This window comes from Oceanobacillus halophilus (assembly GCF_003628505.1).
Lineage (GTDB): Bacteria > Bacillota > Bacilli > Bacillales > Amphibacillaceae > Oceanobacillus > Oceanobacillus halophilus.
This window is the reverse complement of the sequence record NZ_RBZP01000025.1, coordinates 1-50,724: the sequence shown is the minus strand read 5'-3', so window position 1 is coordinate 50,724 and position 50,724 is coordinate 1. Positions and strand designations below refer to the sequence as shown.

At 39.8% G+C, this 50,724-nt stretch carries 51 protein-coding genes and 1 riboswitch; of the genes, 45 read left to right on the top strand and 6 right to left on the bottom strand.

Annotation, left to right across the window (positions count from 1 at the left end; translation table 11 throughout):
* Positions 1-269: 269 nt before the first annotated feature.
* The 3 genes from D8M06_RS18085 to D8M06_RS18075 all read right to left on the bottom strand — a co-directional run bounded on the left by D8M06_RS18085 (position 270) and on the right by D8M06_RS18075 (position 2,820).
* Complete coding sequence (locus D8M06_RS18085; protein ID WP_121205991.1) at positions 270-602, bottom strand: P-II family nitrogen regulator; 333 nt, start codon at positions 600-602, stop codon at positions 270-272.
* A gap of 146 nt (positions 603-748) precedes the next feature.
* A complete protein-coding gene (locus tag D8M06_RS18080; protein ID WP_241558990.1) occupies positions 749-2,242 on the bottom strand; it encodes a potassium/proton antiporter in 1,494 nt (497 codons plus the stop codon).
* 14 nt (positions 2,243-2,256) lie between these two features.
* Complete coding sequence (locus tag D8M06_RS18075) at positions 2,257-2,820, bottom strand: tyrosine-type recombinase/integrase (protein ID WP_121205990.1); 564 nt, start codon at positions 2,818-2,820, stop codon at positions 2,257-2,259.
* Between the two features lie 140 nt (positions 2,821-2,960).
* Here D8M06_RS18075 and D8M06_RS18070 point away from each other — a divergent pair, with 140 nt between their 5' ends.
* From D8M06_RS18070 to D8M06_RS17985, 18 genes are all read left to right on the top strand, one after another.
* Positions 2,961-3,374: a hypothetical protein gene (locus tag D8M06_RS18070; RefSeq protein ID WP_147404994.1), complete on the top strand. Its 414-nt coding sequence runs from the start codon at positions 2,961-2,963 to the stop codon at positions 3,372-3,374.
* Between the two features lie 25 nt (positions 3,375-3,399).
* A complete protein-coding gene (locus tag D8M06_RS18065) occupies positions 3,400-4,470 on the top strand; it encodes a TRAP transporter substrate-binding protein (protein WP_121205988.1) in 1,071 nt (356 codons plus the stop codon).
* 173 nt (positions 4,471-4,643) lie between these two features.
* A complete protein-coding gene (locus D8M06_RS18060; RefSeq protein ID WP_121205987.1) occupies positions 4,644-5,132 on the top strand; it encodes a TRAP transporter small permease in 489 nt (162 codons plus the stop codon).
* Positions 5,129-6,403, top strand: coding sequence for a TRAP transporter large permease (locus D8M06_RS18055; RefSeq protein ID WP_121205986.1), 1,275 nt, complete (start codon positions 5,129-5,131; stop codon positions 6,401-6,403). The genes D8M06_RS18060 and D8M06_RS18055 overlap by 4 nt, the downstream gene beginning before the upstream one ends.
* A gap of 29 nt (positions 6,404-6,432) precedes the next feature.
* A complete protein-coding gene (locus D8M06_RS18050) occupies positions 6,433-8,043 on the top strand; it encodes a PucR family transcriptional regulator (RefSeq protein WP_121205985.1) in 1,611 nt (536 codons plus the stop codon).
* A gap of 84 nt (positions 8,044-8,127) precedes the next feature.
* Positions 8,128-9,396, top strand: a complete 1,269-nt coding sequence (locus D8M06_RS18045) for a M20 family metallo-hydrolase (protein ID WP_241558989.1) — start codon at positions 8,128-8,130, stop codon at positions 9,394-9,396.
* Positions 9,377-10,162 (top strand): dihydroorotate dehydrogenase electron transfer subunit, encoded by a 786-nt coding sequence (locus D8M06_RS18040; protein ID WP_121205983.1) that lies wholly within the window; start codon positions 9,377-9,379, stop codon positions 10,160-10,162. Before D8M06_RS18045 ends, D8M06_RS18040 begins: the two co-directional genes overlap by 20 nt.
* Positions 10,159-11,076: a dihydroorotate dehydrogenase gene (locus tag D8M06_RS18035; RefSeq protein ID WP_121205982.1), complete on the top strand. Its 918-nt coding sequence runs from the start codon at positions 10,159-10,161 to the stop codon at positions 11,074-11,076. The genes D8M06_RS18040 and D8M06_RS18035 overlap by 4 nt, the downstream gene beginning before the upstream one ends.
* Before the next feature lie 16 nt (positions 11,077-11,092).
* Positions 11,093-12,493 carry an allantoinase AllB gene (allB, locus tag D8M06_RS18030; protein ID WP_121205981.1) on the top strand — a complete coding sequence of 467 codons (1,401 nt, stop codon included), beginning with the start codon at positions 11,093-11,095 and terminating at the stop codon, positions 12,491-12,493.
* A 2-nt stretch (positions 12,494-12,495) separates the two neighbouring features.
* Entirely contained in the window at positions 12,496-13,785 is a 1,290-nt protein-coding gene (locus D8M06_RS18025) for a CapA family protein (protein ID WP_338323005.1), read from the top strand.
* A gap of 112 nt (positions 13,786-13,897) precedes the next feature.
* The gene (locus D8M06_RS18020) at positions 13,898-14,086 is read left to right on the top strand and encodes a hypothetical protein (RefSeq protein ID WP_158591827.1); all 189 of its coding nucleotides are present in this window, start codon (positions 13,898-13,900) and stop codon (positions 14,084-14,086) included.
* A 145-nt stretch (positions 14,087-14,231) separates the two neighbouring features.
* Positions 14,232-14,471: a hypothetical protein gene (locus D8M06_RS19760; protein ID WP_147404993.1), complete on the top strand. Its 240-nt coding sequence runs from the start codon at positions 14,232-14,234 to the stop codon at positions 14,469-14,471.
* 273 nt (positions 14,472-14,744) lie between these two features.
* Positions 14,745-16,322 carry a ribonuclease YeeF family protein gene (locus tag D8M06_RS18010; protein ID WP_158591826.1) on the top strand — a complete coding sequence of 526 codons (1,578 nt, stop codon included), beginning with the start codon at positions 14,745-14,747 and terminating at the stop codon, positions 16,320-16,322.
* A 2-nt stretch (positions 16,323-16,324) separates the two neighbouring features.
* Positions 16,325-16,966 carry a DUF443 family protein gene (locus D8M06_RS18005; protein WP_121205976.1) on the top strand — a complete coding sequence of 214 codons (642 nt, stop codon included), beginning with the start codon at positions 16,325-16,327 and terminating at the stop codon, positions 16,964-16,966.
* A 112-nt stretch (positions 16,967-17,078) separates the two neighbouring features.
* Positions 17,079-17,711, top strand: coding sequence for a DUF443 family protein (locus D8M06_RS18000; protein ID WP_158591825.1), 633 nt, complete (start codon positions 17,079-17,081; stop codon positions 17,709-17,711).
* Between the two features lie 73 nt (positions 17,712-17,784).
* Positions 17,785-18,105 (top strand): DUF4176 domain-containing protein, encoded by a 321-nt coding sequence (locus tag D8M06_RS17995; RefSeq protein WP_121205974.1) that lies wholly within the window; start codon positions 17,785-17,787, stop codon positions 18,103-18,105.
* A 312-nt stretch (positions 18,106-18,417) separates the two neighbouring features.
* Positions 18,418-18,954, top strand: a complete 537-nt coding sequence (locus tag D8M06_RS17990; protein WP_121205973.1) for a coiled-coil domain-containing protein — start codon at positions 18,418-18,420, stop codon at positions 18,952-18,954.
* A gap of 386 nt (positions 18,955-19,340) precedes the next feature.
* Entirely contained in the window at positions 19,341-20,129 is a 789-nt protein-coding gene (locus D8M06_RS17985; protein WP_121205972.1) for a transposase, read from the top strand.
* Between the two features lie 34 nt (positions 20,130-20,163).
* Here D8M06_RS17985 and D8M06_RS17980 read toward each other — a convergent pair whose 3' ends face one another.
* Positions 20,164-21,672 carry a Na+/H+ antiporter NhaC family protein gene (locus D8M06_RS17980; protein ID WP_121205971.1) on the bottom strand — a complete coding sequence of 503 codons (1,509 nt, stop codon included), beginning with the start codon at positions 21,670-21,672 and terminating at the stop codon, positions 20,164-20,166.
* Positions 21,673-22,017: 345 nt separating this feature from the next.
* Here D8M06_RS17980 and D8M06_RS17975 point away from each other — a divergent pair, with 345 nt between their 5' ends.
* From D8M06_RS17975 to D8M06_RS17965, 3 genes are all read left to right on the top strand, one after another.
* Positions 22,018-22,482 carry an OsmC family protein gene (locus D8M06_RS17975; RefSeq protein WP_121205970.1) on the top strand — a complete coding sequence of 155 codons (465 nt, stop codon included), beginning with the start codon at positions 22,018-22,020 and terminating at the stop codon, positions 22,480-22,482.
* Positions 22,483-22,736: 254 nt separating this feature from the next.
* On the top strand, positions 22,737-23,462 hold the full coding sequence (locus tag D8M06_RS17970; RefSeq protein ID WP_241558988.1) for a CBS domain-containing protein: 726 nt from the start codon (positions 22,737-22,739) through the stop codon (positions 23,460-23,462).
* Between the two features lie 77 nt (positions 23,463-23,539).
* Positions 23,540-24,262 (top strand): metallophosphoesterase family protein, encoded by a 723-nt coding sequence (locus D8M06_RS17965; protein ID WP_121205969.1) that lies wholly within the window; start codon positions 23,540-23,542, stop codon positions 24,260-24,262.
* A gap of 144 nt (positions 24,263-24,406) precedes the next feature.
* Here the strand turns inward: D8M06_RS17965 and D8M06_RS17960 are convergent, their stop codons facing one another.
* Together D8M06_RS17960 and D8M06_RS17955 are read right to left on the bottom strand one after the other, a co-directional pair.
* Positions 24,407-26,083, bottom strand: coding sequence for a hypothetical protein (locus D8M06_RS17960; RefSeq protein WP_121205968.1), 1,677 nt, complete (start codon positions 26,081-26,083; stop codon positions 24,407-24,409).
* Between the two features lie 130 nt (positions 26,084-26,213).
* Positions 26,214-28,268 carry an O-antigen ligase family protein gene (locus tag D8M06_RS17955; RefSeq protein ID WP_158591824.1) on the bottom strand — a complete coding sequence of 685 codons (2,055 nt, stop codon included), beginning with the start codon at positions 28,266-28,268 and terminating at the stop codon, positions 26,214-26,216.
* Between the two features lie 214 nt (positions 28,269-28,482).
* Between D8M06_RS17955 and D8M06_RS17950 the strand changes: the two genes are divergently transcribed.
* From D8M06_RS17950 to D8M06_RS17835, 24 genes are all read left to right on the top strand, one after another.
* A complete protein-coding gene (locus D8M06_RS17950; protein WP_206613299.1) occupies positions 28,483-29,868 on the top strand; it encodes a 4Fe-4S dicluster domain-containing protein in 1,386 nt (461 codons plus the stop codon).
* A gap of 1 nt (position 29,869) precedes the next feature.
* Positions 29,870-30,418 carry a BMC domain-containing protein gene (locus D8M06_RS17945; protein ID WP_121205965.1) on the top strand — a complete coding sequence of 183 codons (549 nt, stop codon included), beginning with the start codon at positions 29,870-29,872 and terminating at the stop codon, positions 30,416-30,418.
* Between the two features lie 181 nt (positions 30,419-30,599).
* The gene (locus D8M06_RS17940) at positions 30,600-31,694 is read left to right on the top strand and encodes a glycerol dehydrogenase (protein ID WP_121205964.1); all 1,095 of its coding nucleotides are present in this window, start codon (positions 30,600-30,602) and stop codon (positions 31,692-31,694) included.
* Positions 31,695-32,062: 368 nt separating this feature from the next.
* Positions 32,063-33,289 carry a sensor histidine kinase gene (locus D8M06_RS17935; protein WP_241558991.1) on the top strand — a complete coding sequence of 409 codons (1,227 nt, stop codon included), beginning with the start codon at positions 32,063-32,065 and terminating at the stop codon, positions 33,287-33,289.
* A gap of 4 nt (positions 33,290-33,293) precedes the next feature.
* Complete coding sequence (locus D8M06_RS17930) at positions 33,294-34,358, top strand: helix-turn-helix domain-containing protein (RefSeq protein ID WP_121205962.1); 1,065 nt, start codon at positions 33,294-33,296, stop codon at positions 34,356-34,358.
* Positions 34,359-34,743: 385 nt separating this feature from the next.
* Entirely contained in the window at positions 34,744-35,031 is a 288-nt protein-coding gene (gene pduA / locus D8M06_RS17925; protein WP_121205961.1) for a propanediol utilization microcompartment protein PduA, read from the top strand.
* Between the two features lie 18 nt (positions 35,032-35,049).
* On the top strand, positions 35,050-35,838 hold the full coding sequence (gene pduB, locus D8M06_RS17920; protein ID WP_121205960.1) for a propanediol utilization microcompartment protein PduB: 789 nt from the start codon (positions 35,050-35,052) through the stop codon (positions 35,836-35,838).
* 24 nt (positions 35,839-35,862) lie between these two features.
* A complete protein-coding gene (locus tag D8M06_RS17915) occupies positions 35,863-37,527 on the top strand; it encodes a propanediol/glycerol family dehydratase large subunit (RefSeq protein ID WP_121205959.1) in 1,665 nt (554 codons plus the stop codon).
* A gap of 33 nt (positions 37,528-37,560) precedes the next feature.
* On the top strand, positions 37,561-38,208 hold the full coding sequence (locus D8M06_RS17910) for a propanediol/glycerol family dehydratase medium subunit (RefSeq protein ID WP_121205958.1): 648 nt from the start codon (positions 37,561-37,563) through the stop codon (positions 38,206-38,208).
* A gap of 26 nt (positions 38,209-38,234) precedes the next feature.
* Positions 38,235-38,741 (top strand): diol dehydratase small subunit, encoded by a 507-nt coding sequence (locus D8M06_RS17905; RefSeq protein WP_121205957.1) that lies wholly within the window; start codon positions 38,235-38,237, stop codon positions 38,739-38,741.
* Positions 38,742-38,774: 33 nt separating this feature from the next.
* Positions 38,775-40,607, top strand: a complete 1,833-nt coding sequence (locus tag D8M06_RS17900; RefSeq protein ID WP_121205956.1) for a diol dehydratase reactivase subunit alpha — start codon at positions 38,775-38,777, stop codon at positions 40,605-40,607.
* A complete protein-coding gene (locus D8M06_RS17895; protein ID WP_206613298.1) occupies positions 40,604-41,065 on the top strand; it encodes a glycerol dehydratase reactivase beta/small subunit family protein in 462 nt (153 codons plus the stop codon). Before D8M06_RS17900 ends, D8M06_RS17895 begins: the two co-directional genes overlap by 4 nt.
* A gap of 13 nt (positions 41,066-41,078) precedes the next feature.
* Positions 41,079-41,681: a BMC domain-containing protein gene (locus tag D8M06_RS20320; protein ID WP_121205955.1), complete on the top strand. Its 603-nt coding sequence runs from the start codon at positions 41,079-41,081 to the stop codon at positions 41,679-41,681.
* 12 nt (positions 41,682-41,693) lie between these two features.
* Positions 41,694-41,963, top strand: a complete 270-nt coding sequence (locus D8M06_RS17885; protein WP_121205954.1) for a BMC domain-containing protein — start codon at positions 41,694-41,696, stop codon at positions 41,961-41,963.
* 26 nt (positions 41,964-41,989) lie between these two features.
* Entirely contained in the window at positions 41,990-42,631 is a 642-nt protein-coding gene (locus D8M06_RS17880; RefSeq protein WP_121205953.1) for a phosphate propanoyltransferase, read from the top strand.
* Between the two features lie 17 nt (positions 42,632-42,648).
* Complete coding sequence (gene eutJ, locus D8M06_RS17875; protein WP_121205952.1) at positions 42,649-43,470, top strand: ethanolamine utilization protein EutJ; 822 nt, start codon at positions 42,649-42,651, stop codon at positions 43,468-43,470.
* Positions 43,471-43,488: 18 nt separating this feature from the next.
* On the top strand, positions 43,489-44,274 hold the full coding sequence (locus D8M06_RS17870) for a flavoprotein (RefSeq protein ID WP_121205951.1): 786 nt from the start codon (positions 43,489-43,491) through the stop codon (positions 44,272-44,274).
* 1 nt (position 44,275) lies between these two features.
* Positions 44,276-44,542 (top strand): EutN/CcmL family microcompartment protein, encoded by a 267-nt coding sequence (locus tag D8M06_RS17865; protein WP_121205950.1) that lies wholly within the window; start codon positions 44,276-44,278, stop codon positions 44,540-44,542.
* 15 nt (positions 44,543-44,557) lie between these two features.
* Positions 44,558-45,538 carry a cob(I)yrinic acid a,c-diamide adenosyltransferase gene (locus tag D8M06_RS17860; RefSeq protein WP_121205949.1) on the top strand — a complete coding sequence of 327 codons (981 nt, stop codon included), beginning with the start codon at positions 44,558-44,560 and terminating at the stop codon, positions 45,536-45,538.
* Positions 45,539-45,542: 4 nt separating this feature from the next.
* Positions 45,543-46,937 (top strand): aldehyde dehydrogenase family protein, encoded by a 1,395-nt coding sequence (locus tag D8M06_RS17855; RefSeq protein ID WP_194074653.1) that lies wholly within the window; start codon positions 45,543-45,545, stop codon positions 46,935-46,937.
* 80 nt (positions 46,938-47,017) lie between these two features.
* Complete coding sequence (locus D8M06_RS17850; RefSeq protein WP_121205947.1) at positions 47,018-48,172, top strand: 1-propanol dehydrogenase PduQ; 1,155 nt, start codon at positions 47,018-47,020, stop codon at positions 48,170-48,172.
* 63 nt (positions 48,173-48,235) lie between these two features.
* A riboswitch (cobalamin riboswitch) is annotated at positions 48,236-48,385 on the top strand.
* 141 nt (positions 48,386-48,526) lie between these two features.
* On the top strand, positions 48,527-48,967 hold the full coding sequence (locus D8M06_RS17845; protein ID WP_121205946.1) for a DUF4430 domain-containing protein: 441 nt from the start codon (positions 48,527-48,529) through the stop codon (positions 48,965-48,967).
* Positions 48,968-48,970: 3 nt separating this feature from the next.
* Positions 48,971-49,516: an ECF transporter S component gene (locus D8M06_RS17840; RefSeq protein ID WP_121205945.1), complete on the top strand. Its 546-nt coding sequence runs from the start codon at positions 48,971-48,973 to the stop codon at positions 49,514-49,516.
* Positions 49,517-49,659: 143 nt separating this feature from the next.
* Entirely contained in the window at positions 49,660-50,361 is a 702-nt protein-coding gene (locus D8M06_RS17835) for an HAD family hydrolase (protein ID WP_121205944.1), read from the top strand.
* Positions 50,362-50,724 lie beyond the last annotated feature (363 nt).

Genomic DNA, 50,724 nt, shown 5'->3' with positions numbered 1-50,724 from the left:
AAAAAAGAGAGACTTTTTTGTGAAAAAAACAAAAAAGGACTCTCTTTTTTTATTTTACTTCAACACTTTCTATAAAAGGGATGGTTTTTCAGTGGCCTCGGACAGGTGCCTTGTCCCAGTCCATAAAAGTTTTTGAGCTGATGTGAAATTTTAGGTAATCGAGGAGAGATGTTATTTCTCTAACGGTTTTGAAGAGTTCGTCTCTTTCTGTAAGATAGCGTTGCTTATATGTAAAACAGGGGGGACGAGGAACCTGTCCCCGCGTCCCCCTAATTATCAAACATGCTTAAGTCGATGCCGCCTACTTTTTCGATATCTGATATAAAGGTTAATCCATTGAGTGGTTTTTCCAGTTCTCCAGCTTCTAAGATAACTTCAAATGTTCGATTTGCTTTGTCTTTAGGAACTAAAGTAAGTATAACTTCACGTCTTGGATCAATTCGGACGTTAAATGGTAATATTGGATTGTTATCACTTATGCCTCGACTTAACAGGACAGTGCTTTTTTTTACACCTTCTTTTTCAATGGCGTCCAATACTTTATCGGCCATATCTTGTGCAATAATTGTTACAATTAGTTTGAAATCCTTTGATATACCCATGTTCTCTCACTCCTAAAACGAAGATAGTGGAAGGTTTTTTAGTGGAGCCGCAAACCCCCCAAAGATGTAAGACGCAATTCAAGCAGCGCTTCATCACAATTGTCCCCTCACGTAGAACTTTGGCAAAGACCTTCTTGCTTTCTATGCTAAGCAGAGGATGTACTTATTTCCTTCTCCTTTTTTAATAATTGCTTTAATTCCTTTTTGCTTTTACGCGAAACAAGAATATATAAAATGTCTCCTGGTTCGATTTTTGTATCACCAGATGGTGTTATTAGTTCGTCATTTCTAATCACAGCATTAACTAGAACATCATTTGGAAATTCAATATCAGCTAATGATTCGCCTATTATGGTGGTATCATCGCTTGCTTCGTATTCAATCATTTCTGCATTAGCTTTTCCAAGAGAAACTAATTCCAAAGAATGCATTGGTTCTGTCTTTTTAGGTCCAGTTAAACCTAACTTTTCAGCAAAAATGGATATAGTAGATCCTTGTACAAGAGCAGAAATCAAGACAATAAAGAAGATAACGTTAAAAAATAATTGGCTGTTTTCTAAACCAGCTGCCATGGGAAAAGTAGCTAATACAATGGGGACTGCCCCCTTTAATCCGGCCCATGAGAGGAAGACTTTTTCTTTTGTGTTATATCCAAGTTTAACCGTTGATAGAAAAACAGCTATTGGACGAGCTAGGAATATTAAAATAAAGGAAACTAGTAGACCTTTCCAAATAATATCCCAGGTGAATAGATGTGTGGGGAAAACTAAGAGACCTAAAATCGTAAACATTAAAATTTGTGCTATCCAGGCAAACCCCTCATTGAATCTAAAAATGGAATGACGATAGGTTATTTCGGAGTTACCGATTAAAACCGCAGCTACATAAACAGCTAATAAACCACTTGCATTAATCAGATCTGTAATGCTATAGATTAACAAGGCGAATGCCAATGTAAATACAGGATATAGCCCACTTGAATCTAAGTTAATGTTATTGATGGCTATTGTAGCGATTTTACCTGCGACTAGTCCGAAAACGAGGCCGATAATCATTTGCCAAAAGAATGAGCCGACCAATGTTAGATAGGACGATTGGTCCATGGAGATTAATTGAATAAAAGAAATCATAAGAATCATTGCCATCGGGTCGTTTGATCCAGATTCTGCTTCCAGTGTTGCCTTGATCCTCGGTTTAATATTTTTTCCTTTTAGCACTGCAAAGACTGCTGCAGCATCCGTTGAGCCAACAATGGACCCAAATAATAAGGCTTCAAACCAGGTTACTTCCAGTACAAATTTTGCCCCTATCCCCACAATGAGTGATGTCAAAATAACCCCTATTGTGGCAAGTATAAGAGAAGGAGTGACTACAGGTTTTACTGTGGACCATTTTGTTTGCAGTCCACCATCAAACAAAATAATAACTAAGGCAAACATACCTATTAATCTAGATAAATTATAATCACTAAAGTCAATAAGCTTAAAACCATCACTTCCAAGCAACATCCCTACAAGAATGAAAAGAACTAGTGCTGGAACTCCCAATCTACTGGAAAACTTAGTAGCCAGTACTCCAATAATGAGTAATAGACCCAGAATTAATATGAAGTATTCCATGATGAATCCGCCTTCATTCATGTGTGTCCCCCTTTCTATAAATGAACATCTACTTTTATCAGATGCTTACTTTTTTTATCAATTCCTATATATCTTAGAGTTTCAGATGGAGAAGCATGACCAAAAACAGACTGTATGAGTGAAATAGCAATCCCTTTTCTGTATGCGTGGTAACCAAATGTTTTCCTGATTGTATGGGTGCCGATTTTTCCTTGAATACCTACCTCTCTTCCAGCTTGATTAATAATACGGTAGGCTTGCTGTCGCGTAATTGGTCCATCATATTTTCTAGATTTAAAAAGAAAATCATTCGCAGATAAATTGGAATCTAATAAATATCCTTTTGAAGCATCATGAACTTTGTTGTTTAAGAAGATGGATTGTTCTTTTCGCTTGCCAGCTTCCGTAATAAACAAAAATTCCCTAGCTTCTTTTCCATCCCAAACATCTTTAACCTTCAAATGAAGCAAGTCATTCAGCCGTATCCCCGTATTGATGCCAAACACAAATAACAAGAAATCCCTTTGAGACTTTTGCTTAAGTAACTTTTTTATTTCATTTATCGTCTCCAAGTCTTTTATAGGATCTACAAACTCCAACTCACTCCCCCTCTCTTCTAATGTAACATAACCTTATTATAACATTTGAATATGTAACATTACAAAAAGAATGAAGTGGGACAGAGGGACAGGTTAGGTGTCCCCTGCTTAAGTTTGTCATGGGATGAGTGGTGAGTCGGTTGATAGAAAGAGCGGGTCGGTTGATAGAAAGAGCGGGTCGGTTGATAGAAAGAGCGAGTCGGTTGATAGAAAGAGCGGGTCGGTTGATAGAAAGAGCGGGTCGGTTGATAGAGAGAGCGGGTCGGTTGATAGGGAGAGCGAGGCGGTTGATAGAGAGAGTGGGTCGGTTGATAGGGAGAGCGGGTCGGTTGATAGAGAGAGCGAGTCGGTTGATAGAGAGAGCGAGTCGGTTGATAGAGAGAGCGAGTCGGTTGATAGAAAGATCAAGACAGTCGATAGAAAGACAAATCCGTTTGATAAATAAACGGGGACAAGGAACCTGTCCCCGTGTCCCCCGGTCTTTTGTCTTAATAAATAAAAATTATCGAAAAATTTTGTCTGGAAATACTAGGCGGAAGGTGGTAAAATTTTAATAATTAAAAGAATAGGGGGAATTTGATGAAAAAGATACTCATGTTGTCGATATTTCTGTTTGTTTTGTTATTAGCTGCATGTGGTGGGGATAGTGAGGATGCTTCTGGTGATTCATCTTCGGATAATGGAGATGGTGGAAGTGATGGTTCTGGTTCATTTGAAACGTTAGAGATTACGTTTAGTCACAATCAGCCAATTGAAAGTCCGGAACATGTTGGTGCGGAGAAGTTTAAAGAAGTAGTTGAAGAGAAAACGGATGGAAATGTAACCGTCAGCATTTATCCAGCTTCTCAGCTTGGTAGTTTGCGAGAACAAGTGGAGGGAACGCAAATGGGAGAAATAGATATTACGATGCAGCCGACAGCGGTTGTTACCCCGTTTGTTGATGACATTAAAGCGGTAGATTTACCATATTTATGGCCTGCTGATAAAGAGGAAACCTATGAAGTTCTCGATGGTGAAGTAGGACAGGAGCTACTAGGAACACTTGAAAAAGGCGGATTCCAAGGGCTAGGGTACTGGCCTGGTGGATTCAAGCTTTTCACAACAAGTGGCAAAGAGATTCATAGTCCAGAAGATTTCGCTGGCTTAACGATGCGTGTTATGGAATCCCCTGTATTGATTGAACAATATGAAACATGGGGTGGGACAGCTATCCCAGTACCATATGCGGAAGTTTATAATTCTTTACAGCAAGGAACCGTGGATGGACAAGAGAATCCACTTCAAACTATTTTTCTAAATAACTATCATGAAGTACAGGATAATATTATCGAAAGTTACCATGGAACGATGACATATGTGCTCATGGCTAACCAAGGTTGGTACCAAGGCCTGTCTGATGATTTGAAGGAAGTTATTGCGGAAGCGGAAGAAGCTGGACGTACAGCAGCACGTGAGGACTTGGCGGAAACAGAAAATGATTACCGTCAGCAAATCAAAGACAGTGGTGTGAATTATTATGAATTTACGGAAGAAGAAATCGCTGCATTCCGTGAAGCATCACGTCCGATGCATGAAGAAGTTTATAATACACCGGAACAGTTAGAATTGCTTGAGAAACTTTATCAGGCTATTGATGAAGTGCAGAAATAAGGTGTAAGTGTGGGATACAAGGAATTTGCCAATAGTATAGTGCGAATTCCTTGTTTTTCATCATCCTTATCTGCTGCAGGAATTTACATAGGACTGGATTAAGTGTTGTCGTCAAACTCTATCAACATACCAACTTAAAAATCCAGCTCCACAAAAGGAAGGTGACTCCCTAAATGAAATGGTTATATAAGATAGAAGAAGGTTTTCTGGCCATTAGTATTATTTCAGCGACGGCTGTTTTGTTTATTAATATCATTCTTCGTTATTTTTTTCAGGCGAATACGACATGGGCAGAGGAATTTATTCGTTATGCGATTATATGGATGACGTTTTTAGGAAGCAGTGTTTGTTTTGGCAGGGGTTTGCATGTTGGAATTGATTTCTTTTTGGAATACGTGAATGAGAAATGGCGGAATGTGATTGGGATTTATGTTACCCTCGTTTCGATTGTTCTGATGGTTTTCTTAATTATTTATGGGATGGAACTGGTTGTTTTCAGTATGGGGACAGGGCAAATTACGCCATCCATGCAAATTAAAATGTACTGGATTTATTTAGCAATTCCATTCGGTGCGGCAATTTCCATCGTCCATCTTGTAGATAATTTGATCAAGCATGTTAAACAAGCAAAAACTGATGAAGTTAAGGGGAATAACCTATGATTGTATTATTACTAATCCTAATTATATTCTTTTTATTTAGTAGTGCACCGATATTTGTTTCGCTCACACTTGCCTCTTTCTTAACGCTGATGTTTGCAACAGATATCCAGCCGATGATTCTTATTCAGCGCTTGTTTGGTGGGATTGACCAATTTGCGCTAATGGCTCTGCCGTTTTTTATATTTGCTGCCAATATTATGGAAGTTGGTGGGTTATCGAAGCGGATTCTTCGCTGGACGCGCAGTCTGGTAGGACACTTATCCGGTGGGGTAGCGATTACCACACAGTTAGCGAGTATGTTTTTTGGGGCGTTGTCTGGGTCCAGTCCGGCAACGGTTGTCGCTATCGGTAAATTAATGTCTCCTGAAATGATTCGAGGAAAATATGATAAATCGTTTATTTCAGGGTTGCTGGCATCTGCAGGTTCTGTTTCGCTCGTCATTCCTCCGAGTATTACTCTTATCATCTATGGTTCCGTAACCGGGGTATCTGTTGGTAGTCTGTTTATTGCCGGTATTGGTGCCGGGGTAATTCTTGGTCTTTCATCCATTATATATATCTACTTTTATGCCCGAAAGAATAATTTGCCTCGTGATACAAGAGCGACAGGGAAGGAACTTTGGAATGCGACGATAAGTGCCTCTTGGGCATTGCTCATTCCTGTGATCATTTTAGGTGGTATTTATGGCGGGATTTTCAGTCCAACTGAGGCGTCTGGTGTTTCTGCCGTTTATGCCTTGTTTATTAGCTTCTTTGTTTATAAAGAAATGAATCTGAAATCCTTTTATAAAGTATGTGTGGATTCGGCTGTTCTATCGGCACAGGTGCTTGTATTAGTTGCGGCGGCGCAAGTGTTGGGTTGGATGTTAACGCGGAGTCAGGTACCGCAAACGGTGGCACAGTGGATTTCAACAGCTATTGATTCACCAATTCTGTTCTTATTAGTACTCAATGTAGTGTTACTTGTACTAGGTATGTTTATGGAAGGGGTAGCTGCAATTATCATTGTTGCACCACTTATCTTTAATTCTGCTCTAGGTTTAGGCGTGGATCCGGTTCATTTGGGAATCATCATGATTACCAACTTGGCCATTGGTCTATATACACCGCCATTTGGCTTAAATATATTTGTTACACAGGGCATCACGCAGCAAACGATGAAACAAATGATGCCTGGCCTACTCCGGTTCTTTGCGGTAAATGTGGTGGCATTGCTGCTGATTACGTATATACCAGATTTATCCTTGTTCCTTGTGAATCTAGCAGAATAGTTGTTTTTGTATAAAATCGGAGGGGTATTATGGGAATTCCATTAAATAAACTTCTAAAAGTAGGAGGATTGCGTCATTGCCAGGTCGTTGCTGGGCATTCTGGGTTAGAAAACATGGTCAATAATGTCACGGTGATGGAAGTTCCTGATATCGTGACATGGTTAAAGGGGAATGAATTATTATTAACGAGTCTTTATCCAATTAAAGACGATGTGGAAAAACAGGTGGAATTACTTGATAAATTACAGGAGGTACATACTGTAGCTTTAGCGATAAAGCCTGCTCGTTTTGTGGATGCGATTCCAGAGGAAATGAAAACAAAAGCAGATGAATATGGAATTGTTTTGCTGGAAATACCGGAACAAATCAGTTATTTGGATATATTATCTCCGGCAATGAATGCTATTTTTAATCAAAAAGTCGTCTTACAGGAAGACTTGGAGTATGCAACGAGACTACTAGACGAGATATCCATTGCTAATGGTGGTTTCGACAGATTTATAGAAACCTTGTCGTACTTGGCAAAAAGTAAGGTCTTTTTAGAAAGCTATGTTCCTTACATTCATCTTTCAGAGCAGAAGGAAAGCCTCGAAACCTTGAATGTAGAACAATTAAGGGAATTGGAGGCGGTCCAGCGTCCGATTCGTATGATGAGAAAGGATGCGAGAGGGGATCTGGTTTCCTGTATTGTGGCCCCAATCCTTGTCGAAGGAGACCTGTATGGTTCCGTCACGTGCTGGGATTATCAATCTGGCTTCATGGAAGTGGATTTAGCGATACAAGAGAAAGCAGCATCACTGCTTTCTCTTCAATTTTTACGTAAGAAAATCAAATATGATGTGGAACAGAATTATAAGAGTGAGTTTATTCGGGATTTGCTTTTCAATCAGGAGATGAATCGAAAAGATTTAGTGGAGCGTGCGGAGACATATGGTTTTCGGCGGAACGAGCGCTATTTATGTATTCTGGCCAATAAGAAAGAGGGACTTAGTGAGGATGTTTTTAAGGAGCGAATTTCACAAATTGAAGTGAAGACGAATCAGCTGGAAAAAGGAGCGATAACTGCTGCGATTCGTAATTCGATCCTTTTTATTATTCCGGAAAAAAATAGAAGCATCCAAGGGATAAAAAAAGTTGCTGAAAAGTTATTGATGGAGATAGAAAAAGTTACTCATACGAGGGTTCGTATTGGGATCGGACCGGCATATTTGGGAATCAATGGATTGCGGAGAAGTTTTTCGGAAGCGGAGAAGGCGATTTCGCTTGGTACGGAGTTGTGGGAGGATAAGGCGATTGTTCATTATGATTCCTTGGGTGTTTACCGCTTGATTTCTTTAGTGGACGATCATCAGGAATTAGAGAATTACTATGATGAATCGATGAAAAAGTTAATTGTTTATAGCCGGGAGAATGATTTGAACTTGTTGCGTACGCTGGAGATGTATTTTAAATGCAATGAATCCCTGAAGGAAACGGCGAGTCAATTATATATCCATGTGAATACATTAAAGTACCGGCTTCAGAAAATTAAACAAATTACCGGGTTGAATTTGAATCTTTCTGAAGACAAACTAATGTTGCTTATGGGATTGAAGATTTATCACTATTTTTCCGTTATTATCGATAAAGACAAAAGATAACGATATTTATTGTCTGAAGTAACAACTGAATTTCCTGTAAATTAGAATTATAGATAATAATGGAAATAATCGGGGTGAATGCATGTGAAAATCAGTCGAGTGATGGAAACGTTACAAGTGATTAATCAAATGGGGGAAACCAATCATGGCATAGAAAGACTTGCGTATACGCTGGAGGAACAGCAAGCCAAACAATATATTTTAAAAGAATGCAAGAAATTAGGAATGGAGACGAGTGTGGATGCTGCAGGTAATGTGATCGCCAAGTTGCCAGGTACCGATCCCTACTTGCCAGCAGTTGCTATCGGGTCCCATTTGGATACGGTGTATAGTGGGGGAAGATATGATGGCGCGTTAGGAGTTGTAGCGGGATTAGAGATTGTCAGGACGATGGTTGAAGAAGGGATAGAAACGGCCCATTCGGTTGAACTGATTGCTTTTGCCTGTGAAGAGTCTTCTCGCTTTAATTTTGCGACGCTTGGAAGTAAAGCAATGACTGGAAAAGTGGATCAAGAAACGCTCGAAGAATTACAAGATAAAGATGGGATCTCTTTGAGGAATGCGGTGGTCAATCAAGGATTGGAACTAGACCAGTTTTTGTCTGCTAATCGTAAAAACACTCCATTGAAAGCGTTCTATGAGCTGCATATTGAACAAGGGTTAAAGCTGATAGATGAGAAAAAATCGGTAGGAATTGTTACGGGCGTTGCTGCTCCTCTGCGTTTGGCAATTGAAATCGAAGGCAGAAGTTCTCATTCTGGAACGACTGGGATGACGCAGCGGAAAGATGCCTTGTTGTCAGCTTCAGAACTGTCGCTTGCTGTTGAAAAAGCGGCTCTATTAGAAGAAGACTTTGGAACGGTTGCTACAGTTGGTGTGCTTGAGCTTGCTCCAGGAGCTATGAATGTTGTTCCAGGATATGCTTCATTAAAAGTGGATATCCGAAGCACGAATGTGGAATCACGAAACCGAGTCCTGAATCGAATCAAAGAGCGGGCAGAACTGTTGGAAGAAAAGCGCGGAACGACCATTTCGATGAAAGTCATACAGGAAGATCAGCCAGTCATTATGGATGAAAAAGGGAGAAAAAGCTTAGCGAAGACATGTGAAGATGTGGGTGTTTCTTATCTGTTTATGGCAAGCGGCGCAGGACATGATGCGATGAATATGGCGACGTGCTGGCCATCTGCTTTAATATTTGTCCCTTCTGTTGATGGTCTCAGTCATCACCCAGATGAATTTACCGAGGAAAAGGACATTGAAACAGGTTTAAAAGTATTGGAAGCTGAAGTTCTAAAACAAGCGGTGATTGTCAGCAAGGGGGAAGACCAGCATGCAAGCACAGGAATATAAGGTTTTATCCAATACGCAAGTGAGTGACCGTTATTGGCTTATGGTGGTGGACGCAAGTAATATGACACAAACCGTGCAACCGGGGCAATTTTTCCATATAAAAACCTATGATGGGATCTATCCGCTGTTACGCAGACCGCTCAGTGTGTATAAAATCGATGCAGAGCATGGGCAGATTGAATTTCTATATTTGGTTAAAGGTTTGGGTACGAATAAAATGACCGAGTTGCAGGCAGGGGAAACGATTGATTTGTTTGGTCCACTTGGCAAGGGGTTTGATGTTAATGCTGGGTATGATTCCATTCTTCTGTTAGCACGAGGGGTAGGTGTTGCTACATTATCCGCACTTGCTTATGAAGCAGCAGCATCTGGGAAACAGGTGACAGCGATTCTTAGTGCGCGGAGCAGAAATGATCTACTCGCTGCAGATTATTTGCGTGGCATTGGGGTGGATGTTTACAAGGTGACGGAAGAGGATGGCAATAGTGATGTGGATCAGGTGGAAGAGCTCATTCATGATATTTTAAGTCAGACTCCTGTGGATGCTTTATATACATGCGGGTCCAAGCGGTTGTCACGGCTCATGCAAAAAATTGCAAAACAGGAGAATTTACCCGGGGAGATTGCGCTGGAAGAACATATGGGATGTGGGATGGGTGTATGTTATGCCTGTGTTTGTGAAATTCAAACAGGGGATGAAGTGAAGAATGCCCGTGTCTGTGTGGATGGCCCTGTCTTCCCGTTAGAGCAGGTGGTTATCAAATGATGAAAACAGCAGTGAATATGCGAGTTAATATCGGTGGATTAACGTTGCAAAATCCAATCATGCCAGCGTCTGGAACATTTGGCCCAGAGATGGAGAAGGTTATTGATTTTAATCAATTAGGTGCGCTTGTGCCAAAAAGTATAACGATGAGTCCGCAGCCAGGAAATGCTACACCTCGGGTTTGTGAAACAGCTGGTGGCATGATTAATTCGATTGGTATCCAGAGTATGGGAATCGATTATTACATGAAGCATTATGTCCCTTTTTATGCTAAGTATGACGTACCGCTCATTCCCAGTGTATCAGCCGATTCCGTCGATGAGTTTGCCGAGATTTCAGAGATTGTGACAAGCAGTAAGGACGTACATGGGGTGGAATTAAATATATCCTGTCCGAACTTAAAGGGAAATGGCGAAGCGTTTGGAATGCATGCTGACCTGACGTATGATTTGGTAAAAAAGGTTCGTTCGGTAACAGATAAGCCGGTAATTACCAAACTAACCCCGAATGTGCGAAGTATCCAGGAAATTGCTCTTGCTGCAGAAAGTGCTGGCAGTGATAGCTTAAATGTGGCCAATACACTGCTCGCCATGTCAATTGATGTTCACACAAGGAAACCGAAAATTGCCAATGTCATGGGAGGATATTCGGGACCTTCCACCAAACCAGTGATTATTCGCATGATCTATCAAGTTTCCCAAATGACCACTATTCCCATTATTGGCTGTGGTGGCGTGATGAATGGGGAAGATGCGATTGAAATGATGCTTGCTGGAGCAACTGCCGTACAAGTGGGAACTGCTAGTTTTGTAAATCCGTACGCAATGATTCAGATTATCGAGGAAATTCAAGCATACATGACTCAACATAACATAGCTGATATACGCGACATTATTGGAAAAGTAGACGTTTAAAAGAGGTGGATAAAACATGACATACGATATGCTGATTAAAAATGGAAATCTCGTTACCTCCGAGGAAGTGCGTCCGGGTAACATCTATGTGAAGGACGGAAAAATCGCGGTGGTAACTGATGGCGAACTTCCTGTAGAGGTGAAAGAAACTATTGATGCCAATGGGTTACACGTTTTCCCAGGATTTCTGGATACGCATGTGCATTCCAGAGATCCGGGTGCTACATATAAAGAGGACTTTTTCCATTCAACGCAAGCGGCAGCTGCTGGTGGGGTGACCACAATATTTGAGATGCCTAATACGAATCCGCCGATTAATAACGTGGAAAATTTTGAGAAACAAGTGTCGAATTTAAGCAGCAAGGCATTCGTCGACTACGGCATTTGGGCGATTTGTTTGGGACATTTAAATCTGAAAGAATATCAATCTCTAAAACAAGCTGGAGTCATTGGGTTTAAATTTTTCTGGGGCTATGCGGTACATTCCAAAACCTTCCAGTTAATGTACAACTATAAAAGTGATATGGAAGACGTCATTCCACCATTCACAGATGGTGAAGTTTATGAAATGTTTGAAGAAGTGGCGAAAACCGGGCAAATCTTTGCTATCCATGCGGAAAATAATGATCTCATTCAGCATTTAACGCAAAAGGTGGAAGATCGAAACGGTCATACTTATTTGGATTTATTGGAAGGAAGACCAAATCTAGCAGAAGAATTAACAATTCAATCGGGAATAGCAATGGCGAAGAAAACAGGTGCTCGCCTGCATATTTTGCATGTCAGCACCGCTGAAGGAATTGAACATATCCGACAAGCGCAAAAAGATGGCTATCCAATAACTGCGGAAACCTGTCCGCATTTTCTATTTTTATCGGCCGAGGACTATGATCGGGTTGGTCCGCAAATGAAAGTATATCCACCAGTGAAATTCAAAAAAGACCAGGAAGCATTATGGGAAGCATTGCGTGATGGAACGATTTCCCTTGTGTGTTCCGACCATGCTCCACATACGGAAGAAGAAAAAGATGGCGATTTATGGTCGATTCCTGCAGGCATGTGTGGGGTGGAAACACTGGTTCCGCTGATGTTGAACGCCGTAAACGAAGGGAAAATCACGATAGAGGATGCTGCTCGTCTCTTGTCAGAGGGACCAAGCGAGCTATTTTCGATTCCTAATAAAGGCTCCTTGAAACCTGGTACCGATGCCGATATTACGATTGTCGATATGAACAAAGAATCAGTCATCCAGCGTGAGAAACTCCATAGTAAGAGTAAAGTAACTGCTTTTGACGGTTTTCAGGTGAAGGGAGTGCCTGTTCAAACGATTGTTCGAGGTAACACGGTAATGAAAGATGGGGAAATTTTAGGCAATCCTACTGGAAGCTTAGTAAAACCAGTGGCGGGTGAAAAATGACGATGAAGAAAACAACGTTCGTGGCAACGGGGGATAGTTTTATTAATAGGAGATTATCCAGGGGCGATTTTGATACGAAATTAGCTGGGATTATTAGCAGCGCGGCTTTTCGTTTTACGAATTTGGAAACAACGCTGCACCGCAGTCAAGGTTATCCGTCCGCGCTAAGTGGTGGAACTTGGGCCATGTCCGATCCTTCTGTTTTACAAGACTTATTGCAATATTCATTTAACTGCATGGCCTGGGCAAATAACCATACTCTGGATTATCTGTATGGCGGACTGGAAGCGACGGAGGAAACGTTAGATGCAAATGGCGTGGTCCATGCAGGAGTAGGGGAAAACCTAGCAGCAGCAAGTTCCCCAAAATATCTAGATACAGGTGAGGGACGAGTGGCGCTTATCAGTGCTACATCTACGTTCCATGATTTTTGGCGAGCGGGTGATCAGCGTCCAGATATGATAGGGCGTCCTGGGGTGAACCCGTTGCGAGTGGAAACCACGTACCAGGTTGGCAGGGAGCATATGGAACAATTAAAAGAAATCGCTGCAGCTACGGATATAAATGCAGAAAATGATTTAGCGGTGAAAGAAGGATTTGCTACGAGTGATGGGGTTGACTTCCAGTTCGGGGATTATACGTTTCGAATGGGGAAAGAAGAGAAAATGGTCCGTGAACCTCATAAAGGGGATATGGACCGCATAATCAAAGCGATTCATGAAGGCAACCGTCAGGCGGATCATGTCGTTGTCAGCATCCATTGCCATGAGATTAACAAAGATCGCAAAGATGTCGCACCAGACTTTTTAGAGACGTTTGCCAGGACATGCATTGACGAGGGAGCTCACGCCGTTATTGGGCATGGTCCCCATGTACTACGTGGGATAGAAATTTATAAAAAGCGTCCAATATTTTATAGTTTAGGTAATTTTATTTTCCAAAATGATACGGTTGAAAAACTTCCAAGTGATTTTTATGAAAAATATAATTTGCCCATGACAGCAACAGTCGCGGATGCGCTAGATGCCAGGAGTGCGAATAATACCAAAGGATTAGGAGTAAACCCTGCAGTTTGGGAATCCGTGGTGCCATACTGGGAGATGGAAAATGGATCCCTGACCAAATTAGTATTCTATCCGATTGACCTGGGATTTGATTTGCCACGCTATAAGAAAGGCTGGCCGAAACTCTCCAAACAGCATCAAGTACTGGAAAGTTTGGCAAAATTATCGGAGCCGTATGGGACGAAATTTAGTATAGAAGATGGCGTTGCTACGGTTCGCTTGGATTGAATGTTTGTTTGGGTGTTTACGTTGAGAATACATTTACTGGAAAATCTTGAACATACAGCGAAAAGCTGATATCATTAATTATCTGAATTATTTGAAGGAATTGGGTGATAAGATGGATAAAGTGGAAAAGGTAAAAGTATTCGCTGAGCTATATGAACTCATCAATTATTATTACGAATACCGTGACCAGCCGGTAAAAGGAGATTTTGACTTTTTCGCCGAACTAGAAAAACGCTGCGCAGATCTAGACCTAGACTACGAAACCGTAGTAAAAGAATTTAAATTTAAGAAAAGTTTGTAGTGGGGGACAGGGGGACAGGTTCCGTGTCCCGTGTTGGAAGTGTTTTTAGTTGATATAAGGGAAATTGGTGGTGTAGTTCCTTGCATGTATGTGGGGGGCTGCGCTATTTTTTTGTTTGGATGTTTTGGGGGATTGGGGGGAGCGGTTGATAGAAAGAGCGGGTCGGTTGATAGGGAGAGCGAGATGGTTGATAGAAAGAGCGGGTCGGTTGATAGAGAGAGCGAGACGGTTGATAGAAAGAGCGGGTCGGTTGATAGAAAGAGCGGGTCGGTTGATAGGGAGAGCGAGTCAGTTGATAGAAAGAGCGAGTCGGTTGATAGAAAGAGCGGGTCGGTTGATAGAAAGAGCGGGTCGGTTGATAGAAAGAGCGAGACAGTTCATATAACACGGGGACGAGGAACCTGTCCCCGCGTCCCCCTGCGTGAGCACCCCGCGACCAGAGCCGAGCCCACGCCAACCCCAATCGTACTTTCTACCTATCTTTCATTTCTTTTCCGCTCCGTTTATCTACTAAAACGTTACTAAATACCCTTTAAACTATAGGCAATATTAAATATAATGAAGATTAAATTGGCAAATTGTGCGATATGAAAAGAAGGGACGGTAAAAGGGGGGACAAGGAACCTGTCCCCCTGTCCCGGTTGTGGGGGTGCTGTGTTTGAAGGTTTTGGATGTGGGTAGTTTGCAAAGGGGGATTGAGCAGGCTACTGCGGATATTGATTTATTTTATGAGCAAATCTCGGCTATTCAGCGGGCGGTACGGGATTTTCATGGGTTGGATGATGCGCTCAAAGGAGAGGGCGGAGAAGCCATTCGCGCGTTTTATCTGGAATGCCATCAGCCTTTTTTAATTTTCCTTTATCAATCACTTGTAAATTATCAAAACATATTATCCGGAATGAAGGAAGCGATTCATTCCTATGAATCTGACAGCAGTGGGTTTGTGAGTCAAGAATTTATACAATCTAATGTTACGGAAGGATTACGAAGGATTGAAAATAAGACTTTGGAACTAACGGGAGAGGCGAATAGCATTATTGCCAGTGTGCAGGACCTGGTTTCTGTACGACAAGTCAATGAGTCCGAAGTAATTGGAAATATTCAGCGTGGGAAAGAAAAATCACAAGACACGGTAGAAGAGCTAAATGCGTTGGATCATTATGAAACTTCTTTACTAGAAGAAACCCTGACAGATTTACATACGATGAAAAATTATGTGGCTGATTTGGAATCCAAATTTCAAGATGGGAACTTGTCTGTTGAGAATTTTAATGTGGCAGCCATTCAAGGCATGGATTCCTACGGGTCTTTAATTGATGGAATATATCATAGCAACCATAATAACGGTGTGACGTTGAGTGAAACATCTATTGAAACGATGCCATTGTATGCGATAGAAAAAGCGAAAAATCAATCGATTGAGGAATTAAGCGATGAATCGCAGGTCATCTTAAACCATGCCTATCAAGATTTGGTAAATGGCAATATTGATCGAAGTGACTACTATACCATTTTTTCTAGCCTGGAAAAAATGAATGGAAATGTAACGGCGGAGGAACTGGAAGAAGACGTACCGGAAGGATTTATGGATTATTTGAAAGATAATAATGAGAAGATTGGCCGAGATCTGGGAGTTAATTTGTTTAGTGCAACACTAGAGCAAGTCGGAGTAGGAACCATGAAATTAGGTGGAATGATTAATGTTCTTACTGGAACTCCTGGGCCATCTGGTGCGAATTCGTTTGTTATGGTTAATCAACGCACGTCAAGGATATCCAATGCGTTTATTGAAAATGGTAAAACAGTTAATACAGCTGGAAAAGTATTAGGCCGCGGATTTATGGCAGCTGGTTTTGGAATTGGAATGTATCAGGATATAGCGCAGAAAGATAAGACTGTTGGAGAAGCTGTGTCTCATAATACGGCAGCGCTAGGAGTTGGTATTGGTGGGAATGCAGTAGGTATGGCTGGAACAGCATTACTATTGGGTTCTAATCCAGCTGGTTGGGCTGTGCTTGGTGGTATTGCTGTAGGTACCACTTTTACAGTCGGATTTAATTATATGTATGATAATAATATTTTAGGACTACAAGATGGTTTAGACTATGTCGGACAAAAACTAGATGAGTTTGGAAACAATGTCAAGGAAACAGCTAGTGATTTGGTAGAATCTGCAGGCGAGGCTATTCAAAGTGGATTGGATGCCATTAATCCAATGAATTGGAGTTGGGGATAATTTTGGAAGATTGCAAGATTCAATTTATCAATAAAAAAATGAGATATAAACTGCTTACGTTAAACAATGAAAGCTATATCCTGGATGTGGACCGCTCCCCTTGGTACGCGCTTTTTCCTTTTGCATGCTGGATCGTTCCACATACGGTTTATCAGGTAGACGACAGACAAACATTGGAACAAATAAACACACCAAAAGTAAAACAAACAAAAACCGGTTACTATAGTCTGTTAGGCGCTGGGATTTCTGTGTTTCTAGCAAATCTATTACGGCCTGTTATGGACTATTTAAATATTTCATCTTCTGCAACGACCAATATGTTGATAGTATTGTTTTTTATCTGCATTGTTTTGTTCTTTCGGTATTATATTAGTGGAATAAACCGTAAAAATTTATATAAAATAGTGAATCTGGAAGAATTGAAGACTAGAAGGTTACAGATTAGACCGAATTCCCTTAAGAATTTCACTGGCTTTATCTTATATTATCTCTTTGTTTTAGGTTTTCTCGTATTATCAATCGTTGGATTTATAGAATTAGGTAACATGGTGATATTACTAGGTGTAATGATGTGTACTCTATTTTTATCGATAGGAAATAGTGCAACCATGATGGAGGGAACTAGTAAGGCGAAGTTTAAGTGATGAGTGGGGGAGTATCCCTATTCATTAATGTGTGATGCGATGGAGACGTGGCGGTGGCGGGACAAGGAACCTGTCCCCGTGTCCCACTTTTTTACAGAAATGGGGATGTGTGATGGAATGTGAAATTCAAGGTGCTTATAAAAATCTAAGATATAGAATTCTTAAGCTAAATAGAAATACATATATCCTTGACATGGGTAAGTCCTTTTTCAAAATCTTATTTCCCTTTACCTTTTGGACTTTTCCAAATACCGTTTACAAAATAAATGATGAAAAGATAGTAGAACAATTAAAGGCGCCTATAGTAAAACAGACAAATACAGGTTATTTTAGTGTGCTGGGAGCGGGACTTTCCATTCTTATAGCAAATTTAATATCTCCTTTAATAAGCTACTTTGATATTCAGACATCAACCAGTACAAATATTTTTATTCTTGTATTTTCTTTGATTTTAGCCATTCTGCTACGTTTTTATATCAGTCATATCAATCAAAAAAACTTGAAAAATGTTGTGGAGTTAGAACAATTAGAAGAAGTTGAATTATGGATTAGACCAAAATCTATCAAATATTTATTTCAGTATTTATTCTTTTATTTGTTTTTTTTAGCGTTCATTATATTTGGTATAGCAGCATTTATCGAGCATGGAAATGTCATTATATTATCACTCACTCTATTTTTCTTGTTTTTCTTATTCATAGGAAGTGGATTAACCATTAGTGTGGGAAAAACCAAAGTTAAATAGTTGGACGGTTGAGAAAATAGAAGTTTAAGTAAGATGATTAATCACAAACTAAATTCTAGGAGTGGAAAAGTTTATGCTACCAATTGGATCGATTGTATATTTAAAAGAAGGAACGAGTAAACTTATGATTTTAAACCGAGGTCCTATTCTCGAAGCGGATGGGGAGAAAAAGATGTTTGATTATTCCGGATGTTTCTATCCCCAGGGATTAGTACCTGATAATGTCTTCTACTTCAATCATGAAAATATTGATGAAGTGGTTTTCGAAGGATTCAAAGACTCAGAAGAAGCCCGATTCCAAAAATTATTCCAAGACTGGAAAGAAGAAAACAAAGAAACCTTCACCAAAGGAATCGTGAAGGGGACAGAGGGACAGGTTCCTCGTCCCAATTAACTAGAAGTGTGAATGAAGATTTTGTTTCTTCTTAAAGAATGTGAATGAAGCACGTTTCGTGTGTTTGGTAGAATGAGAGACTTATAAAAAAAGTGCAGCCCCCTAAGGGTAAATTTTAGGGCGCTGCGCTTTTTTTGTTGTTGTGAAAGTTTTATGGATACAGAGCGCTGTGTGGGACGAGGAACCTGTCCCCGTGTCCCTGGTAATTTATCTATAATATACCAGTTGTATTTTCCGGTAAAAAAGCTATGATTATATAGGTAGTTAGTCCTGTTTTTGTTTTAAATAATAACCTAACAGGGGAATGATAAGATGTCATTATTAACAAAAGTTTTAGTTCCAGTTACATTAGCGTCTGGATTAGTTATGTCAGGAGTTATTTGGTCTGGGACCCAAGATGTAAATGCAACGAAAGATGTCATAGATGAATTTGTGTTAAATATTGATAATTTGATAAATGAAAAGAAAACATTGCAAATAGAATTAGATCGATTACAAAGCGAAAAATCAGCTTTAGATGTTTTATATGATGAGTTATTTGGAACTAACGAAGGCAATGAGAATGAAATAATTACGCTAAATCAACAGATTTCAGATTTAAATACAAAAATCGATTTGCTAGAAGGACAAATCGCACAAAAGAATACAGAAATAACGGACCTTGAGCAACAAGTTGCAGACTTGCAAGTGACTATTGGTGAAAAAGATGATTATATTAGTCACTTAGAAGATGATTTGACAGAAGCAAATAATGAAGTAAAAGCACTTCGTGAATATGCAGAGCAGCAATTAGCAGAATCAGAGATTAAAATTGAAAATGCTACTACTGAAAAAACAGTAGAAGAATAGGACCAAGTTACAGATCCTTTCTTTAGACTGCATCCTTGATAGAAATAGTTTTAAATGACAGCCTCCCGTACGAAAATGTGGGAGGCTGTCATTTTTATAGAAAGATTTAGTGGATTCTGAACGCAGGTTGGGACGAGGAACCTGTCCCCGCGTCCCGAAAAAAATACCAAAATTAATTTTTGGTCGAGTGAGATTCTCAGAAAACGAATTTCTCCCATATCAAAAGTAAAAATCGTTAGCTTTATATATCACGTTTTTTCCTTTTAGCATTTTGACATTCTAATAGTATTCCATTAACTTGTACCTTAATAGGGGAATCCTTCCGAAGCGCTTGTCTGAGTCTAAGATAAAATGTGCTTATCATCAAAATCTTGAGGTGATTGTGTATGTCGAGAAAACCTAGGAGGAAAAGTCGCAGTGGGATTTATCATATTATGCTAAGAGGAATTAATAGGCAAACGATTTTCGAGGATGATGTGGATAAGAGAAGGTTTTTAGAAACACTCTTAAAATATAAACCTGTGTGCAATTACCAAATTTATAGTTATTGTCTGATGGATAATCATGTGCACTTGTTAATGAAGGAGACCGATGAAAGTATATCCGTAGCTATTAAGAGAATCAGTTCAAGTTATGTCTATTGGTATAACCAGAAATATGAACGCACCGGACATTTATTTCAAGAAAGGTTTAAAGCGGAAGTGGTGGAAAATCCTATTTCCTTTTTGACTGTTCTACGTTACATCCATCAAAATCCCATGAAAGCTGGGTTGGCAAAGAGTGTATTTGAAAGCAAGTGGACCAGTTTCTATGAGTATATCCATCAAGCAAATATAGTAGATATTGATTTTGCACTGCAATTATTTTCTACAGACAGACGGAAAGCGATTAAGTTATATGCAGAACATGCGCAACAGACTAATGATGATCAATGTTTAGAGGATACAGTCATCTTAAGAAGGTCGGATAGAGAAGTGATGGAATATTTATATGAACTAGGAATTCCAAACAAGAATACATTGCAACAGTTGGACAAACGAGAAAGAAATAAGATTTTAATCAGGCTCACAGCACTGGAAGGTGTATCACTAAGACAAATAGCACGAATAACCGGAGTATCAAAGAGCGTCATCCACCGAGTGGGACGGAGGGACAGGTTCCTTGTCCCGAAATAAGAGATGGGGACAAGGAACCTGTCCCCGTGTCCCCCTACCTGTTTCCTAAATACCGCAGTACAAAGAATTGAATGATAATCCCTGCGATTAACAGGACATATCCACTGCCGATAAAGGAGTAGGTTAAGTATAGTACTGCAGCAATACTGGCTGGTACGAGTGCGTATGGTGCTTGTGTATTGACGTGGGCTATGTGATCGGAACCGGAAAATATCGATGCCATGACTGTAGTGTCAGAGATTGGTGAGACATGGTCACCGAAAATGGCTCCTGCAAAAATAGCTCCCACAATGATAGGGATAAGTTCTTCTCCGCCGAATGTATAAGCTAATGGTATCGCGATTGGTGTAAGGATGGACATGGTTCCCCATGATGTTCCTGTTGCAAAGGAAATAAACATTCCGATAATAAATACAAGGAATGGGAGCAGTGCTGCGGTCATCCAACCTTGTGTTGCATTCACAACGAATTCTGCCGTTCCAAGTTCTGAGGTGACCGTACCAATGGACCATGCCAAAATAATGATGATCAATGCCGGCAGCATGGTACGAACTCCTCCAAGCAACGTTTCTTCACATTCCCGTAGTTTCATCCCTTGAATGAGTGCCATAATTAAACCGGTCAACGTCATGGCGAATGCTCCCCAAGTTAAGGCAATAGACACATCGGTATCAGCAAGTGCGTCCATCATGGATTTCCCTTCGGCTCCTCCTCCTGTATACCATAGTCCCCATAAGCTAACGGAGATCAGGGTTACGAGTGGCAAGAAAAAGTTCCAAACATTCCCTTCTTTCTTATGTGGCTCACCAAGGTCATCTTCCACAGAGGAAAGAGGGACAGATCCATCTGGGATAAGCTTACCGGTTGTTTGCGCACGTTTTTCCGCTTTAGCCATTGGTCCGAAATCTTTTCCAAGAATAATCATTGGAACAGCAAAAAGACATAAAATTGCGTAAAAGTTCCATGGAATGGATTGTAGGAAAGTAAAGTATGGTTCCAGTCCGATAATGCCGATACTGGCAAATGATGCTGCGATTAGAGATACCTGAAATCCAATCCAGTCAGATACTGGACCAATTGTAGCAATAGGTGCGGAAGTGGAATCGATAATGTAGGATAGTTTTTCCCTAGAAACTTTGTGTTTTGCGGTGATGTCCTTGGAAGCGTTTCCAACTATAACCGAGTTTACATAGTCATTAAAAAAGATGATAAGTCCCAAGAAATATGGTAACAATTGCACCCTTTTCTTGGTGTTCAGTTTTTTCTCTAATGCGCGGATTAATCCTTGCGCTCCACCTGTCTTAAACATGAAAGCAGCACCAGTCCCGAGCAATGCCGTCATAACGAGGAAACGAGCATTCCAAGGGTCAATCATCACATCTTTCATCCATGTAAAGGTTACACCAACAGCTTCAAACGGATTCCCACCAGCAGCAATCATCCCCCCAACCCAAATACTAATAAATAAAGACAACAGCACACGTTTCGTTAAAATTGCCAATACCACAGCTACAATCGGTGGAATAACAGATAAAAATTCCATGCTTGTACCTCCTTATTAATTTTTGTATAGGATAGGTAAGTAAGATGATAGATTAGACGCAACCACGAACAGACAAATACGAAACGACTATATAGCAATAATTAGATAGTTAGATTCATAGTAAGTCTATGCATAGGTGTTATAGATTATGATGGGGACAGAGGGACAGGTTCCTTGTCCCAGGGTAGAATGGTGGGGAGCGGGGACGAGGAACCTGTCCCCATGTCCCCCTACAGTATTGCTCAATATTTCACATTTTATACACCTAATCTAGTAGTCATAATGGTATACTGAATTTGGAAGTGATCATCAATTTTTCAAAATGACAGAGGAGATGTTATTAGAATGCCTAAAACTTTGTTTAAAGCAACAGCACATTTACAAGAAGATGGAATGCAAGTAAAGGCGAATAGCAGAGGATTTGAAATTACGATTGATGAACCGAAAAACCTTGGAGGTACTGACATGGGGATGAATCCAGTGGAACTGGTACTATCCGCACTCGGTGCTTGTCAGGCGATTGTCGCACGTTGTTATGCAAATCAATTTGATATTAAGTTTGATGATTTTTGGGTAGAGATAGAGGGTGACCTTGATACAGATGGATTTATGAATAAATCTGACGTACGGCGCGGATATAGTGAAATTCGTTACGATATTCACATGAAGACAGATGCGCCAAAGGAAAAAGTCGATGAATTTGTTTCCTTTATTGAAAGAACATGTCCAGTAGAAGATACCATCGCAAACCCAGTAAATGTAAAAAGAAATGACATTATTATAGAAAAAATTGAAGAGCAGTTTGTTTGATAGATTTGATTCTGGAGGAAAGGGCAGGAGACTTTGCTAAATTAGGTACTGTGCTTAAGAGAAAAAAATTGTTGTTGAAAGATGGCATGACGAGTAGATTATTCTACTTGTTATGCTATTTGTTTTTTTACGGGAAGCGGGTGGGACGCGGGGACAGGTTCCTCGTCCCCCGGGGACAAGGAACCTGTCCCTCCGTCCCATTTTAATGGTATAATGTTAATAGAAATTGTTACAAGGGGAGAAGACAGAATCTTATGAGTATGGTTAGACAAGATTACCATTTATCTGAGCGGTTTGAGGTAGCTTTTAATCAAATACATGATTCATTGAGGTCCATAATAAAAATAAAAGATGATCGATTTAAAGTTCTCCTTAATATCGGTGCGAGGAAGCATAAGATGATTGGGAAATTTTACAATGAATTGACACAATATGCTAAACTGCGAAACTCGCTCGTTCATGATAAACGGGAATTGGGGTATTATATTGCGGAGCCACACATTGATGTAGTGGAACGTATTGAAAAGATTTCTAGTGTGTTTAACAAGCCAAATTATGCTCTTAGCATTGCAACCAGAAATGTTGTTACTTTGGACTGTGAGGATAGTATGTTGGATGTCATTCAGGAAATTAGAAAACATGGCTATTCTCAATATCCTATTTATCAAAATAAGCATTGTGTTGGACTGCTGAAAACTGTTGATATCGTCAGTTGGATGTCCAAGAATGTGATCAATACAATGGTTGATTTGACGGATATTAAGGTAAGAGATATTATCTCAGATGTGAAAGAGCATCCAATCGAATATGTACCAAAATCCATTGATATCTTTTCCGTGGAAGATCTTTACGAGAATAAACATAAGGATAAGGTGAAACTAGAAGCTGTTATTATTACAGGAAATGGAAAAAACAATGAGAAACCCTTAGGCTTAGTGACAGCCTGGGACCTGATTGAAATTGACTATACTGCAGATTAGGGGGACGGGGGGACAGGTTCCTCGTCCCCCTGGGACAAGGAACCTGTCCCCCCGTCCCATAGGAGGTTATGTTTACGATGAAAATTGCTTTTATTTCGGATGTTCATGGAAATGCTGTTGCGCTAGAATCGGTTCTTGAGGATGTGGAGAGGAAGAACGTGGATAAGGTTGTCGTTCTTGGTGATCTTTGTTTTCGGGGGCCGGAACCTAAACGTTCTCTTAATTTAGTCCAATCATTACATACAGATGTTGTCAAAGGGAATGCCGATGAATGGGTTGTTCGAGGAATTCAGGAAGGCGAAGTGCCAGATCCTGCTCTTAAGACCATGCGTGAGGAAAGGGAATGGACGTATGAAAAATTAACGGAAACAGATATTGATTATTTACGAAATCTCCCTTCATCAATAACCACTAACTTAACAAATGATATAAACATACAAGCATTTCACGCAACGCCTAACAGTCTTTTTGATGTAGTTCAGCCAAGCGTATCGGATGAAGAACTAGCAACCAAATTAATGACAGATGAAACAGCGGATATTTTTCTGTATGGGCATATTCATTTACCATATGTGCGTTACATAAAAGGAAAATGTGTAGCAAATCTAGGCAGTGTCGGATTGCCTTTTGATGGACTGAATTATGCGTCTTACTTAATTGCAGAAGGGGACAAGCAGCAATTTAATGTAGGTATTCAGAGGGTTCCGTATGATGTGGATCGAGTAGTAAAGCAACTAAAAGATGTTGGGTATCCTAATTTGGAGTTTCTGACAGGGGTTATAAAAAGAGGAATGCTTTAAGGGGACAGTGGGGACAGGTTCCTTGTCCCCACCTGGGACAAGGAACCTGTCCCTCCGTCCCTATCCCTCCGTCCCTATCCCTCCGTCCCTATCCCTCCGTCCCTATCCCTCCGTCCCTATCCCTCCGTCCCTATCCCTCCGTCCCTAAGCAGATTTTCTAGTCCAGATCCATAGGAGGAATCCGGTTAATAGTAGGATGAGGCCGATTCCTATAAATGTAAACATGTTTGTGGCGGTGTCTGGTAATTTTTCGCCAAACTGACTAATATTTTTGCTAGTTGATGATTTATCTGTTTTGTCTTCGGTTTCTTTTGATTTAGTTTTGGAATCAGACTTAGAATCAGATTCAGAATCTGATTTTGCATCGGTTTTTTCATCGTTGGTAGTTGTTTTTTTGTCGCTTTCAGCGGATGCCTTCGTTTCTGGGTCACCACTGCCTTCTATTTCAAAGATTCCAAAGGTACTAAAGTGGTAGACTTCGACAACTATTTTTCCTGTTTCTCTGTCTATATGAAGTATTTGTTTTTTGCTATCTGTTATCTTTCCATTGGCATCGATTTGCCGAAGAACCAAGTCATCCCAACTCTTTACTTGATCAGGGTCGACCGTAAATGTTATTTCAAATGGATATGGAAAGTCTTTTTCATATTCTTCTAAGTTGAGAAGCAGATTGAAATGAAACACCTTGCTTAAAGCATCTGGATAACCATTTGTATAATCGATCATTTCTAACTGGGTTAACTGCCCATTGGCAATTTCCTTTAAAGCGTTAATCGGTATCGACAAGAGGACTCCATCTTTTCTTAACATTATATATCGATCATTATCAAGCACTTTTAATACATCTGAAAATAGAATCAGTCCGGATGCGTTGTTTATGTGGATGTTCCCATTTTTATCGGTTAGTCCATCAATTACCCCAGGATCCCAAATGGTATAAACATCATCGACGACGGAAGGATCATCCGTATCAGTGTCCTTTTCAGAAGAGTCATTTGGCTCTTCCGTTATTTCCGATAAGACAAATGCACCTAAGTAAGATACGACCGCATTTACTTCTCCAGTCTGCTTATTAAATGTTAGATTTTGACTCGGATAATTCACCCATTCTTCATCCATATCCAGATAACGAAGCACGATGTTATCCCAATTTTCCACATCATTTGGGTTGATCTGGAACGTAATGGTAATTGGTCCGCTGCTCTGGTCCAGGTATTTCCCGTTTGTTTTATCTAAGATATCAAACAAATAAAGAGGAGTGAGTGAATTCTCCATAAAATCGCTGCTAAATACCCTTAAATAAAATTGAATATCATGACCGTTCACCAGAAAACCTTCCATACCGTTCAAATGAACCGTAAATTGTGCATTAGATTGATGGAATACTAGATTACTACTCATATCACGTGAGAGTAATAGATTAGCAGGAAATAGTGCAGTATGCATATTATTGACAACAATATTCCCGTTATTTATGTAAGGTTCGATATTTCCTTCGTTAAATGAATAGTCATAATAAACATCTCCGGTTACGGATTCTTCTCCGTCGGATATGACCGCACTATCAACGTCTTCTGGTACACTATCCTCTTCCGGCTCGGTACCATCCTCGTCTTTTTCCTCTTCAGGTCCAGGTCCATATACATCCTCTCTTACAGAATCAGGACCGTACACCTCTTCCCGAACAGGGTCATCATAGACATCTTCTCGCACACTTTCTTCATCTGATCCTTCAGCAACGGTCATGAAAATGCCAAAGGGAGCGATAATTAGCAGAAAGGCTGTTAACCCACTAATAAATGAATAATTGAAATCCTTCATGGTGCATTCATCTCCTTTTGTGTTTGGAACTGTGACGTTTGAAGGAACACCACCTTAATACCTAGTAAAAAAGTCTTAGTTTAATTATCTTTCAATTGCTCCAACACGTCAACCAAATACTGGAAATGATTTAGTTGTGACTCAGCATTTCATACGCCTCGGAAATCTTTTGTTTCGTTTGCTCCGTTATTTCAAACCCTCTGCTATTATGCGCCGCTCCAATTGGATTATCCTGAAAATCTTGATACACACTCTTCTGCTCTTTATAAAGTTCAATCGCTTGTTCCGCATAAGTGATGTTATTTTCAGCAAAGTCAACCATTGCAGTAATCGCTGTTTCTACCATGTTAGCATCAAACGAATCAACAGCAATCGCTGCTTGATATCTAGCTATGGCCTTTTCTGTTTCTCCAATACTCTCCAGCATCACACCAGATTTATAAAGGACGAGCGAGTTATTTGGTTCCATCTGTGCTAGATATGTGCTGATTTCTACTACTTTCGGATGATATGCAGATTGTTGATGATGCTCTGCAAGCTGAATATAGACATCCCCTAAAGCGAATGAATAAGTATCACGATAGGGAGCCTTTTCCATCGTTTTTTCTAAAAAATGTTCTTTTGCTTGCAGATTCTCTGAATGCATGGCCTTTTGGTAAAATTGTTCTGCTTTCATAAATTGGTAGGAGAAAAAAACAGAAACCAACAACATGACAAAGAATGCATATAAGCCATAGGTATAAACGCCATTTTTAGTAGGGAGTTTCTGTTTTGTTTTTCTGGATTTTACGTCTGGTGTCAGTCCCATCACCAGTAACCAAAATAGAAAGAACCAGATTGTGCCATAGGACAGATTAAAATCAATGAAACTATGTATGAAAATGACTAAACTGGCAGTTAATACGGCGATATAGATGGTATTATCTGAATTGGCGACATAATTCTTCATCACTCGATAGTACAATAGGCCAAAAACAGCGATGAAAACAAGCAAGCCAATCCAGCCGATGTCGATAACAAATTCTAAATACTCATTATGAACTTTATTTGCCTGGTATGGCAGCTGCTGGTACTTTTTATAAAGCGACTCCCAAGCATTGCCACCAAACCCGATGAAGGGAGAATCTTTGCTCATCTCGATGGCATCTTCCATCATTACTATACGCTCTCTAGCAGTCGTGCTTTCACTGATGCTCGATAGTCGATCCTGCATTGATTCCGGCAGTGTTTGGTATACCTTCCCTTCAAAGCCAAAGTCGAGAAGGAGTAAAACAGCCAGGAAAACGATGATGATTGGAGCTAGAAGATGATAATGTTTTTTCTGGTTCAACTGTTCGATTGTCGTTGTTAATTTTCTACCAAGTTTTCCTTTTTCTATAAATAGAATTAGACCAGTTAACAGAATACTTAAAAATACTAGAGTCGCAGCAATGGGTAGGGATTCTGCATCTTGTATGAAAAATAGCATGAATAACGAACCAATCATCGAGAGAATCGTATAGGTTACATATTTCATTTGTAGGGATGGTTTGAGCATGAAAAGCCCAACAAACCAGGCTAATGGAAAGACTAGATACATTCCTCTTGAATAGGATTCAAAGAAGCCAACTAAAAACAGGATCAAAGGGAAAGAATACATACTCAGCAAAAGATAGGACGACTTTTCTTTTAAAACCATCATTAGTGAAAAGACATAAAAAACGATCATGACCATACCAAATGTGTTTGGATATTGGAAAACCCCAGCAAAGCGATCGAAAATAAATGCATGAGGAAATTCCATCCAGCCAAGCTCATTTGCTAACATATGTCCCACAATCCATATTCCTGTGAACTGGAAAACAATTGGAAGCAGTGTCTTTATATGTCGGTCGTGCAGTGAGGACCAATATAGCAGAAAGAAAAAGCCCGTATAACTCATCCAGCGTAATACAGAGTCCCATGCCCCTTGTTGATTTTCAGCGACAAACAAAGGGAGTAGAAACATAAATGGCAACAGACAAGCTAACCAAATTGGCTTTAGTGTATGTATTTCCTTTTTTATTACCAACGTGATAAATAACATAACAAATAACGCAAAAATGAGAACCTGAATACCGTAGAAATCCTTATCAAAATACAACCCTCGTTGATAAGGCGATAGAATAAAAATAAAAGATAAAAATAGAAAAACAAACCAATTCATGAAGCAACCCCCGACTCTAAGATGATAAAAATAATTATAACATGGGACAGAGGGACAGGTTCCTCGTCCCACATGTTTCATATAAAAAAGTCTTTCAGTAAAGGTGAAACATTGCGAACTTTTCACAAATTATCCACAAAGTCATATGGACAGCGCTTACAATTTAGTTCTAAAATAGAAGTATATGCCATAGAGGGACAGAGGGACAGGTTCCTTGTCCCCTAAATTGGGACAAGGAACCTGTCCCCCCGTCCCAGATTGGAGTGAATTAGTATTGAATCTGTTAGATATGGTTAGAGATGCTGGGGTTGTTGGGGCTGGTGGTGCTGGTTTTCCGACGTATAAGAAATTGGATGCTGAGGCAGAGTACATCCTTCTTAATGGTGCGGAGTGTGAGCCGTTGTTACGGGTGGATCAGCAGTTGATGGAGATATATCCGGATGAGATTATTAAAGGTTTTGAAATGGCAGGAAGATTTGTCGGTGCCAGGAAAGCATTGATTGGTATTAAAGAGAAACATAGAGAAGTAATTTCAATCTTAAAGAAGAGAATCCAAGCCCTAGAAGTTAGTGATTTCATGGACGTGAGAGAGCTAAAGGATGTTTATCCTGCTGGGGATGAGCAAGTTCTTGTGTATGATATAACAGGTAGAATTGTTCCAGAGGCGGGCATTCCGCTTGACGTTGGTTGTGTCGTAATAAATTCTGAAACCGCTTTAAATATTTATTATGCCTCCCAAAAGGTGCCGGTTACAGAAACATATATTACCGTTGCAGGTGATGTACCAGAGCGTTTAACGTTAAAAGTTCCAGTGGGGACACCGATTATGGACGTGTTAAAGCAGAGTGGGATAGAGGATTTTAATGAATATGCTGTTGTAGATGGTGGACCATTGATGGGAAGTGTCCTCGACCATTTACAGGGATATGTGACGAAAACAACCAAGGGATTCATCGTTCTCAACAAGCAGCATACCATCATTCAACGAAAATCGTTACCGATGGACCAAACGATGCGGATTAATAAGATCTGTACCCAGTGCCGTTTGTGTACAGACATGTGTCCTCGGTATTTATTAGGACATGATATGCAGCCACACAAGATTATGAGAGTAACAAACTATCAAATGGACAATTTAGAAGAAAAGAAGATTGCTTCCCTTTGCAGTCAATGTAATTTATGTGAATTATTCTCATGCCCGATTGGGATTTATCCAGCTCATGCTAATCTACATATGAAACAACAATTAGCTGAATCAGGAATGCGTTATGAACGAAAGAAAACAGAGTACCAGGTACGAGAGAATCGTACTTCACGATTGGTGCCGAGTAAGCGTTTGATTGCTAGATTGGCATTGACCGAGTTTGATAAACCCGCACCAATGACGGAAGTGGAGGTGACCCCAACTACGGTTTATATCGCCAAAAAGCAACATGTCGGAGCACCAGCTATACCGGTTGTAGCCGTCGGTGATAAGGTAGAAGCAGGTCAAATCATTGGAAAAATCCCAGATAATAGTTTGGGTGCTACGATTCACGCAAGTATTTCAGGGACAATAATCGAAACAGATGCTGATTTTATCGCAGTGAGGAGGGACTAAGATGGCAAAAGCAATAGGTGTCGTTGAATTTGTTAGTATTGCTCGAGGGATTTACACAGCTGACCAGATGGTAAAAGCAGCTGATGTGGATATTGTGACAGCCAATTCGAGCTGCCCTGGCAAGTATATTGCCATCATACACGGGGAAGTTGCAGCAGTAGAAGATTCGGTAAGAGTAGGAGAACGGATGGCTGGAGAGTATTTTGTTGATTCCATGATCATTCCTAATGTCAATCCAGAAGTTTTCCCAGCAATCGGCGGAGCAACCATGCCTGATGATATTCAAGCGCTCGGAATCATGGAGGCCTTTTCTATCGCAACCATGATTTTAGCTGCGGACGCAATTCTTAAGGCTGCCAATGTCCAAGCCATAGAACTTCGCCTGGGAAATGGAATTGGTGGAAAGGCATTCTTTACATTTACCGGAGATGTTGGTGCAGTAGAAGCAAGTATCGATGCGGGAAAAGCCATTGCCAAAGAAAAAGGCTTGTTAGTCAATGCAGAAGTAATCCCATCACCATATCCCAAACTCATCCCAACATTGTATTAGGGGACGGGGGGACAGGTTCCTTGTCCCCCCTCGGCGCTTCGCTTTTTGGGACAAGGAACCTGTCCCTCCGTCCCGTCCTTCGTTACGCGAAGAAAATTAGTGAAGGTTTTGTGAATTTACTAACAAACTTTTCAAAAAGTGATATATTTAAATTATCATACATTTAAGGAGTGAGTTTTAGATGACAAATATTGTTTTTGTATCACCAAGTAAGTATGTTCAAGGGAAAGATGCTTTAAAAGGTATTGGGGAACATGTGAAAACTTATGGAAGTAAACCACTCGTTTTATCAGATAGTGTTGTATGGGATCTTACAAAAGATGTAATAGAAAAAAGCTTCAAGAAAGAAGAATTAGAATATCATTATATAGAATTTAATGGAGAAGCATCCTTGAATGAAGTAAAACGTGTTGCTGATGATGGTGCAGCACATTCAGTGGATGTTGTCATTGGTTTAGGTGGCGGTAAGACCATTGATACAGCAAAAGCTGTTGCTGATGAATTAGATGCTGATTTAATTATCGCGCCTAGTACAGCTTCCACTGATGCTCCAACAAGTGCTTTATCTGTTATTTACAGTGATGATGGCGTTTTTGAATCGTACAAATTTTATAAGAAAAATCCAGACCTCGTCCTAGTTGACACAAGAGTTGTTGCTAATGCACCTGCCCGACTATTTGCATCAGGTATTGCGGATGCAATGGCAACATGGGTTGAAGCTAGAGCTACATACAAGAGTAATGGTGATGCGATGTCTGGTGGTAAACCAAGTATTGCAGCAAGAGCAATTGCTGAAAAATGTGAAGAAACTCTTTTTGAATATGGAAAAGCTGCATATAAAGCAGTTCAAAAAGGTCTTGTTACCAGTCAAGTAGAAGCAGTTGTGGAAGCGAATACATTACTTTCAGGTATTGGATTTGAAAGCGGAGGATTAGCTGCCGCACACGCTATTCATAATGGATTTACTGTACTAGAAGGCGACATTCATCACTTGACACACGGGGAAAAGGTAACATATGGTACATTGGTTCAATTAGTTTTAGAAAAACAACCAACAGAAGAAATTCTAAAATACATGAAGTTTTATCGTGAATTAGACTTACCTATTACATTAAACGAAATGCATTTAGATAAAGTGCCTTATGAAGATTTACTAAAAGTAGGTGCTGCTTCCACGCAAGATGGAGAAACAATGAGTAATCTTTCAGCTGACATTAAGGCAACAGATGTTGCGGATGCGATTATCGCAGTTGATCAAATCAGTCAGTTATTATAAGAGGATAAAGAGGCTGGACAAAGGGAAAAGTGGTTAATATACGAACAACGATTAGCGTAGGAATATGCTTAGATTCCTTGAAAAAAATAATTTTTCTAAGATTGCTAGGGTGCTGTTAAAGCATATCTGGAAGCGATAATAAAGGTGAGACTACAGTGCATTTGCACGCGTTGTAGGCTCACCACTAACTAAGGAAAATGGTTATTTTCCAGATTGAGTATCGCACACAAAAGGTTCGTATTCTAACTTTAATGTTGCTCCAGCCTCTTATTGTATAACGTTTAATACAGTTAAATACCATGTGAAGCCCGTTTAATGATTAATCGATGAAATGGTGAATGATCGTAGAGGTGAATGCGGTGGAAAGTATGAATCTTGGCCAAATAATTGATACAAAGAGGTTACAGGAAATACAGGATAAGTTCAGTAATGCGACAGGCTTATCCGCCATTACCGTTGATTTCCGCGGAGTTCCTGTAACAAGTTATAGTAATTTTACGTCTTTCTGTATGGAAATTAGAAAGACAAAAACATACGAGGATAGGTGTCATCGGTGTGATGCGTATGGAGGAATAGAAGCTTCGCGCAAGGATTCACCATACATCTATCGCTGTCATGCGGGGCTAGCTGATTTTGCCATACCAATTAAAGTAAAGGGACAGTTTATCGGCTCTGTGCTTGCAGGACAAGCGAAGCTCAATGAAACTGATTTAAAGAAAATAGATCATATGATTACTGAAATTACCTATTGGGAAAACAACGAAAAATTAACAGATGCCTACAACAAACTCCCGGTGACTTCGTTAGAAAAAGTAGATGCAGGTGCGAAGTTACTAGAATCAATTATTAGCACTTTAATCGAAAAGGATATCATTAAATATATTCAGGAAAATCTAAACGAAAAGAATAATAAATTAATGCAGCAAATGCAGGAACAAAAGAATCTAGAGAGGGACTTGGAGGAGAAAGAACGAACAGCTTTACAGCCACGCATCAATGTCAACTTTCTGCAAAACTCATTAAATACTGCCTCAAGACTTTCTATTCTAGAAAATGCCGAAAAAACGACAGATACATTATATGATATTTCGGATATTCTTCAATATACAGTTCAACAGACCAATCAATTGGTTAAAATGGAAGAAGAAATAGCTCATATTAGACGTTACCTTAATTTGCAAATGCTGCGATTTGGCGATAGATTTCAATATGAGTTGGATATTGATCAAAAAGTATTAGATAGAGAAATACCTTCTCTTATCCTTCAATCAATTGTGGACAATGCACTTATTCATGGCTTGGAAACAAAGAATGGAAATGGATTTTTACGCATATTGGCTGATGTCGTTGATGAAGATATCATTATAAAAATTATGGATAATGGAGTTGGCATTCCAACGAAGATCTTGGAACAAATTCAACTTGATCAGTTTCAAAAAATGAATGACTCAACTAGTCTGACAACAGGAATGGATTTATTTACGATCAAGCTGATTTTAAAACATCATTATGGAAACGATTTCAAAATGACGATAACTAGTTATATACACAAAGGTACTTCGGTTATTTTAATGATACCTAAGGAGTCTAATTGATGCTATGCTAACTATATTATTGGTAGATGATGAATATTTGGAGAGAGAAGCATTTAAGAAATTAGTAGATAAAATAGATATGGAAGCAGCTATTATTGGAGAAGCAGTGAATGGAGAAGAAGCAGTAAGTTTAGCAAGAAACCTTGATCCGGATTATATATTCATAGATGAAAGATTGCCAAAACTAAGAGGATCAGAAGCGGCGAAAATAATAAAGGAAAATAATCCAAATCAACGAATCTATCTAATGACTATCCATACCAAATCAGAATTCGCTTCAAGTAATAATTCCATTGATGGGATTATTTCCAAGCCGATACGCCAGAAATATATACAAACAATCCTCTCCTCTTATAAAATCAATCATGATGAGATATTATACTCCAAAGGGGGATTGTTGCAGCACTTGCTTCAAGCCATCCAAATGGAAGATTATAGAGAATCAAGGGATTGGCTAAGTCAATTAGTCCAGCAATTACTAAAGATGGATCGAGGAATAGAGAACTTTCATAGTGCTGTGAAAATTATTATGGAAAGTATGCTTGCCATTTGTGAGGCCAAAGGTTTGCTTAGATATATACCTGACCAGAATTGGGAGCAAGAAATAACGACTTACAATGCAGGGATCCTGCTTGAGAACTTCTTAAAAGATATTTTCCAAGTTATCATTGAAAAGCAACCTGTCACTTCCAAAAGGGAGATTAATCTGATTCTTAATTATATTGAATTGCATTATATGGAAGGCATTAGTTTAGAAGATATCGCAGAATTTGTCCACTTAAGTCCTCATTATGTTAGCAGGTTGTTTAAAAGAGAAGTACAGACAACGTTTGTTAATTATGTTACAGATAGAAAAATAGAACACGCAAAAGTGCTTTTAAAAAATACCGATATTCCTGTTGTTAATATTGCGATGAAACTTTCTTTTCAAGAACATACGTATTTTAGCAAAGTCTTTAAGAAAGCTGTTGGTCAAACACCGACAGAATACCGTAACCAATTCAGAAATGCACAACCTAATTTATCCAATGCATTCAATAATAAGATTCATATGAATTGGTACATATAATACCATCGCTTCTGGGCGATGGTATTTTTGTGTTCCATATTGACAGATTTCCAGAGCAATGAATTTTCCTATGTTCTCACTTTCAACTTCATTCGTCCCTCTCATGTTCTTTCCTACTATTTATGATGATTCTCTTCTTCCCTCCATGTCTTGATGGAGACTGAGTAGATTAAAGGACAAAAAATTACCACCGGCTAATAAACTGTAAAAATTTTATCCATCTCGTGCAAAAAAGTCCCACTCATCTGCTGGATTTTAAGTGTAGATTTTATCATAATCTGACAATAAACTACCGAGATTTAACCGTTTGTATCCAGTAAACTTTTTTCAAGAGCAATTTTTTCTTCTATTGCTCACAATCATCTAATACAAGGAGGTTTTTTTCATGATTAAAGAAGCGTTAGGTATGGTAGAAACGAAAGGTCTGGTTGGTTCAATTGAAGCGGCAGATGCGATGTTAAAAGCGGCGAATGTAGCACTTGTCGGCTATGAAAAAATTGGATCTGGACTTGTAACGGTTATGGTTCGGGGAGATGTCGGTGCTGTTAAAGCAGCTACAGATGCTGGAGTAGCAGCAGCGCAAAAGGTTGGAGAAGTTGTATCCACTCATGTAATCCCTAGACCACATACAGAAGTAGAACTTATCCTGCCGAAGACGAATGAAGGGGAATAATAATAGGAGGTGGAAAGTATGAGCGAACATAATATTGACGCAATTATCAACGAAGTAATGAAAAAAGTTGGAAATCAATCAACGGAAGTAAAAAAAGAAGGAAATGACGTGAATAAGACAGTGAGTTTGACAGAATTCGTTGGTACGAGTGAAGGGGATACAATCGGGCTTGTTATTGCAAACGTTGACAATTCCCTGCACGAAGCAATGAATTTAGATAAAAAGTATCGTTCTATTGGTATAATCGGTGGTCGAACTGGTGCTGGACCACAGATTATGGCTGCAGATGAAGCAGTTAAAGCTACCAATACAGAAATTCTAGCTATCGAACTTCCTCGCGATACGAAAGGTGGAGCTGGACACGGAAGTTTAATCATCTTCGGTGCAGAAGATGTGGCTGATGCTAGAAGAGCAGTAGAGGTTGCTTTAAAAGAATTAAAGAGAACCTTTGGGGATGTTTACGGGAATGATGCAGGTCATATCGAATTGCAGTATACGGCCAGAGCCAGTTATGCCTGTGAAAAAGCATTTAATGCAACTGTCGGAAAATCTTTTGGATTGGTAGTTGGTGCTCCTGCAGCGATCGGTGTCGTCCTTGCAGATACGGCAGTAAAAGCGGCAAATGTCGATGTCATCAGTTATAGTTCACCTACGCAAGGAACGAGTTTTACGAACGAAGTGATTTTATCATTCTGTGGAGATTCTGGTGCGGTTAGACAAGCATTAATCGCTGCTAGGGAAGTAGGAGTGGAGCTATTAGGCGCAATGGGCAGTGAGCCTGTTTCGACTACGACGCCTTATATCTAATTTATTTTATAGGAGGAATATGACATGAAATCTAAGCGCTTTCAAGTTTTAGCAGATCGTCCAGTTAATAAGGACGGTTTTGTTAAAGAATGGCCTGAAGTCGGTTTTATTGCAATGGAAAGCCCGAATGACCCAAAACCAAGTATAAAAATCGAAAATGGAAAAGTTGTCGAGTTGGATGGTAAAAAACGAGAGGAATTCGATTTTATCGACCGTTTTATTGCTGACTATGGAATCAATCTTGACCATGCAGAAGAAGTAATGAACATGGATTCATTGGAATTAGCAAGAATGCTTGTTGATATTAACGTCCCTAGAGAAAAAATTGTACCGCTAACAACAGCAATGACTCCTGCAAAAATTGTAGAAGTAGTAGAAAAGCTAAATGTCGTTGAAATGATGATGGCATTGCAGAAAATGCGTGCAAGAAAGACCCCTTCCAATCAATGTCATGTTACCAACGTGAAAGATAACCCAGTTCTGATTGCTGCAGATGCTGCAGAAGCTGCCATTCGTGGTTTCGACGAGCAGGAAACAACATTAGGAATTGTTCGCTATGCTCCACTTGCAGCACTTGCCATATTAGTTGGTGCCCAAACAGGACGTGGCGGCGTTATTACACAATGTTCTGTGGAAGAGTCAACAGAACTTCAATTAGGAATGAAGAGTCTTTCCTTATATGCTGAAACCGTTTCTGTTTATGGTACGGAACCTGTATTCGTTGATGGAGATGACACACCTTGGTCGAAAGGATTTTTAGCATCGGCATATGCATCCCGAGGAATGAAGATGAGATTTACTTCTGGATCTGGTGCAGAAGTACAAATGGGGTATGCTGACGGAAAATCCATGCTGTATCTCGAAGCCCGCTGTATTTTTGTCACAAGAGGTGCCGGATCACAAGGTCTGCAAAATGGATCCATTAGTTGCATCGGTGTACCAGGAGCAGTTCCATCCGGCATTCGTGGAGTCCTAGCTGAAAATTTAATTACGACCATGCTTGATTTAGAAGTTGCTTCCGGGAATGACCAAACCTTCTCCCACTCTGATATTCGAAGAACAGCACGTACATTAATGCAAATGCTACCTGGAACAGATTTCATTTTCTCTGGATATAGTGCAACACCAAACTATGACAACATGTTTGCTGGTTCCAATTTCGATGCGGAGGATTTTGATGACTATAATGTACTGCAACGTGACCTCAAAGTGGATGGAGGATTACGACCTGTTTCCGAAGAAGATACCATTGCTGTACGTAACAAGGCGGCAAAAGCCATTCAGGCGATTTTTGAAGAACTTGGATTGCCACAGGTTACTGATGAAGAAGTAGAGGCAGCTACATATGCACACGGTAGCAAGGATGTACCAGACCGTCATGTAGTAGAGGATTTACGTGCGGCAGAAGAAATTATGAACAGTGATATTACTGGATTAGATGTAGTTAAAGCATTACAAAAACATGGTTTCACCGATGTTGCACAAAATGTCTTAAATATGCTGAAACAACGTGTTTCTGGTGACTACTTGCATACGTCAGCAATAGTAGATAAAGATTTTCACATCGTAAGTGCCGTTAATAATTTAAATGACTATCACGGCCCGTCTACAGGCTATAAGATAAGTGACGAACGCTGGGAAGAAATCAAAAACATTCCACTTGCGCTAAATCCAGAAGATATTGATTAATGGTTCTTATACTACAAGAAAGAGGTGTACGTTATGGAAGTTAATGAAAAAATGATTCGTCAAGTAATCGAAGAAGTTTTAGCAGGTATGCAGCAAGAAAAAGATACCACACCTCAAAGCGCCGCAACTCCTTCTCATAATGAAGAATTGTTTGCTGAAGGAGGCAATGCAGAGCGTGGAACTCGGAAAGACGAGGTAGTGGTTGCTGTTGCACCGGCTTTCGGTAAATATCAAACAGATACCATTGTCCATGTTCCACACCGAGAAGTAATTAGAGAGGTTATCGCTGGTATTGAAGAAGAGGGACTAACCGCACGCTTGATTAGAGTTAAAAGAACATCTGATGTTGCTTTTGTCGCTCATGATGCAGCAGAATATAGTGGTTCTGGCATTGGTATCGGTATTCAATCAAAAGGAACCACCGTTATCCATCAGAAAGATTTGGTTCCCTTAAGTAATTTGGAATTATTTCCACAAGCACCTTTGCTTACCTTAGAAACGTTTCGCTTGATTGGAAAAAATGCTGCCAAATACGCAAAAGGGGAATCACCAAATCCAGTTCCAACAATGAATGATCAAATGGCTAGACCAAAATACCAAGCAATTGCTGCCTTACTGCATATTAAAGAAACGCAATATGTAGAAAAACATACTAAACCAGTAGCTCTTGAACTTAAATAATTTCCGAATTAGTGGAGGTGTCACACATGAATGAAAAGCTATTAGAAGAAATGATTAAAGAAGTAATCTCATCCATGGGAAATGGAGAGAATGCACCAGCAACACCTAAGATAACAAAAGATAGATTAACAACAGAAGATTATCCAATACAGGAAAAACACCCAGAAATGATAAAAACACCTACAGACATACCATTGGATGAAATTACAATGGATAAGGTGGTCAATGGAGATATCACTTCAAAAGACATACGTGTAGCTCCTGAAACACTCGAGTTGCAGGCACAAGTTGCAGAATCTGCAGGAAGGATACCTTTAGCCAAAAACTTAAGAAGAGCTGCTGAATTAGCGGTTATACCAGATACAAGAATTTTGGAAGTGTATAACGCACTAAGGCCTAATCGCTCAACAAAAGAAGAATTATTAGCTATTGCTGATGAACTGGAATATCAGTACAAAGCCAAAATTAACGCTAATTTTGTCCGCGAAGCTGCGGATGTGTATATGGAAAGAGATATCCTTCGCGTTGATTAAGTAAATGGTGGGTACGATACAGGAGGTATAACAATGAACTTAATTGCAGGAGTTGATATTGGCAATGCAACAACAGAGGTTGCCATTGCTAATGTTTCTGATAGGAACCGCCAGGACTTTCTTGCGAGCGGTATCGTCAAAACTTCCGGTATTAAAGGCACCCGCCAAAATATCCATGGAGTTATTGCTGCCTTGAAGCAGGCCTTGAAAAAACTTGATAGATCTATAGAGGACTTAAAGTTAGTCCGAGTGAATGAAGCAGCGCCAGTAATAGGGGACGTGGCAATGGAGACGATAACAGAGACGATAATTACGGAGTCAACCATGATAGGCCATAACCCCTCTACTCCTGGAGGTATGGGGCTAGGTATCGGAGTGACCGTACCAATAAAAGATTTACAATATAGTAAACCAAATGAAGAAGTAATTGTCCTTATTCCTAGAACAGTAGACTTCGAGGATGCAGCTAAGTCGATGAATTTTGTACTTCATCAAGGCGTCAATATAAATGGAGCTATTGTTCAAAAGGATGATGGAGTGTTAATAAACAATCGTCTGGAGAAGAAAATTCCAATCGTGGACGAAGTTAAATTAATCGATAAAGTACCTATAGGCATGAAAGCAGCACTAGAAGTAGCTCCTGCTGGTGGTGTGGTAGAAGTTTTATCTAATCCATATGGAATTGCAACCGTTTTCGAATTAAGCGGGGAAGAGACGAAAATGATTGTTCCTATTTCACGAGCTCTAATCGGGAACAGGTCTGCTGTTATCATCAAGACGCCTAAGGGGGATGTGAAAGAAAGACATATCCCTGCAGGTAAAATTTTCTTTGAAGGAAAGAAAAGAAGAGCGGAAATAAATGTCGATGAAGGCGCAAAGAAAATGATGGATACATTAAATGCAACTGCACCTGTAAATGATATTAAAGGGGAACCCGGAACCAATGCGGGTGGAATGCTGGAGCGTGTGCGACAGGTTATGTCAGAACTAACGAAGCAGCATCCCCGAGATATTATGATTCAAGATATGTTGGCTGTTGACACCTTTGTACCGCAAAAGGTAAAGGGAGGGCTTGCAGAGGAATTTTCCATGGAGAATGCAGTCGGTATTGCTGCAATGGTAAAAGCAGATAAATTGCAGATGCAAATGATTGCAGATGAATTGGAAAAAGAATTGGACGTACAAGTGGAGGTTGGTGGAGTAGAAGCAGACATGGCCATTCGCGGGGCTTTATCTACCCCAGGTACCAATATTCCAGTTGCCATCTTAGATTTAGGGGCTGGTTCAACGGATGCTTCCTTTATGAATAAAGAAGGAAAAGTGAAATATGTACACTTAGCTGGTGCCGGCAATATGGTAACGATGCTCATTAACTCAGAGCTCGGGCTGGATGATATGGCATTAGCTGAAGATATTAAAAAATATTCCCTGGCAAAAGTGGAAAGCTTATACCATATTCGACATGAAGATGGAACGGTCCAATTTTTCGAACATCCACTAGATCCCAAAATTTTCGCCAGAGTAGTTATTTTAAAGAAAAACGAAATGATACCTATTCCTTATGATTTCTCCATAGAAAAACTGCGGATGGTAAGACGTCAAGCTAAAGAAAAAGTGTTTGTGACAAATGCCTTACGATCATTGCGAATGGTGTATCCAACAGGAAATGTTAGAGATATAGAATTCGTTGTTTTATTAGGTGGTTCTTCCCTTGATTTTGAAGTGCCACAACTCATTACGGATGCCTTATCTCAACATGGTGTCGTTGCAGGAAGAGGTAATATTCGAGGAATAGAAGGACCGAGAAATGCTGTTGCAACTGGACTAATTTTATCGATGAATGAAAAAGGGGGAGATTCCCTTTGAATCGATTAGAAAAAGATAAGCCTACCATTCAAATTCTAGTCAGTCATTCTATTGGAGAGGGGCAGATAATGGAATTATTGTATGGAATGGAGGAAGAAGAAGTCCCTTTTACTGTACAGAGATTAAAAGAAGATACAGCCATTCAACTAGGTTATCAAGCAGCTTGCAGTTCTAGGTTAGGGGTTGGAATAGGCGTGGGATCGGATTATTCAGTGATTTTACATTATGAAAAATTACTAAAAGAAGAGCCTTTGTTTCAAATGAACATCTTGGACCATTCTTTAAGTCTACGAGCGTTAGGGGCTAATGCCGCGCGTTTGGTGAAGGGAATGCCCTTTAAAGAATTAGATATAAAGGAGCCTCCCATCCAAAATGATAGATTGCCAGAAAAACAAGAGTCCATCACTAAAAATAGAATTGCTTCCATCATAAGAAGAGTATTATCTGAAGCAGAGTAAGGAGGGATACCCAATGTCAACTACACTAGGATTGGTTGAAACTTTTGGGCTTCCAGTTGCTATTACCGCAGCAGACGCAGCGGCAAAGTCAGCCAATGTACGCATTCTTGATTATGAGTTAACAAAAGGCAGTGGGCTAGTAACTGTTAAATTCGAAGGGGACGTTGCTGCGGTTAAGGCAGCTTTGGATGCGGCAGTTGCAGCTGCATCTCGAGTAGGCAAGGTTTACAGTAAACTTGTTATACCGCGACCAAGCAATCAGCTTCATATATTTACAGACGAGTCAGAGGATCTGCCAATTGAAGAAACGAGCAAACAAGAAGAAAAGAATAGGGACCAGGTGGAAGAAGTAAATTCAGCAGAAGTAGCTTCAATAGATGAGCGAGATATACCAGAAACCGAAACAGACGTTGCTCCAATCCAGGAAACAAATCATGCCAATGAGGGGCAAGAAAAGGAAATGAATAGCGAAGAACAACCAGTAACTGTAGGGATAGGAGATCAAGAAGAACTAGTCAAGAAAGAGCTAGACGAGGTTTGCAACATTTGTCACGATCCTACCTGTCCTAGACGAAAAGGTGATTTAAGAAGTTTATGTATTCATTACAATGACTAGGAGGAATTATCCATGGGCGAAGCATTAGGAATGATTGAAATGAAAGGTTTAGTAGGTGCCATGGAAGCGGCCGACGCCATGACAAAGTCTGCCAACGTCGAATTAGTTGGATATGAAAAAATTGGGTCTGGACTCGTTACCATTATGGTAAGAGGAGATGTAGGTGCTGTCAAAGCCTCTACGGATGCAGGTGCTGCGGCTGCAGAAAAGGTAGGAGAACTTATCTCCGTCCATGTTATCCCAAGACCCCATAAAGATGTAGAACAAATTATCTCGCATTGATTGGTCACCAGTAAGGAGGGCTAAAGATGGAAAGGGAAAAATTAATTGAAAAAGTGACTGTAGAGATTCTTAGAAGATTAGAAAAAGAATCACAGGCCCCTTCTACGACTGTTGGTGTATCCAATCGACACATTCACTTAAGTCAGGGTGATTTAGAAGCACTTTTTGGGAAGGGATATAGATTAAGCAAATGGAAAGACCTAAAACAACCTGGGCAATTTGCGGCAAAAGAAACCGTCACGATTGTAGGAACAAAAGGGGAACTTAATAAAGTCCGTATACTTGGACCAATACGCCAAAAAACACAGGTAGAAATATCGAAAACCGATGCGTACACACTTGGAATTCGAGCGTTCATTCGGGAGTCTGGTGATATCGAAAATACTCCAGGTATCGTTATAAAAGGTCCAAATAATATCATTGGGATTAATGAAGGCGTCATTATAGCCAAAAGGCATATTCACATGCCACCAGCTTTTGCCAAGCAGCATAGCTTCCGTGATAAACAAATGGTTTCGGTTCGATTTGAAGGAGAACGGGCACTTGAATTTGATAATGTTGTGATTCGAGTATCTGATCAGTTTGTAAATGAAATGCATATAGATACCGACGAAGCAAATGCTGGAAACATAAAGAATGGCGATGTAGGAAGAATAGTGAAAGACTAAGCGAGGTTAAAAGGCCTATGTCAATCGATATGGAAAAAGTAAATCAGTATATTCATAGCTTTGCAGAACGAATTCAAAAGCCAGCGAAACTAAGTTCTAATGAAAAAGTTAAAGTGGGCGTAGATTTAGGAACGGCTAATATAGTGTTGGCAGTTTTAAATGAGGAGAATAAACCGATTGCGGGTTCCATTTATCCTGCGTCCGTTGTTAGAGATGGTCTTGTTGTGGATTATGTAGGGGCAGTGGACATTGTGAAAAACTTGAAAAAAGAGATAGAAGCACAACTAGGTTTGAATTTGACTACTGCTGCTGGTTCTGTCCCACCAGGAACCATGGGAAACGATAAAAAGGCAATCAAAAATATACTAGAATCAGCAATGTTTGATGTTTCATCCATTATAGACGAGCCTACTGCTGCAGCTTCTGTATTAGGGATCCAAGATGGCGCAGTTGTTGATGTTGGTGGAGGAACGACAGGGATTAGCATCTTACAAGATGGTGAAGTTATTTATACTGCGGATGAACCAACTGGTGGTACTCATATGTCACTGACGATAGCAGGTTACTATGACATATCTTTTGAAGAAGCAGAAGCACGGAAGAAGGATAAAAAACAAGGAGAGGCTGTTTTCCCCATTATTAAACCAGTAGTAGAAAAAATGGCTTCCATCACGAAACGTCATATTACTGGTTTCGATATAGATACCATCTATATCGTTGGTGGTTCCTCCAGTTTTCATTCATTTACGGATGTTTTTACACAGCAAATTGGAATATCTTGCCTAAAGCCAGTACATCCTCTTTTTATTACTCCTTTAGGCATTGCCATGAATGGCTAAAATTCGAGGTGAGTAAACGTGAAAACAGATGATGTCATTAATTTAATTGTTGATAGAGTCCTTGCCAAACTTCAAGAAAGAGAGCATCAGGCTCTTGTTGTTTTTACAGGTGGAGCAATTGGATTTCATGAATCCATGGAACAATTAAAAAAGCTCCAGAAAAATGGTTGGAAGCTAAAGGTCGTACTTTCGAGTAGTGCGGAACATATTGTCACTAAAGAACTAATTCAAAAGGAACTTTCGATAAAAACTGTCTATGTAGAAAGTGAGAATAAAGGTATCCAATTCCTTTCTCAAGACTCTTCTATTTTACTCATTCCAACATTAACAATGAATACGGCCGCTAAGGTAGCCCTTGGTATTTCAGACAGTCTTGCCACAAATATTATTTCAAAATTTCTGATGGAAGGGCTCCCAATCATTGCTGCTGAAGATGCTTGTACACCGGAACACCCTTTCCGTCTGAAAGCAGGAAGAAAAATGCCATCGTCTAGCTATATAAATATGTATGATGAGTATTTAACAAGACTGGAGGATTTTGGGATAAAACTAGTTGGTGCAGAACATATACAGAAGTCTGTCATTCACTATCAGCAAACAAGATTTTACGAAAAACAAGTAAAATCAACAACTAATCAAACAGTAATCAACACCGATAAGAAACAGGTTATTACCAGACAAGATGTGATGAGAGCGAGAGAAAATGGAGGCGTACTAACTATTCATTCGAATACGATTGTTACTCCTCTAGCTATAGAAACTGCCAATTCTGCAGGTGTCAAGATAGTAAGGTCAGGTGAATGAAATGTATATAGGCAGAGTAATAGGGAATATTGTGGCAACCACTAAAGATGAAAGCTTGCTAGGTAGGAAAATGCTAATTGTTGAAAAATTAAATGTTGATTTACAGGTGGAAGGATCTTCTGAGATTGCTATTGATACAGTTGGAGCGGGAAATGGAGAAATCGTCCTCCTCACGAAGGGAAGTTCTGCAAGGATTATTACTGGAAAGGAATCTGCAGTAGATACTGCTATTGTTGCCATTATTGATAGTGTCGAAGTAGATAAATAGGGGGAGGTATACTTCATGGCAATCTATACGAAAAAAGGAGATGGAGGAGAGACAGGGCTTTTGGGCGGTTCTAGAATAGAAAAAGATAGTCTGAAAGTATCTTGTTACGGAACCCTAGATGAAGCCAATGCCTCTTTAGGTTTAGCCTATTCTCTTATAACGGACGAAGAATTAAAGAAAAGCATAAAAAATATCCAAGCAAAGATTTTTGTTATAGGAGCAGAGCTTGCAAGTGACGAGAAAGGAAAGGATTTACTAACCAATAAAATTAAGAGGGCGGATATTTCCTACTTGGAAAAAACGATTGATCGTTTAGATAAGAAACTTGGACCTCTTCATAAGTTTATTATCCCTGGGGAAACAACTGCTTCTGCTGCTTTACATCAAGCTAGATCCATCATTCGCAGGGCAGAAAGACTTATCGTGAAATTGGATAGGCTGGAGACAGTTCGAGATGAATTAAAGAAATATATGAACCGGCTTTCGGATACAGTTTTCATGCTAGCAAGGACAGAAGCGAATCATTGTTTCATAGAGCAAGTAAAACAAAAAGTAGTTCAAAAGTTGAATCAGGGAGACAAGGTTGAATTGTGTTTGAAAACGGCCAAAAAATTGGCAGAATGGGCTGAAGAGGCTGCCAGTAAGATCAATGTTCCGATTACCTTTACAGTTGTTGATGAACATGGGAATACCATCCTCTTGCATCGAATGGAAGGAAGTTTGCTGGCAAGTATAGATCTATCTGAAAATAAGGCATATAGTGCACTTGCTTTAAAAATGCCAACCCATGAGATTTCTGAACAAGCGCAACCTGGTGCAGATTTATATGGGATATCCGCTACCAATCAAAACCGGATTGTAACGTTTGGTGGAGGTTACCCACTAATATTGAATGGACGTGTAGTTGGCGCCATTGGAGTAAGTGGAGGAACAGTACAAGAAGATAGAAAAATTGCAGAAGAAGTGTTAGGGCAATTCAATAAAGTATTGAGGTGAGAAGATGAGTATGGAGTTGAATGATTTAAAAACCCTTGTTTCCAAAGTAATACACGAAATCGATCGTCATGAACAAGAAGTAACGACCACGGCACATGGCGTTTTTTTGGATATGAACGATGCCATTGAAGCTGCAGATAAAGCACAGAAAGAATTAGTGAAACTTACGCTGGAACGCAGACAAAAGATTATTCAAGCGATTAGAAACGTTTCAAGAGGAAATGCAGAGTTGTTTTCAAAAATGGCAGTTGAAGAATCAGGCATGGGAAGAATAGACGATAAAATAATAAAGAATAAGATGGCTGCAGATTATACGCCAGGCATAGAGGATTTGAAATCTGATTCCTTTACAGGAGATAATGGATTAACGGTTGTTGAATTATCTCCATACGGGGTAATTGGCTCTATCACCCCAACAACGAATCCAACAGAAACGGTAATATGCAATGCGATTGGAATGATAGCAGCAGGAAATGCGGTGGTATTCAGTCCGCATCCCAGAGCCAAAAATACATCGTTAAAAGCTATTCAATTACTTAATGAAGCGATTGTTGCAGCCGGAGGACCAGCAAATTTAATTACGACGGTAAACGACCCAACCATCCAACAAGCTGACGTCCTTATGAACCACAAAAAGATTAGAATGATAGTAGCAACAGGTGGACCAGGGTTAGTGAAAGCAGCACTGTCAACTGGTAAAAAAGCCATAGGTGCAGGGGCTGGGAATCCCCCAGCGGTTGTGGACGAAACAGCTGATATTGAAAAAGCAGCGAAAGATATCATTGATGGGTGCAGTTTTGACAATAACCTCCCATGTACTTCTGAAAAAGAAGTAATAGTCGTTGAATCTGTTGCCGATTATTTAATTTTTAGTATGAAAAAACAAGCTGTTTATACCATAGAAGACAAACAAGAGTTAAGAAAACTAGAAGAATTAATTATGGTAGATGGCAAACCAAACAGAGAATTCGTAGGAAAGGATGCGGCCTATATCCTAAATCAAATTGGCATTCAATGTGATAAAGAAGTACGTGCCATCATTATGGAAACAGATGCTGACCACCCTTTTGTACAAGAAGAACTAATGATGCCGGTACTGCCAATCGTTCGAGTGAGTAGTTTTGATGCAGCGGTAGATTTAGCGGTAGAGGTAGAACATGGTTTTAGACATACTGCAATCATGCATTCCAAAAATGTCGATCATCTAACTAAATTTGCAAGGGCCATTCAGACAACTATATTTGTGAAAAATGGACCATCTTATGCAGGAATTGGTGCTGGTGGAGAAGGCTATTCTACATTTACTATAGCTGGTCCTACAGGAGAAGGGCTGACATCCGCAAAGGACTTTGCTAGAACGAGGCGTTGTGTATTGGTGGATGGTTTGTTTATTCGATAGTAAGTGTTCAGTTTTAGTCCATTTCCAATGCATCATTTTCTAATCAAATAATTGCAATAAAGGGGGTGAATTTGAAGTCTATGTACAATTTTTATGTAGGACCAGAAATTATCAATGGAGAACATACACTGAATTACTTAGGAAATATGGAAGATAAAAATATTCTTATAATAACAGATCAATCCATGATCAAGTTAGGCATTATTTCAAAGGTAGAAGAAATAATCAAACCAAAAGGTAATGCTTATCAAATTTTTTCTGATGTAGAATCTGACCCATCCCTGGAAATAGTGAAAAAAGGATTATCGGTTTTTACGAAAGAAAAGCCTGATATCTTATTAGCGATAGGTGGAGGGTCGGCCATCGATGTGGCAAAAGTGGTCCTGTATTTCTCCATTCAAATACAAAAGCAATTAGTCGAAGCTGCGTTTATTAAAAAACCAACATTCATCGCCATTCCCACAACAAGCGGTTCAGGTTCAGAGGTAACATCCTATACGGTTGTAACCGATAGCGAAAGGAAATTGAAGATTCCGATAAAGGACCGTTTAATGATACCTGATGTGGCTATTTTAGATGAAAGTCTGACAGAATCCCTACCCCCTAAACTCACTGCTGAGACTGGAATGGACGTGCTGACACATGCACTGGAGGCAATGGTCTCGAAAAAAGCAACGGTATTTACCGATGTATTAGCGGAAAAGGCTATTCACTTGGTGTTTACCCACTTGCCGCAAGCGTATCATTATGGGCATGACCTCTTTGCAAGAAGACAATTGCATATTGCGTCCTGTATGGCAGGAATTGCATTTGAAAATGCTTCGTTAGGAATTAATCATAGCTTAGCCCATGCCATTGGTGCAAAATTTCATCTGTCCCATGGAAAAAGCAATGCGATATTGCTTCCCTATGTTATTGCCTATAATGCTGGGCTCACAGATGGATCTTTGAAGCATTCGACGGCTGCTGAAAAATATGCTGAGATTGCAAAAGGGATTGGTTATTCAGGAGAATCGACCGAACAAGGTGTAAAATGTTTGATGATGGAAATTACCAAACTAAATCAAACACTCTCCATTCCCATTTCATTGAACAAGATGTTAATAGATAAAAATATTTTTGAGAAGCATTTGCCTAAAATGGCTAAATCAGCGATGAAGGATATATGTACGAGAGATAACCCGAAAAAGGCTTGTGAAAGAAGTTTGACGGAAATTCTGAAAAGTGCATATTAAAGAAGTTTGTCTATTCCCTTATTTCATAGAAGGGTGTATAATCTTAGTAACAACTAGAATTTTTGCTATCAAGATTGAACAAATTCATATGATGTATAGATTTGGAGGAGGGAAATTTGGTGAAAATCCAATGCGGTCCCGCCACTGTGAATGATGTCGAATCACTTATTTGATATCAGAAGCCAGGATAACTATCTCCCCAAGTTTTACACCATTGTAAACCTACGCGGATAGGGAGGTGTGTATGTTCGGAAAATCTTTTCGGACTGCGGTTCAATGTGAACATCTCTATCGTAGAGATGTTTTTTTAATTTTACAGCAATTAAATCTATCAAAGAAAAGGATGAGAAACTGATGAATAAATGGATGATGCGTATAGCTGTTATTTTGGGATTGGCCTTATTTTTAGTAGGATGTGGTTCAGGGGAAAATACGGAAGATGCAGAGGAAACAGACACAGCTGCAGATACCGAACAAGCGGAAAGTGCGGAAAGTTCTGATGCGGTAGAGGAAACTGTAACGATTACCATTTCAGAAAATGAAGGAGAAACAACCATTACGGAAAAGGAAGTACCGGTTGAAGAAGGCGCGGTTTTATTAGATGTCATGAAGGAAAACTTTGAAATTGAAGAACAAGAAACATTTATTACTTCGATCGATGGCAAAGCTCCGGCAGAAGGAGAAGAAAAATCGTGGATGTTTTTTATAAATGATGAAATGCCAACGGTTGGCGCAGGAGATTACGAATTAAATCCTGGCGATGAAGTGGTATTTGATTTACAAGCGTGGAAATAGGCCATGAACACGTATAAATTGACGCTCGTTGCCCTGCTCGCCTCTCTTGCTGTCGTTGGCAGATTTGCTTTTGCTTTTCTCCCAAATATTCAGCCGGTAACATCGTTAATTATCATTGCGGGACTATTCCTAGGTCCACTCGCAGCCGCTATTATGGCTATTTTAACAACTTTTCTGTCTAATATCTTATTGGGTATGGGGATTTGGACGGTTTGGCAAGTCGTCGCCTGGGTATTCATTGGTGTAATAAGTGGGTTCATAGGGAAATCCAAAAGAAAAACCCCGACATTAGTCATAGTTCTATATGCAGCTTTTAGCGGATATTTCTATGGGTTGATTATTTCTCTAGTAACCTATCAAGTAGCCGGGAAATTTTGGCCCTATTACCTAGCAGGCCTACCCTTTGACACCTACCACGCTGTCGGAAATGCCATGGTTATGCTAGTTTTCTACCCAATCGTATCCAAATTCTTTATCAAATACGCCCAAGACCGATTCACCATCCAAGGGAACCAAAACACCAAGCGGGGGACAGAGGGACAGGTTTGATGTCCCAGATTTGCGGGGACAGGTTTGTGGGGGGACAGGGGGACAGGTTCCTCGTCCCCACACGGTGGGACAAGGAACCTGTCCCTTCGTCCCACTGTACGTTTTCCTCCAATACAGGTATGATAGTTGAGGAGGTTGATAGAATGAACACAATTATTTTCGATGTGGATGATACGTTATATGATCAGGCCATGTCCTTTAAAAATACATGTAAGAGAATGATCGATAAGTCTTTTACAGAGAAAGAACTAGATGAGCTTTATATTATTAGTCGGAAGTATAGTGACTCTCTTTTTGATAAATGTGAAGCTGGCGAGATGTCTGTACAAGAAATGCATATCCGCCGGGTTACGGATGCATTTGAGGAGGTTGGTATCACTGTCAGCACTGGAAAGGCAATCGAATTTCAGGAAGCATATGTAGAAGAGCAGCAAAAGATATTTTTGTTCGATGAAGTAGTAGAGCTGTTGGATTTCCTGCATAAGCAGGGGAAGCAATTAGCTATTTTAACAAATGGATCGGAAGGCCATCAGTCGATGAAGATTAAGCAACTTAATTTAAGCAGATGGATTCCAGATGAACATACATTTATTTCCGGAGCTATTGGTTATGCCAAACCAACACAAGAAGTTTTTCGTATTATAGAAGATAAGCTACAGTTGGACAGGGCTACTACCGTGTACGTGGGCGATTCCTTTGCTAATGATATGGTTGGAGCGAAACAAGCAGGCTGGAATGCTGTTTGGATGAATCATCGTAAGCGGGAAATGCCTGAAAACACAGTAGTACCGGATAAAGTTGTATATAATGCTGAGGAGCTGCTGAAGTTGTTTGGCGGCAAATAAAATGGGGACGATTTTCGATTGCCTTTAACAGGCGTACGGAAATCGTCTCTTTTTTACGTTCTTTTATTATTTCTTTCATTTCCCGGGGAATATCGACAATATTATTTAAAGTGTGTGTGGGTTGTGGTGTGGGACGGGGGGACAGGTTCCATAGCCATCAAGCTAACAAAAAATAATGAATACAAATCATTAATTTTTGTTAGCTTTTTCTCTTTTTGTTTTTCTAAATAATTTTCTGCATGCGGAAATAAGCCTCCTAAGGAAACTTTATTTTCAGACTTCATTTTCCTAAGGGATTAGTCATTTGCTTCGGATACGTTTGGTTTATATGCGATATTTAAAATATCAAATACGGTTTCTTTC

What these genes read in the sequence shown, in the direction of transcription:
- D8M06_RS17880 (WP_121205953.1), top strand. Translation starts at nt 41,990, where the DNA reads ATGGAAAGGGAAAAATTAATTGAAAAAGTGACTGTAGAGATTCTTAGA.
- D8M06_RS17850 (WP_121205947.1), top strand. Translation starts at nt 47,018, where the DNA reads ATGTACAATTTTTATGTAGGACCAGAAATTATCAATGGAGAACATACA.
- D8M06_RS17985 (WP_121205972.1), top strand. Translation starts at nt 19,341, where the DNA reads ATGTCGAGAAAACCTAGGAGGAAAAGTCGCAGTGGGATTTATCATATT.
- D8M06_RS17860 (WP_121205949.1), top strand. Translation starts at nt 44,558, where the DNA reads ATGGCAATCTATACGAAAAAAGGAGATGGAGGAGAGACAGGGCTTTTG.
- D8M06_RS17930 (WP_121205962.1), top strand. Translation starts at nt 33,294, where the DNA reads ATGCTAACTATATTATTGGTAGATGATGAATATTTGGAGAGAGAAGCA.
- D8M06_RS17865 (WP_121205950.1), top strand. Translation starts at nt 44,276, where the DNA reads ATGTATATAGGCAGAGTAATAGGGAATATTGTGGCAACCACTAAAGAT.
- D8M06_RS17970 (WP_241558988.1), top strand. Translation starts at nt 22,737, where the DNA reads ATGAGTATGGTTAGACAAGATTACCATTTATCTGAGCGGTTTGAGGTA.
- D8M06_RS20320 (WP_121205955.1), top strand. Translation starts at nt 41,079, where the DNA reads ATGTCAACTACACTAGGATTGGTTGAAACTTTTGGGCTTCCAGTTGCT.
- D8M06_RS17910 (WP_121205958.1), top strand. Translation starts at nt 37,561, where the DNA reads ATGGAAGTTAATGAAAAAATGATTCGTCAAGTAATCGAAGAAGTTTTA.
- D8M06_RS17995 (WP_121205974.1), top strand. Translation starts at nt 17,785, where the DNA reads ATGCTACCAATTGGATCGATTGTATATTTAAAAGAAGGAACGAGTAAA.
- eutJ (WP_121205952.1), top strand. Translation starts at nt 42,649, where the DNA reads ATGTCAATCGATATGGAAAAAGTAAATCAGTATATTCATAGCTTTGCA.
- D8M06_RS18085 (WP_121205991.1), bottom strand. Translation starts at nt 602, where the DNA reads ATGGGTATATCAAAGGATTTCAAACTAATTGTAACAATTATTGCACAA.
- D8M06_RS17915 (WP_121205959.1), top strand. Translation starts at nt 35,863, where the DNA reads ATGAAATCTAAGCGCTTTCAAGTTTTAGCAGATCGTCCAGTTAATAAG.
- D8M06_RS17845 (WP_121205946.1), top strand. Translation starts at nt 48,527, where the DNA reads ATGAATAAATGGATGATGCGTATAGCTGTTATTTTGGGATTGGCCTTA.
- D8M06_RS17990 (WP_121205973.1), top strand. Translation starts at nt 18,418, where the DNA reads ATGTCATTATTAACAAAAGTTTTAGTTCCAGTTACATTAGCGTCTGGA.
- D8M06_RS17975 (WP_121205970.1), top strand. Translation starts at nt 22,018, where the DNA reads ATGCCTAAAACTTTGTTTAAAGCAACAGCACATTTACAAGAAGATGGA.
- D8M06_RS18040 (WP_121205983.1), top strand. Translation starts at nt 9,377, where the DNA reads ATGCAAGCACAGGAATATAAGGTTTTATCCAATACGCAAGTGAGTGAC.
- pduA (WP_121205961.1), top strand. Translation starts at nt 34,744, where the DNA reads ATGATTAAAGAAGCGTTAGGTATGGTAGAAACGAAAGGTCTGGTTGGT.
- D8M06_RS18080 (WP_241558990.1), bottom strand. Translation starts at nt 2,242, where the DNA reads ATGAATGAAGGCGGATTCATCATGGAATACTTCATATTAATTCTGGGT.
- D8M06_RS17980 (WP_121205971.1), bottom strand. Translation starts at nt 21,672, where the DNA reads ATGGAATTTTTATCTGTTATTCCACCGATTGTAGCTGTGGTATTGGCA.
- pduB (WP_121205960.1), top strand. Translation starts at nt 35,050, where the DNA reads ATGAGCGAACATAATATTGACGCAATTATCAACGAAGTAATGAAAAAA.
- D8M06_RS18000 (WP_158591825.1), top strand. Translation starts at nt 17,079, where the DNA reads ATGGAATGTGAAATTCAAGGTGCTTATAAAAATCTAAGATATAGAATT.
- D8M06_RS17960 (WP_121205968.1), bottom strand. Translation starts at nt 26,083, where the DNA reads ATGAAGGATTTCAATTATTCATTTATTAGTGGGTTAACAGCCTTTCTG.
- D8M06_RS17900 (WP_121205956.1), top strand. Translation starts at nt 38,775, where the DNA reads ATGAACTTAATTGCAGGAGTTGATATTGGCAATGCAACAACAGAGGTT.
- allB (WP_121205981.1), top strand. Translation starts at nt 11,093, where the DNA reads ATGACATACGATATGCTGATTAAAAATGGAAATCTCGTTACCTCCGAG.
- D8M06_RS17945 (WP_121205965.1), top strand. Translation starts at nt 29,870, where the DNA reads ATGGCAAAAGCAATAGGTGTCGTTGAATTTGTTAGTATTGCTCGAGGG.
- D8M06_RS17905 (WP_121205957.1), top strand. Translation starts at nt 38,235, where the DNA reads ATGAATGAAAAGCTATTAGAAGAAATGATTAAAGAAGTAATCTCATCC.
- D8M06_RS18050 (WP_121205985.1), top strand. Translation starts at nt 6,433, where the DNA reads ATGGGAATTCCATTAAATAAACTTCTAAAAGTAGGAGGATTGCGTCAT.
- D8M06_RS17840 (WP_121205945.1), top strand. Translation starts at nt 48,971, where the DNA reads ATGAACACGTATAAATTGACGCTCGTTGCCCTGCTCGCCTCTCTTGCT.
- D8M06_RS17940 (WP_121205964.1), top strand. Translation starts at nt 30,600, where the DNA reads ATGACAAATATTGTTTTTGTATCACCAAGTAAGTATGTTCAAGGGAAA.
- D8M06_RS17965 (WP_121205969.1), top strand. Translation starts at nt 23,540, where the DNA reads ATGAAAATTGCTTTTATTTCGGATGTTCATGGAAATGCTGTTGCGCTA.
- D8M06_RS18060 (WP_121205987.1), top strand. Translation starts at nt 4,644, where the DNA reads ATGAAATGGTTATATAAGATAGAAGAAGGTTTTCTGGCCATTAGTATT.
- D8M06_RS18020 (WP_158591827.1), top strand. Translation starts at nt 13,898, where the DNA reads ATGGATAAAGTGGAAAAGGTAAAAGTATTCGCTGAGCTATATGAACTC.
- D8M06_RS17855 (WP_194074653.1), top strand. Translation starts at nt 45,543, where the DNA reads ATGAGTATGGAGTTGAATGATTTAAAAACCCTTGTTTCCAAAGTAATA.
- D8M06_RS18055 (WP_121205986.1), top strand. Translation starts at nt 5,129, where the DNA reads ATGATTGTATTATTACTAATCCTAATTATATTCTTTTTATTTAGTAGT.
- D8M06_RS18065 (WP_121205988.1), top strand. Translation starts at nt 3,400, where the DNA reads ATGAAAAAGATACTCATGTTGTCGATATTTCTGTTTGTTTTGTTATTA.
- D8M06_RS17885 (WP_121205954.1), top strand. Translation starts at nt 41,694, where the DNA reads ATGGGCGAAGCATTAGGAATGATTGAAATGAAAGGTTTAGTAGGTGCC.
- D8M06_RS17835 (WP_121205944.1), top strand. Translation starts at nt 49,660, where the DNA reads ATGAACACAATTATTTTCGATGTGGATGATACGTTATATGATCAGGCC.
- D8M06_RS17955 (WP_158591824.1), bottom strand. Translation starts at nt 28,268, where the DNA reads ATGAATTGGTTTGTTTTTCTATTTTTATCTTTTATTTTTATTCTATCG.
- D8M06_RS17935 (WP_241558991.1), top strand. Translation starts at nt 32,063, where the DNA reads ATGAATCTTGGCCAAATAATTGATACAAAGAGGTTACAGGAAATACAG.
- D8M06_RS18025 (WP_338323005.1), top strand. Translation starts at nt 12,496, where the DNA reads ATGAAGAAAACAACGTTCGTGGCAACGGGGGATAGTTTTATTAATAGG.
- D8M06_RS18035 (WP_121205982.1), top strand. Translation starts at nt 10,159, where the DNA reads ATGATGAAAACAGCAGTGAATATGCGAGTTAATATCGGTGGATTAACG.